Raw genomic sequence first — 57,671 nt, forward strand, 5'->3', positions numbered from 1 at the left:
CTCCTTCTGGCTCACGGCGCTCTCCGTTCGGGTCGTGTCATACATGGTTATGTCTCCTGGCGGCCGGGTTACCAGCGGCGCTCGAACCTGTTTCGCAAAAAGATGGCGATGGCATTCATCAGCACCAGAAAGCCCAGCAGCACCAGGATAGCCGCCGATGTCCGCGCCACAAAGCCCCGTTCGGGGCTGTCGGCCCAGATGAAGATCTGCGTCGGCAGAGCCGTCGCCGCATCAAAAGGCGTCGAAGGCGCCGCGGTGACAAAGGCGTTCATCCCGATCAGCAGCAGCGGTGCAGTCTCGCCCAGGGCCTGAGCCAGGCCGATGATCGTCCCGGTCAGGATGCCGGGCATCGCCAGCGGCAGAACATGGCCGAAGACCACCTGCTGCTTGGACGCGCCGATCCCCAACGCCGCCTCGCGGATCGAGGGCGGCACCGCCTTCAGCGCGGCCCGCGTGGCGATGATGATCGTTGGCAGCGTCATCAGCGCCAGTACCAGCCCGCCCACGAAGGGCGCCGAGCGCTGCATTCCGAACCAGTTCAGGAACACCGCCAGGCCCAGCAGGCCGAAGACGACCGAAGGCACCGCCGCCAGATTGTTGATGTTGACCTCGATGATGTCGCTGATCCGGTTCCGGGGCGCGAATTCCTCAAGGTAGATCGCCGCCCCGATGCCAAGCGGGAACGAGATCAGGAAGCAGACCAGCAGCGCATAGAAGGACCCGATGATCGCACCCTTCAGCCCCGCCAGTTCCGGAAAGCGGCTGTCGGCATTGGTGAACAGCGCCCAGTTGAACGGCAGGCTGATCCGGCCATCGGCCTCCAACTGTCGAAAGGCACGGATGTCCTCATCGTTCAGACGACGGGTCGATTCGTCGCTGGCCTCGTCGACATTGCCCTTGTTCAGCTGGTCATAGGTGTCCGATGCCGGCACCCGGATTTGGACGGTCTGGCCGATCAGCTCGGGGTCGGCGACGACGCGGTCGCGTAGAACGAACTGCGCCGCATTCGACACGATCCCAGAAAGCGCGCGCATGCGATCCTCGGGGGCGTCAGGGAAGGTCGCCTGCATGGCCTCGGCGATCACCCGACGGTAATTGCCCGCGGACGGATCGGCGGTATCGACCAGCTCGGTGGAAATCGGCACGTCCAGGGTCACATGCGTCTGCCGAAAGGCCTGGGCGCCACCCGAAATCAGGGTCCACAGCAAGATGCCCAGCATCAGGAACGCCAGCAACAAGGCGCCAAGGCCCAGGGCTTTCAACCCCGCTTCCTTGCGGTGCCGCCGTGCAAGACGGCTCTTGAACGCGTCCGAAGTCCATTGCGAACCGCCTTCATTCGGAAAATCGGTCATCTGGCGCCTCAATCGTATTGTTCGCGATACTTGCGCACGATGCGCAGCGCGAGGATGTTGATGAACAGGGTGACGATGAACAGCAGCAGACCCAGGGCAAAGGCCGCCAGCGTCTTGGGGCTGTCGAAGGCCGTGTCGCCGATCAGCAGCGTCACGATCTGGACGGTGATGGTCGTCACGCTGTCCAGGGGGTTGATGTTCATGGAGGCGATCAGGCCCGCCGCCATCACCACGATCATCGTTTCGCCAATGGCGCGGCTGACGGCCAGCAGCACGCCCCCCATGATGCCGGGTATGGCGGCGGGAAACAGCACGTTCAGCACCGTTTCCGACCGCGTCGCACCCAGGGCGATGGCTCCGTCGCGCAGGCTGCGCGGCACCGCCGACAGCGCGTCATCGGCAAAGGACGAGATGAACGGGATCAGCATGATGGCCATCACGCCCCCCGCGGCAAGCGCCGTGTTGGGCGCGACCGGAATGCCAAGCGCGGCTCCCCAGGACCGCAGCGCCGGGGCCACGGTCAGGATCGCAAAGAAGCCATAGACGACGGTCGGGATGCCCGCCAGCAGTTCCAGCACGGGCTTGGCCACGGCGCGGAAACTGCGGCTGGCGAATTCGTTCAGATAGATGGCCGACAAAAGCCCCACCGGAACCGAGATAGAAATGGCGACGACCGTGATGACCAGCGTGCCCAGGAAGACTGGCAGGACGCCGAAGGCCCCCTCGGCCGCGATCTGGTCGGCGCGGATCGGGATCTGCGGTTCCCACCGAGTACCGAACAGGAAATCGGTGATCGGGACCATCTGGAAGAAGCGGATCGATTCAAAAACCAGCGACAGCACGATCCCGATCGTGACGAAGATCGCGATCAGCGAACAGGTGATCATCAGGCCCATCACGATGCGCTCGGCCACCTGGCGGGCACGGAAATCGGCAGAGACCTGGCGCCGCGACATAAACAGCAGTCCCGCCGACAGCAGCGCGACCGTCGCAACCAGCAGCCAGCCGGACAGGGTGCGCAGCCCGTTCATGCGGTCGGCAGCATCAAGCATATAGGGTTCGGGGGTGCCGAAGACGCGGCCGCCCGAAATCGACTGGATCTCGGTCAGGACCAGCTGGGGATTGGCGGCATCGGCCAGCACGCCGTCCGGCAGACCCGACAGGGTCAGCGCGTTGATGACGCTGCCTTCCAGCATGATCCAAAGGATGGTCACGACGAAGGCCGGAACCAGCACCACCAGCAGGGCATAGAGGCCATGGAACATGCCAAGCGAATGCAGGCGCGCCCCACCCTCGCGCAGCGCAAGGGCCGCCCTGCGGTTCATCATGTATCCCGCCAGCGATGCGGTCAGCAACAATGCAAAGGCCAAGCCTGTCATGGCATCCTCTTGATCGGAAAAGGCCCGCCCCGGACGAACCGGGGCGGGTTGATCGGGGTCAGATCACTCGGTGACAGCAAAATCGCCTTCGCCGGACGTCACGCGCTCGACCAGCTCGGCACGCTCGTCCTCGGGCAGCGACACCAGGCCACGCTCGCCCAGATAGCCATTGTCGCCCAAGGCGTTCTCAGACATGTATTCGGCCACGAATTCCTGCAGATTCGGGATCACGCCGCGATGCGCGTCCTTGACGTAGAAAAACAGCGGACGCGACAGCGGGTATTCGCCCGATGCGATGGTTTCGATCTCGGCCTTGACGCCGTCCAGCGGAACGTCAACCAGCGTGTCGGCATTCTCGTACAGGAAGGAATAGCCGAAGATGCCCAGGGCGTTCGGATCGGTGTTCAGGCGCTGAACGATCAGGTTGTCGTTTTCACCGGCTTCGATGAAGGGGCCGTCGGTGCGCATGCGCGAGCAGTTTTCTTCGACCCAGTCCTCGTTGCCTGAAGCTTCGGACAGTTCCATCGCGGGGGCATGCTCCTCGCAACCGGCATGCATGGCCAGTTCGACAAAGGCGTCGCGCGTGCCCGAGGTCGGGGGCGGGCCCATCACGGTGATGGCGACGTCGGGCAGCGATTCGTCGATCTGCGACCAGTTGGTATAGGGGTTGGCGACCAGCGCGCCGTCCTGCGGGATCTCGGCTGCCAGGCCCAGGTAAACCTGCTCCAGCGTCAGACCCCAATCGGCTTCGCTGCTGCGCGACACGGCCATGACCAGGCCATCGTAGCCGATCATCGCTTCGGTGATGTCGGTGACACCGTTCTCGACGCAGAGGTCGTATTCGGATTTCGTCATGGCGCGCGATGCGCCGGTCAAGTCGGGGGTACCTTCACCCACACCCGAACAGAAGATCTGCATGCCGCCGCCGGTACCGGTTGATTCGACGATGGGGGCCGGCGCGCCTGTCTGGTTCGCGAACTCCTCGGCCACGGCCTGGGTATAGGGGAACACGGTCGAGGATCCGACGATGCGGATTTGATCGCGCGACTGAGCGAACGCACCGCCGGCCGAGAGGGCAATCACGGACAGGGCGGTGGCGGAAAAGCCGAGGGTCTTCATGGGTCGTCTCCTGTGGAGTTGATCTATGCAGGGACCGGATACAAACAATTTGTAACGGCCATACCCCTTTTTTATGTAATCTTTGTGACGATCGCCTCGGGATGCCGGAAGATCGCCCGAATGCCCCGTTATTCCAGCTTTCTGCAACCCGAAGGATGGCCGCGGCCCATCCATGCAAACAGGAACGCTCCGATCATCAGGATGCTGCGTGCTGACAAAAACCTGGCGATGTATGACAGGGCGCGGAACGAAAAAAGCGCGGATCCGCCAAGGAACCGTGCGCATCGCCGGCAAAGCGATGCCCGGCGATCCCAAGGGATGCCGGGCCAGATCTTTCATCACGGTTTCGGGCTTCGTGACCCTCGGACAAGGGGGCTGCCCATCACCGTGCCTTCCGGTCCACCCCCATCATGACCAGTCTTGCAGAACGTCCGGACCGATCAGCCGTCAAGTTCCAGCAATTCGCGCCCCTTGCCGATATGTCTCTGCACCAGCCTGCGCCCTTCACGGCCCGACAGCAGGCGTTTGGCGCCGATGGGACGCATGCCGGGATCGCGGTCCCGAAGATCGGGGAAAAGCGCAAAGATCTCGCGCCGGGCCGCCGAATTCAGCGATTTGAGCGCCTCGTCCCCGGTATAGAAACTCTCGGTTTCCGCTCCGTTCGACATGATCACCTCATGGGCGTCGAACATGATGTGGAAATAATCCACCTCTTGCACGTCCCGCGCATAATCGACCCCGTCGAGCTGCAACAGCTGCTTGGCCGCCACCAGGACTTCGGCGGCTCCGAACATGTTGATCGCGATCTTGGACCGAACCAGGATGCGATGCTGCGGCGAAACCAGCAGATCGCGTTCCGGCCTGCCCTGCCCCAAGGCGCCGGCGGCAATGCGGATGGGGCGCAGGTTAGGGAGAATGTCCAAACCACGCGCCGACAAGTGGCGCGATCCCAACCAGCGGACCGGGCGCGGGCCGTGATCAATTGTCAGCACCAGATCGCCGATCTTCAGATCTTCGACACGCACCGCACCCCTAGTGGTTTCGATGACGGTCCCTTTGGTAAAGCAAGGCAGAAAATCGTCGACGACGATGGACCCGGTCCCGTCCGCGTCAACGCCCACGACCACCGTGTCCAGCGTGGTCTGCACGGTCGCTGCAACGGCAGCGGTAAGGGGATTGCCGCTCAGAGCCCCCAGTTCAATGTTCAGAACCGTGTCGGGCAGCGGAAAGACACCCGGGATCGTCACTGTCAGGCCCAAGCGCGGCGATGCTGCGCCATCTTCCCGGATCGGGTCATCGGTGACGATGTAAAACGTTCCATCATCGGCCTGAAACAGCGATCCGTTGATCGGGTTCAGCTGGACGTTGATGCCACCCGCAACGGTGAACCCGGCAGTGGTGAACTGGGCGTCACCCAGATAGGTCCCGTCCAACGAATTCTGGGTAGGATCATCAGCGGCATCCGTAGAGTCCGTATCCAGCAGGCTGATCGGCTCGCCAGTATTGACGGTGACCGTACCCTGGTCGCCGGGGACGTCGTACTCGTCGAATGCATCACTGTTGCTGAACTGGTTCAGCGCATAAGTGTTGCCGGCGTCAATGACGACATCGCCATTGAGATCAAGGGTGACAAATCCGTCGGGAAGGGCGGTATAAAATGGCATGTCTGTGACCTTTACATCTGTACTTGTGACATCGTGATGCAAAGCGTCCCGGCATGCTGGCTCGCGTCGTGGACTTCCCATGGTGAATGGGCACGATTTCAGACGTTAAACATCGACGAATCTGGCGTGTGATTGGATTATGAAGGGAGCTCATCTTAAGACAAGTTAATTTATTAATTTTTCGTAAGTACAAATTTGTAAATGTTTGTTTTTCATAGATATTTATTATTTTAATACTCCAAATATCATCAGGCAAAACTATTCAATCTACTTAATGTGCAGTGCAAATATTCATGGAACTGGTCAAGGAAACCACACCCGCGCACCAATATTTTATATATGTAAATTCAATATCAACCGCCAATTGATTCGATATTCTATCGGGGTGGAACATGATATCGAGGCGGGCCTGATGACTGCCGCGAACCTTTTCAAAACGGCAGGCGTCAAATCCTAAGCTCCCGGCGAAAACACAACCGATTTATTCGTTGGTGATATCCCTATTGTCCTTGGGCAAACGGGCGGTCCGCAAACGAGCGGCTGGGCCTGCATTTGACGGCGGCCTTCGTCTGTATGATCGTCGCCAGCGACACCACGGCGCAGATTGCGGCGGGACAACCGGACTCATCCCGAAAGGAACAGACATGATGCGACATGGCGGACAGATCCTGATCGACCAGCTGACATTGCAGGGCGTCCAGCGCGTCTTTTCCGTCCCCGGCGAAAGCTTCCTGGCGGCGTTGGACGCCATGCACGGCGCCGCGATCGACAATATCGTCTGTCGCCACGAGGGCGGGGCCGCCATGATGGCCGAAGCCCATGGCAAGCTGACGGGACGTCCCGGCATCTGTTTCGTGACCCGGGGACCGGGTGCGACGAATGCCTCGGCGGGCGTGCATGTGGCGCGACAGGATTCGACGCCCATGATCCTGTTCGTAGGCCAGATCGACCGGGGCCATCGTGACCGCGAGGCGTTCCAAGAGGTCGATTACCGCGCCATGTTCGGCCCTCTTGCCAAATGGGTGGCCGAAATCGACCGGATCGAACGCCTGCCGGAATATGTCTCGCGCGCGTTTCATGTCGCCATGTCGGGCAGGCCCGGCCCGGTGGTTCTTGCCCTGCCCGAAGACATGCTGTCCGCCCGCGCCGAGGTGCCCGACATCCCCGCGATGTCCACGCCCGCCGCATCCGTAAGCCCGGCGCAGGTCGCTGCGGTAACCGATGCCTTGTCGGGCGTGAAACGGCCGCTGCTGATGGTGGGGGGCACCCTGTGGGACCGGCAGGCCAGCGACGACCTGGCACGCTTTGCCGAAAACTGGAACCTGCCGGTGGCCGTGCCCTTCCGGCGGCAATGCCATCTGGACAATCGCCATCCCCATTATGTCGGCGATCTGGGGATCGGTATGAACCCCAAGCTGGGCGAGCGTCTTGGTCAGACGGATTGCCTCGTGATGATCGGCGGCAGGCTGGGCGACAGTATGACCCGCGGGTACGAGCTGCTGGACCCCGCCGCCCCCGCCCCCCGCATCGTCCATGTCTATCCCGACGCGTCCGAGCTGGGCCGCGTCTATCGTCCCGACATCGGCATCGTCGCCCCTGCGGGCCAGATGCTGGCGGCGTTGGCCGAAACCGCCCCTGGCGCCGCGCCGTGGGGTGACTGGACCGCGGCGGCCCGCGCGGATTACGAAGCCTGGATCGCACCACGCGACACCCCCGGCCGCGTGCGGATGGAACAGGTGGTCCGGTGGCTGTCCGACACCCTGCCCGACGACGCCATCGTGACAAACGGAGCCGGCAATTATGCGGCCTTCCTGCACCGGTATTTCGTCTACAAGGGGCCTTTCACGCAGCTGGCGCCCACTTCGGGCAGCATGGGATACGGCTTTCCGGCCGCAGTTTCGGCGGCCATCGCGCATCCAGATCGCACGGTCGTCTGCCTTGCGGGTGACGGCTGTTTCCAGATGACCCTGAACGAGATGTCGACGGCCCTGCAGCATGGCGCCGCCCCCATCGTGATCGTCGCCAATAACGGCCAGTACGGCACGATCCGCATGCATCAGGAACGCCGCTATCCGGGGCGGGTGTCGGGCACGGCGCTGGCCAATCCCGACTTTGCCGCGTTGGCGCGCGCCTATGGTGGATGGGGCGAGACGGTGGAATACACCGCCGACTTTCCGGCCGCCTTCGACCGGGCCCGCGCCTCGGGCAGGTTGGCGGTCATCGAACTGCGCCTCGACCCCGAGGCCCTGTCGGCCGGCGCCACCCTGTCCCAGATCCGGGCCGAAAACAAAGCGGTGCAGGATCGCCCCTGAGTGGTGCCCTGCCGTTACGCTGATCCCCGTTCAGGTCGAACGGGGATCAGGCAAGTTCGGCGCCCGAACAAGAGACGGCATCGGCCCCGAACCGGTTGCCAAGTAAAAATGTCAAGATTATACGGCTTCACAAGGCCAAGAGAGATTGACTAACCTGACAGAACTAGTCAGTTATGCGGCAATCCGATAATGCGCAGGTTGCCATGACCCATTCCTTCCGCCCGCTTCGTCTTGCCGGTGCCAGCCTTCTGGCGCTCTCCAACGCCCCTGCCCTGGCCCAGAACGCCCAGGATCCCGTCCTTCTGGAACCGATCGTGCTGACCGCGACCTCGGATGCCAGCGTTCAGGCCGACGGCTATGTGGGCGGCTTTGCGCAGGTGGCGACCAAGTCGAACACCCCCGTGGCCGAAACCCAACAGTCGATCTCGGTCGTGACCAGCCAGCAGATCGAGGATCAGGGTGCCGAGACACTGGGCCAGGCGCTGAACTATACCGCCGGTGTGATGGGTCAGCCCTTCGGCAGCGATCCGCGGTTCGACAGCCCCACGGTGCGCGGCTTCGAGGCGCGCGGATCGCAATACGTGAACGGCCTTCGCCAACTGCGCGATTTCGGCGCCCCCGCCTTCGAGGTCTATGGCCTGCAGCAGGTCGAGGTGCTGAAAGGCCCCAACTCGTCGCTTTATGGGGCGGGATCGCCGGCCGGCATCATCAACCAGGTGCAAAAACGCGCCCAAAACAGCGAATTCTCGGAAATCGGCCTTGGCTATGACAGCAATGACAGCGCCCAGACCTTCGTCGACGTGAACCGCGTGGCCAGTCCCAACCTGTCCTGGCGCCTGACCGGCATCCTGCGCGACAGCCAGACCCAGATCAGCGAATTGACCAACCAACGTGGTTATCTGGGTGCGGCGCTGCGCTATACGCCCGACGACGCGACGACGGTGGACGTGATCGCGTCCTATACCAAGGACGCGCCCGTCTCGCCCCCCGGCGTGCCCTTCGCGCTGACGCAGACGGGCGATGGCAAGACCCTGCGCGACGCCTATTTCGGAGAGCCCGGCTTTGACGACAGCGACCGTGACATGGCCAATCTGGGCGTCGAGATCAGCCACCAGCTGGACAATGGCTGGACCCTGTCCCAAGGCTTCCGGGTCGAGCGGTTCGACTGGACCTATACCGGCCATTATGTCAGCGGCTTGTCCGATGACAGCCTGTCAATCACGCGCGGTGCGAATTTCCAGAACGAATCCACCACCGGCCTGAACCTGGACACCCGCCTGTCGAACAGTATCACGACAGGGGCTGTGACGCACGACCTGCTGCTGGGCTTGGACATCCGCCAATACGATGCCGACACGACGACAGAGTTCTTCTTTGGCCAGCCCATCGACGCTTCCGACCCGGTCTATGGCGGGCTGCCCACGACAACGGCCTAGTATACCAGCGTGTCCGACATGAGCCAGAAGCAGGTCGGCCTTTATGCCCAGAACGAGATCGCGATCGGCAACTGGCGCGGCAGCTTGGCACTGCGCCACGATTGGTCCGAACAGACCGGAACAAAATTCACAAACTTTGCCGGCGAAAGCACCATCGACCAGTCCGACAGCGCCACGACCGGACGTGCGGGCTTGGGCTATCTGATGGCCAATGGTGCGATGCCCTATGTCAGCTATTCGACATCGTTCGATCCCAGCATCGGCATCGACGACACCACAGGCCAGACGCTCAAGCCCACCGAGGGCAAGCAATGGGAAGTCGGGGTCAAGTATCAGCCCACCAGCTTCGACGGGCTGTTCAGCGCCGCCGTCTATGACCTGACGCAGGAAAATCTGGTGCGCAACCTGGGTCAGGGCCAGCGGCGCCAGATCGGCGAAGTGCGCTCCAAGGGGCTGGAGCTGGAGGCAACGGCGGCGATCGGCCTGAACTGGGACCTGCGCGCCAGCTATGCCTTCAACGAAACCGAACAGAAGGGTGGCACTGATGACGGGCTGGAAATGCCCAACGCTCCGCGCCATCTGGCCAGCATCTGGCTGGACCGGGAATTCGGCAACGGCCTGCGCGCCGGCGGCGGCATCCGCCATATCGGCGAACGCAAGGGCGATGCCGACAACCTGTTCGATCTGGACAGCGTGACGCTGGTCGATCTGGCCGCGACCTATACCCGCGGCAATGTCGAGGCCAGCGTCAACCTGAACAACCTGACCGACGAGGTCTATCTGGCCAATTGCGGTGCCTTTGGCTGCTACTACGGCGAGGGGCGCAGCGTCAGCGCCAAGGTCGCCTACACGTGGTAGGGTCCGGGGCCATATCGCCCCGGCCCGACCGCCGCGCCTTCCTGACCGCCGCCGGCGTCCTGCTGGCGGCGGGTTTGCCCCTGCGTGCCCACGCCGCCCAGCCCCGCCTGGCGGCCATTGACTGGGCCATGATGGAAACCGCCATTGCCCTGGGTCGCATGCCCGTCGCCGCGACCGAACTGATCCGATATCGCGCCGATATCGGCCAGCCCGTGATCCCCGACGCGGTTACCGATCTGGGCCTGCGCGGGGCCCCGAATTTCGAACTGCTGCAGCTGGTGCGGCCTTCGCTGATCCTCAGCTCTCCCTATTACACCCGGTTCGAACCACGCTTGGCCGAAGTCGCGCCGGTCCTGTCGCTGCCCTTCTTCCTGCCGAACGAGGCGCCCTTTGCCAAGGCCGCCGCTGCGCTGCACGCCTTGGCCGCGGCGTTGCAGGATCCTGCCGCAGGTGACCGCGCCGCTGCCCGTGCCGACGCGGCGCTGGACCGCGCCCGGGACCGCCTGGCCTTCCATGCGGACCGTCCCGTGGCCCTGGTCGAGATCGGCGACGCCCGCCATCTGCGTGCCTTCGGCTTCGACAGCCTCTTTGGCAGCACGCTGGCGCGGATCGGGCTGACGAATGCCTGGACCTCGGCCACGGCCTTCAGCTTTCTGGCCCCGGTCCCGCTTGAGCGGTTGGCCGACATGCCACAGGCGACATTGGTCATCATCGGCCCCGTCCCACCCGAAGCCCGACGCGGGCTGGCGCGCAGCGTCCTGTGGCGCGCGCTTCCCCAAGTCGCGGCGGGCCGCGTCCACCGCCTGCCCCGCATCAATGCTTTCGGTGGCATGCCCTCGGCGCTGCGGTTGGCGGATGCCCTGGCCAAAACCCTGGCGGAGGCGGCATGACCTTGGGCCTGCGCATGATGCTGAGCCTGTGGGGTCTGGCCGCGGCGGCGCTGTGGCTTTGGGCCGCGCGCGACCTGCCCTGGCCCACCTGGCCCTTCGTCCCGCAGGGTCAAAGCCTTGATCAGATCCGCATGGGCTGGGGCCTGATGCCACGGGGCGTCGTGGCCCTGCTGGCAGGTGCGGCCCTGGGCCTGTCAGGGGCGATCCTGCAGGTGGTGCTGCGCAATCCGGTGGCCGATCCGACGACGCTTGGCATCAGCGCAGGTGCCCAGCTGGCGCTGGTTCTGGCGACGGTCTTTGCCCCCGGCCTTCTGGTCAAAGGTCAGTGGCCCGTCGCGATGGCGGGGGGCCTGGCGGCGGCGGCGCTGGTGCTGGGCATCGGGGCGCGGCGCGGCTTTGCCCCCGTGGCGATGGTGATCGCGGGGATGCTGGTCGGGCTGACGGCATCGGCCATCGCGACGGCGGTGACCTTGGCGCAGGGGCAATACCTGCTGTCGCTGGTCATCTGGAACGGCGGTGCGCTGGTCCAGCAGGACTGGACCGGCGTTCGCCATCTTGCCCTGCTGTTGGGCCTTGGCGCGATGGGGGCGGCCCTGCTGGCGCGGCCCCTGCGGGTCTTGTCCATCGGGGCCGACGGCGCGGCGGGGCTGGGGCTGAATGTCACGTTGGTCCGGCTGACCGCGGTCGGACTGGCGGTGGTGATCGCGGCAGGCGTCTCGGCGGAACTGGGGCTGATCGCCTTTGTGGGCCTGGCGGCCCCTGCCCTGGCGCGGGCCATGGGCGCACGCGGGATCGGGCCGCTTCTGGCCCTGTCGCCGGTTCTGGGCGCGCTGATCCTGTCGCTTTCTGACGGGCTGGTTCTGGCCTGGGCCGGCACAGGGGGCCAGACCTTCCTGACCGGGGCGCTGACCGGGCTGGTGGGCGGCCCGCTGTTGATCTGGCTGCTGCCGCGCCTGCGTGGATCGACGCCACCCGGAACCGAGGCAGGCGACGGGCCCGCGCCCCGCCTGGCGCGTCCCGGTCCCTGGCTGGCCGGATTGGCGGTGGCGCTGGTCGTCGCGGCGGGACTGCTGCTGTGGATCGGCCGGGTGCCCGGGGGATGGGCGATCCTGGATCGCGAAAGCCTGGCGGCCTTTCTGCCTCTGCGCCTGCCGCGGCTGGTGGCGGCGGCCGGCGCCGGGGCGGCGCTGGCGCTGGCGGGCACGATGCTGCAGCGCCTGACGGCCAACCCGCTGGCCTCCCCCGAGGTGCTGGGCGTCTCGGGAGGCGCGGCGCTTGGCTATGCGGGGACGGTCTTTGCACTGGCCGCACCGGGGGCGCTGATCCTAGGCGCGGGAACCGCCGCCGGGGGTGCGCTGGCGCTGGCGGTGGTCATGGCCTTTACCGCCCGCCGCGACATGCCGCCCGAACGAGTTCTGCTGGTGGGGATCGCCGTTTCAGCGCTGGCGTCGGCAGTGCTGTCGGCGATGATAGCGGTCGGCGATGCGCGGGCCTGGGCGATCCTGGCCTGGCTCAGCGGGTCGACCGGCGCGGTCACCCTGCCCGTCGCGCTGATCCTGGCGGGCCTGGCGCTGGTGGTCTGGATGGCGGGACTGGCGCTGTCGCGCTGGCTGGCCCTGCTGCCTTTGGGACCCGCCATTGCGGGCGGGCTGGGGTTGGACCCGCGCCGCGCGCGCGTGGTGCTGATCTTGCTTGCGGGTCTGGCCACGGGGGCCGCGACGCTGGTCACGGGGCCGCTGTCCTTTGTCGGGCTGATGGCGCCGCATCTTGCCCGCCGCATGGGCCTGGCACGCCCCGCGGACCAGTTGACCGGCGCGGCGCTGATCGGCGCAGGGCTGATGCTGGCCGCCGATTTCGGCGCACGCATGGCGGGGTTTCCCTATGAATTGCCACTTGGCCTTTTCGCCTCTCTGATCGGTGCGCCTTGGCTGATCTGGCTGATGACCCGGAGATCCCCATGACCCTGTTCCAGATCCACGACCTGACCGTCCGCGTGCCGGGGCGGACCCTGCTGGACAATCTGACGCTGGACCTGCCGGCGGGTCGCGTGATCGGTCTGATCGGGCATAACGGTTCGGGCAAATCCACCCTTCTGAAGGTGCTGGCACGCCAGATGCCTGCGCGGATCGAGGGGACCGTCCTCTTCGACGGGCGTCCGCTGTCGGATCTGCGCGGTCGCGATCTGGCGCGCCGCCTGGCGGTCCTGCCCCAGACCACCCCGCCGGCCGAGGGCATGACCCTGGCCGAGCTGGTGGCATTGGGGCGCTATCCCTGGCATGGCGCGCTTGGCCGTCCGGGTCCGGCCGATCACGATGCCATCGCTGCAGCGCTGCGTGAATGCGGGGTTGCCGCGCTGGCCGACCGGCTGGTCGACACGCTGTCGGGCGGCGAACGTCAGCGCGGCTGGCTGGCCATGCTGGTCGCGCAGGCGGCGGGGACGCTGCTGCTGGACGAACCGATCAGCGCGCTGGACATCGCCCACCAGGTCGAGGTCCTGTCGCTGGTCCGCCGCATGTGCCACGACCAAGGCCGCAGCGCCGTGATCGTCCTGCACGAGGTGAACATGGCCGCCCGGTTCTGCGACCATGTCGTCGCGCTCAGGGGCGGGCGGCTGGCCCTTCAGGGCAGCCCCGCCGACCTGATGCGCGCGCCTGCGCTGACGCAGATCTATGGCCTGCCGATGCAGGTCCTGACCCGCGACGACGGCCTGCCCGTCGCGATACCAGCTTGAAGGACAGCCCCCCATGCGCAGCTTCTTTTCCTATTACCGCCCCTTCATGGGCCTGTTCTGGCTGGATTTCGGCTGTGCGGTGCTGACAGGCCTGCTGGAACTGGCCTTTCCGCTGGCCATCACCTATTTCATCGACACGCTGCTGCCGCAGGGCGACTGGACGCTGACCGTCGCGGCGGCGGCCGGCCTTCTGGCGCTTTATGCCGTGAATGCGGGCTTGCTGACGGTGGTGATCTATTGGGGTCACAAGCTGGGCATCAACATCGAGACCGCGATGCGCGCCCAGGCCTTCGACCACCTGACGCGGCTGTCATGGCGCTGGTACGACCGTGCGCGCACCGGCAAGCTGGTCGCCCGCGTCACCCGCGACCTGGAGGAGATCGGAGAGGTCGCCCATCACGGCCCCGAGGATGCCTTCATCGCACTGATGACCTTCGTGGGGGCCTTCCTGCTGATGTTCTGGATCCACCCGCAGATGGCCCTGATCGTGGCGACGATCGTGCCCGCGATGCTGGGGCTGGTCGTGGTCTATGGCGGACGCATGACGCGGACCTGGCGGGCCATCTATGCGCGCGTGGGCGATTTCAACGTCCGGCTGGAGGAAGCCCTGGGCGGCGTCCGCGTGGTCCAGGCCTTTGGCAACGAGGCCCATGAAAGCCATCTTTTCGCCGCCGACAACGCCCGGTATCGTCAGGCCAAGCTGGATGCCTATCGCGTGATGGCCGCGTCTTCTGCCCTGCAATACATGGGCCTGCGGCTGGTACAGGTCATCGTGATGGTCGTCGGCGCCAGCTATGTGCTGGCGGGGTCGCTGACGACGGGCGCCTTCGTCGGCTTCCTGCTGCTGGTCGGCGTCTTCTATCGCCCGCTGGAAAAGATTGCCGCCGTGATCGAGACCTATCCGCGCGGCATCGCGGGCTATCGCCGTTTCCAGGAACTGCTGGCGACCGACCCCGAGATCGCGGATGCCCCCGATGCGACCGATGCCCCACCCCTGAAGGGCGAGATCCGCTTCGAGGGCGTCGGTTTTGCCTATGAGAAGGGCCGCGCGATCCTGAACGGCATCGACCTGACGGTGCGGGCAGGCGAAACGGTGGCTTTTGTCGGCCCGTCCGGGGCGGGCAAGACGACTTTGCTGGCGCTGTTGCCTCGGTTCTACGAGGCGACCGAGGGGCGCATCACCGTCGACGGCCTGCCGCTTTGCGAAATGCGCCTGAACAGTTTGCGCCGTCAGATCGGGCTGGTCAGCCAGGATGTGTTCCTGTTCGGCGGCACCCTGCGCGAAAACATCGCCTATGGTCGCCTTGACGCCACCGAAGCCGAAATCACCGAAGCCGCCGCCCGCGCCCAGCTGAACGACCTGATCGCGGGCCTGCCCCAAGGGTTGGACACGGTCGTCGGCGAACGCGGCGTGATGCTGTCGGGTGGCCAGAAACAGCGCGTGGCCATTGCGCGGGCCTTCCTGAAGAACCCGCCGATCCTGATCCTGGACGAGGCGACAAGCGCCCTGGACAGTCAGACCGAGCGGGAAATCCAGTCGGCGCTGGACGCGCTGTCGGTGGGGCGCACGACCTTGGTCATCGCCCACCGGATGGGCACCATCCGCAATGCCGATCGCATCGTGGTCATGGATCGCGGCCAGATCGCGGAAACCGGCAGTCACACCGAGCTGATGGAAAGGCGCGGCCTCTACAGCCAACTGGCCGCCTGACCGTTGTGCCGCGCGCGGGCTTCTGCGTGATGTCGCAGGGGTGGCGGTTCTGGGATTGTGACGCACCTGACGGCGTGGCAGGCGAGGTCGGGCGATCGTCAGTCCAAGATGGCCTGCTTTATCGTGGCGACCTCATCGGGCGGCATGGTGCCGGTCGTTTCCAGCTACCCCCATGTGATGTTCCAAAGACGGAATGCTCCGGTGATGTCGCCGTTTTGATCGAAGACCACCGGCGCAACCACCCCTTCGCAGCAGATTTTCTGATGAGCACCGATCAGCGCCAGCACCTTCTTGAACACCTTGGCACCGGCATGGATCGGTTCAGCTTCGGTCCCTGTGACCTGCGGGATGATATCGCGGTTCGCCGGGGACGAAGCCTTGCATGCCTGGGCGATGACCAGCGCGACGATGGCACCCGCATCATAAGACTGATCGGCCGCCGGGCATCGCGGGCGATCTTGTCCAAGAATTCGGCGCAATTGCCATGGAAATATGTCGTCGACGCGGTCCCGGCCGTCCCCAAAAATGTGCGATAGCCACACTCAAGATACTGCGCGCCGACGGCCGTGATGAAATCGGTCGTATTCATCCCATCGTTTCTCAGAAAGCTCTGCGGCCCACCGGACGAGATCCTGGCCCTCGCAATGGTCGCGCCCTCTACCGGATAGTAATCCAGGTGTAGGCTTTTGTGATCGCCGTGCAGGGAGGTCGTCGCTTCGATTGCGTGGTTCGCCTGTCTTTCCACTATATGGGGGTGACCGTGGTGATCTCTCCACCCACAGCATGACAAGCCTTGGTGAATTCGCGGATCATGTTGACGCCGAAATCATTGTTCACATGCATGATGGCCGGTTTATTCATTCCCTGATCGACCAGATATTGCGCCACCGCCCGCCCCTGCAGCGCATCCGAGGTGATGGCGCGGAATGCCATGCCCAGGGCCTTGGTCCTGGCATGGCCATAGACGCCTCCCGGGCTCGTCAGTTCCATGAGCATGCCGACCTGACCGTGCAGTCCTGGGGCGCGGCGCTGGCCGCAAAAGCGGAAAGGGCTGCGGCAGCAAAAAAACTTTTCCCTTCCAAAATGCTCTTGTTGGGAAAAGCCGCGGATCGCGGGCAGGATCAGAAGCTCAGGCCTCATCTTTGTTGAAGATATCTTTCGTGATTGAACTGTGCCGCCCGTGGCGGTCGCGCTCCAGTTCATAGGCATCGCCATCCAGCTGCCCGGCGCGGCCCAGAACGGCGGCAATCCCCGCCATGTCACCGGTATCCAGACCCACCTGACCGATGCGCGAGTTGGCATCCACGTGATGGCGGGTGCCTGCGCAGACGATGACGCCCGCGACCTGCGGGCGGGCCAGAACAGCGGCGAAAGCGATGGAGGCGATGTCGCAATCCTGCCGTCGGCGATATTGCGCAGGGTCCGCAGCAGCCGCTGGAACAGGTCCCGGGCTCCGAAATCCTGGATGATCAGCAGGTGTTTGGCCAGCAAGCGGTTTTTCATCTGGCCTTGCGGGCTTGGCTGATCCAGCCATCGGTCCGACAGGAAACCGCCGGCGACGGTGCCATAGCACAGAAAATGCATTCCCCGATCCCTTACCAACGCCGCCACCCTTTTCTCCGGCCGGTGGTCCAGCGGGGAATATTGGGTCTGAAGTGCGGCATGCCCGATGCCCGCGTCGAACATGGGCACCACGTGGTCGTTGTCGAAATTGGTGGACGACAGAAGGTTGATCAGTTCTTCGTCCTGAAACGCGCGCAACCAATGCGCAACCTGCAGCCAGTCGCCGCTCGCGCGATCCCACCAATGGCACTGCACCAGGTCCAGCCGTTCGACCCCAAGGCGGGCAGCCGAATGCGTGATCGTTTCACGCAGCATGGGGCGGGTCAGGCGGTCCAGCTTGTCCAAGTCGGGGACGCATTTCGTATGGACGCGAATCTGCGCCAAGGCCTTGGCGCCGCGCCGATTGCCATATTCAGCGCGGAAGCAGACGATGATCTCCTCGACGCCGGTATAGATGTCAGCGCAGTCAAAACTGGTGATCGCCGCCTTCCTTGCTCCAGTTGCCCTGCCTGATCGGCCCCTACAGGATCGAGGCCGTTCTGCCGGGGTGATCCTGGTGATGCCCCCGGTGACCGATCACCGGACGGTCCCCGGGACACGCAACCGCGTCGTGGTCAGTACCGTCCCGTCCAGCCTGCAGGTCAGCCTGACGCGCCAGTCCGGCGACTGGAAGGTCAGGCGCAGCTTGCCCGCGTCTGCGCCGCTGCCCCGCTCGACCCCGGTGGCGATCCTGCCTGACTGCATCAGGACCTGAAAACCGACCACATCCAGGTCAAGCAAGGGCGCGATCTGCGCGGCATCGACAATGGGCTGGTCGCCGTCGAATTCAATCTTCATGATCTGCTCATGTCATCGGGGCCTGCATTCGGCATTGGATGGGCAGTCATTCCTATACCCATCGTTTCATGGTCGGGTACATTGCCGGCAGACTGCCGGGACCGGGCATTGCGGCGCCCCCAAAAACCGGACTTAACGAGGCAGCCGTTCCGAACACCCCGCCAGCGGGCGGGGTCTGTCGCAAGGGATCGTTCCGGCCATCACCTGTCATCGTTCCGGGCGTCCGGGGCCGCCGCTTTCGGCAGGATGACGGGGACCGCCGCCAGGATGATCAGCACGACAAAGGCCGACAGGACGGCAGTAGCCTCCAGTCCAAGGCCGGCCATGACGCCGATGCCCGCGGTCGCCCAGATATTCGCGGCCGTTGTCAGGCCTTCGATCTGATGCTGGGCCGATCGAACCATGATCGCGCCGGCACCCAGAAAGCCAACGCCCTGGACGATCCCCTGCAGAACCCGCGACAGGTCGCCGATCTCCATGCCGCTTTGCAGCGGTCCCAGGACGAACAGGGCCGCCCCCACCGCCACCAGCATATGGGTGCGCACCCCTGCGCTTCGGCCCTTCTTTTCGCGATCCAGCCCCAGGATGCCGCCCAGCACAGCCGCCAGCACGACGCGCACCGTGATGCGGGTCAAGGTCGACAGATCCGGAACGTCCGAAAATTCGCTGATGATCGTCAGCCAGATGTCTTCTGCCACAAGGCGCCCTTTCCTGGACCGATGGGTCGCGACGCAACCCTATCCATCCCCGCAATTCTTGCCAAGACGACGCGGCCCAAGGCGAAGGCCGGGCACCGCGCCTCGGCTGCGTCCCGCCCGTTCATGTCCATCGAGAGGATGCCCGCCGTGATGACAACAGCAGGTTCGTCTCGGATGTGGTGACCCCGTCGAGGTTCCTGATGCGGCGCAGAACCTCGTCCAGCTCGGCCAGGGATTGGGCCGAAATTTCAACCACAAGATCCCATTTGCCGTTCGTGGAATGGACGGCGGTCACCTGTGCCATGCCCGACAGGCGCGCCATGATGCGGTCGCCGCCGCGCCCTTCGATCCCGATCAGCACCAGCCCCCGGACGGTCGCATCCGACACGTCTCCGCGGGTGATGGCGGTATAGCCCAGGATCTCGCCCTGCTGCTGCAGCCGGGCCATGCGTGCGCGCACCGTGGCCCGGCTGATGCCCAGCCTGTCGGACAGATGCTGTACCGAGGCGCGCCCGTCGCGCCGCAGTTCCGCGATCAGCCGTTGATCCAGATCGTCCATTTCGGAAACCCGAGATTGCCAATCTGGTCAGATTGCCCGCCAAAATTCCTGAATGTCCAGTTGAAACCTTCCCGATCCGCACAGCACCTTGTTTCAAACAGGAGAAGCATGATGACCCGACCCGACCCGACTTGACCGGCGCTCCCTTGGACAGCGGCCAGCGCCAGCCCGGCTGCCTGATGGGGCCTGCCCCCTATCGCGTGGCGGGGATCGGCAGGCTGCTGCAATCCCTGGGGCTGAGCGTCACCGACCTTGGCGATCTGTCGTTGCCCGCCATGCTGCCGGGAACGGAATGCGCCAACCCGGCAGTCGATCAGCTGGCCTGGACTGCGCCGATCCGCGACGCCGTCGGCCACGCGTTGGACCAAGGTGGGATGCCCGTCGTGCTTGGGGGTGATCATGCGTTGGCGCTTGGCTCGGTGGCCGGGGCGGCGGACCATGCGGCCCGCGCGGGGCTGCCGCTGTTCATGCTGTGGCTGGATGCACCTAGCGATTTCCACACGCCCCTTTCCATGACCTCGGGGAACCTGCGCCGGGTGCGCGACGCAGACGGCATGCTGCATGTCAGCCTGGACGTCGATTTCCTGGACCCCGCCCTCGCGCCAGCCGTCGGCACCACGCTCCCCGGCGGCGCGACCTTCCGAGAGACGCATCTGGTCTGCGAGCTGATACAAGATACCGGGCTGATGACCTCGCTGAACCTGGTCGAGCTGAACCCGTTTCTGGACGATCGCGGCCGTACCGCGAAACTGATGGTCGACCTGACCGGCAGCCTGATGGGCAGCAAGGTCTTCGATCGCCCTACCCGATCATTCACCTGAAGGAGATTTCCATGACCCCGCCCTCGCGCCAGGCCCTCGTGCCCTTTGTCAGCGTCGATCACATGATGCGGCTGGTTCACCATGTCGGCATCGAAAGGATGATGGTCGAACTGGTCGACCAGATTGAGGCCGATTTCCGCCGTTGGCCCGACTTCGACAAGACGCCCCGGGTCGCCAGCCATTCCGACATCGGCGTGATCGAACTGATGCCGACATCCGACGGCCAGCAATACGGCTTCAAATATGTAAACGGCCACCCGTCGAACACGCGGCGGGGCCTGCAGACGGTAACGGCCTTCGGCGTGCTGGCCGACGTCGCGACCGGCTATCCGGTGATGATTTCCGAAATGACGATTTTGACGGCGCTGCGCACGGCGGCGACCAGCGCGATGGCCGCCAAGTGGCTGGCGCCCCGGGATGCCCGCGTCATGGCGATGATCGGGAACGGCGCGCAGGCCGAGTTTCAGGCATTGGCCATGAAGGCCGTCTGCGGGATCGAGGAGGTCCGTCTGTTCGACATCGACCCGGCCGCGACCCGCAAATGCGCGGCGAACCTGGCCGGGCGCGGCTTGACCGTCTTGTCCTGCACCACCGCCGAGGAGGCGATCCTGGGTGCGCAGATTGTCACGACCTGCACCGCGGACAAGCAATATGCCACGATCCTGACCGACAACATGGTCGGCGGCGGCGTGCATATCAACGCGGTGGGGGGCGATTGCCCCGGCAAGACCGAACTGGCCCCCGCGATCCTGCACCGCGCCGGGATCTTTGTCGAATACCCGCCCCAGACCCGCATCGAAGGCGAAATCCAGCAATTGGACCCCGACCATCCTGTGACCGAGCTGTGGCAGGTCATCGCAGGTCAGGTGGCGGGCCGGACGGATGCCGCGCAGGTCACCCTGTTCGACAGCGTCGGTTTCGCCATCGAGGATTTCAGCGCCCTGCGCCACATACATCAGCGTCTGCAGGGCACGCCCTTCTTCCGGGATCTGGACATGATCGCCGATCCCGACGATCCGCGCGACCTGTTCGGCATGCTGTGCCGGTCCCAGACTGCCGACGTGGCATAATCCCCTGGCCGCCCCACGCCGGCGGCCCTTCGTATCAGGCAGCCTGCGCGGCCCTGGGGTTGTGCAGGACTTGGGCGGGGTCGCCCTCCACAGCAATGACGCCCCAATCCGGAAGGAACACTCGATCGGCCACATCGCGGGCAAAGTTCATCTGGTGCGCGAAGACGACCGTGGTGCGGTTTTCCTCGGCCAGCTACGCTTGACGTGCGGCATCGCGGGCTCGCCAAAAATTCTGCGGATATCGATGGCACACCATCGTCGCGACCTGCTCAGGGGCTCAGCAGCGGACCATCGCGGAAGGGCCGATCGCCGGCGATCTTGCCGATGCGCTTACCGACCTCGGCAATGCGAGTGTCGGAACGGGCATAGAGGACGCCCGCCGTCGTGGCCCGGATTAACGACACGTCGCCGCTTTCCAGATCGGTGATTCCGCGACGACATCGCCCACAGCGACTGTTGCCCCAAGGGCGCGACATAAGACAGCAAGCCAGCGGACGGTGTCTCCAGCGCTTCGGACCCGGACAAGGGCGTTGGCAGGCAGGCGGTGGCGGGCAGTTCGACCCGTCCGTCCAGCACGCCTAGATGGATCAGGTACTCCATGATCGCCTACGCATCCCTTCCCCCAGATCGCGGCACACATCGGATCGACCGCGCAATTCCACCAGGGTGCTGGCGCTGGTCATCGGAACGGGACGGTCCGGGAAACGCGCGGCCAAGGCGGTCCAGGGACCGGACAACGCCTCGTCAAAGGGGTTGCCGCCGGAAACCTCGGCCAGCAGCACGGCCTGACAGGCGGTCAGCGCGGCCAAGGGTGCCAGACGGTCCCATGCCGCGGGCTGGGTATAAGGATGCATCTCGGCCTCGCCGTCGCAATGCAGGTCCAGGACGACATCGGCACCAAGCGCCTGTTCCATAAGTTAATGGCACAGGACTCTGGCCGGGCTAACGGGGACGCTGTCGGCCAGTGCGGCATGCAAGGCATCGCGGATCAGCGCGGTGTTGCGGGTCGGGTCGTCGGTCAGCGTCTATGTCAGCCGCGCGGCGGCGGCGTCGGTCAGGTCGGGGTAATCGCGGTTGAAGTTCTGCCCGTCATAAAGGTCGAACCGCCCCGTGTGATCGGCGTGCAGCAGGTGCATTCGGAATCGGCCGAACATTTGCCTCTGTCCTCCTCCGCTCGCCTGTCCTTGTCCTGATAGGGGTGATCCTGTCCAAATTTCTGTTCTCGGACCCGGCCCATGTCGATCGGGCCAGCCGGTTGGCGCGTTCAGCGCAATCGGCACCCATGTCGCTAAGCCGTACCGAGCCAAAGTATGAAGGCTTTAACCAGACAAACGCGTCTCTGGCGGATCAGGTCGCGCGGAACGCAACATGCGCGCGATCGGCCGTGCGGAACCCTCCTGACCTGCGCCCCGTTGGTCCCTCAAGCATCAAGGAGATTGCAAAGATGGATGACGACCGGGTCTGGAGTTTCGAGGAAAGCCTTTGGCAGGCATCGCAGGGCCGCTATCATGAACGCGTCGATGCCGAATGCATCATGGCGCTGAGCCACGCCCCCTATTTGTTCCAAGGCGATGCTGCGGTCGAGGCCGTTGCAGGGACGCCGGAATGGGACGAAGTCACCTTTTCGAACCGCCAGATATCACGCCCCGAGGAGGGTCTGATCGTGGTGGGATATGAGGTGAAGGCCGAAAAGGACGATCTGTGCTTTACCGCCGCCTGCACCTCGGTCTATCGCCGAAAGGCACATGAGGATTGGACAGTGGTCCAGCACGCGCAGGTTGCCCAGCCCAAGGGCGACGGGTCAGACTGAGGCGGCTTCAGCAACCATATGACTTCATGCTTAAGGATTGATCCCGGCCGCAAGGCTGGGATTTTCCATGGAAAACCAATCTGAGACCGCTTGCAATCCTATGATCTCATAGCTTTCGCCAGGAAATTTTTACGTGGTTTTATAGCATTTCGGGGTCATTCGGTATAGGAGGCATGCCGGAAACAACGGGATCCCTTATCGCCGATGATCAATCCGACACCCCCGCCGAGCAGGGCAGGCCGCCCGGCAAGTTGCCTTGATTAAGGCAATGGATCTGCTGTGGGATCGCGGTTTCGAGGTGACGCCGATCGGCGATTTTATCGACCACATGGGCCTCAGCCGATCCAGTTTCTGTCCTGCCTTCGGTTCAAAACGCGCGGTTCTGCTGGAGTTGTTGGAGATCTACTCGCGGCAATGTACCGCGTTGATGGAGGACGTCGCCAGATCGCCCAGCACCCCGGGCCAGAACCTGCGCACCATGGCCCACCAGATTTCCCAGTTGGATTATGGTCGTGGTTGCTTCGTGCTGAAGGCGATCACCGAACGCGGGTGTCACGACCCCGATCTGTGCAGTATCGCGGCGCACCATCAGCAGATGCTGATGGATCACGTCACAAGGGAACTACGACAGCTGGGGGCAGCGGACACAATCGGTCGGGCAGGCGTGCTGATTGCAGCTGCTCATGGGGCATCGCTGCTGACGTCCATTGGCTTGGGAAAACAGAGGCCAGCGCGCCTTTGAACAGTCTGGTCGAGGACGACACGATCCGGTGTTGCAATCGCCTCGCGCAGTAACGCGGTCAGCCGCGCAGCGGTGCCAGCAGATGGTATTCCACGCCACTCGGCTTGAAACTGAGATTGGCCGTCCCGCCCAGATCCGCCGAGGTGATGTCCTCGATGATTGACGACCCGAAGCCGCGGCGTTCAGGCGCGGTGACCGGCGGCCCGAATTGTTCGCTCCAGCGGAATTCGAAATGATCCGGACGGTTCGACAGCACTTTCCAATCGATCACGACGGCGCCCCCGTCGACGCTGAGGGCGCCGTATTTCAGCGAATTCGTCGCCAGTTCGTAAAGCGCCAGGGTAAAGGCCGAAACGCCCTTTTCGTCCAAGGCGATGCCGGGCCCGGTGATGCGGATGTCGAAGCTGTCGAAGGGCTTCAACGCCTCTTCGACGACTTCGCGCAGATTGGCGGTGGTCGTCTGATCGCGCGTCAGCAGGTCCTGGGCGGCCGACATCGCCTGGATGCGACCCAAGGCCTTGGATCGCGCATCCTCCATGTCGCTGGCGCCGCGCAGCGAGTGGCTGAAGACAGCCTGCGCTGTGGCCAGCGAATTCTTGACCCGGTGGGCCAGTTCGCGGGCCAGCAGGCGGCGGTGTTCCTCGGCCTTCTTGCGTTCGGTGATGTTCTGGGTGACGCCGACCATCGTGATCTGAGGGTCGTCGGGATCGGTGATGATGTTGCCCCGGATCTCAATCCAACGGATGTCATCGTCGGGGGTGCGGACGCGGTATTCCTCATTCAGTTCAGACCGGTCGCGAATGGCGATCTCCAGCGCCTCCTGCCAGCCGGGTCGATCCTCGGGCAGGATGATCCCTAGCATTTGCGGCATGCCAAAGCTTTCATGTTCCTGCCGACCATGGTTCAGCAGACATTGCTTGGAAAAGAGCAGCCGCCGGTTGGTCACGTCCAGCGTCCAGGTGCCCATTTCGGCCGCGCCCAGAACGAAGCGCAACCGCGTCTCGGTCATCGCGATATCCTGCATGCGCCGGGCAATCTCGGCCTCCAGTTCGGTCTGGGTCATGGCCAGTTCCGTCAAACGGTTGCGCTCGGGCGAGACGTCGAATTGCGAGGCGAAGAAATGCGTCAGCTCGCCCGCCTTGCTGAAGACCGGCGATACCAGCAGCCTGTTCCAGAAGGTCGAACCGTCCTTACGATAGTTCAGAAGATCGATCTCGATGCTTTCCAGCCGTTCGATCGCCTGACGGACCTTGGCTACGTCATCCGCATTGGTTCCGGGTCCCTGCAGGAAACGACAGTTGCTGCCCAAAATCTCATGGCGGTCATATCCGGTCAGCTGCAGAAAGGCTGCGTTGACGAAGATGATCGGGTTGTCGGGTTGGTGGGGGTCGGTGATCAGCATGGGCATGCGCGTCGCCGCAAAGGCGGCCACGAAGGGATTGTCGGTCTGCGGCAGGGGGAAATGCGCCGCCGGTTCCTGTTGTGACATCTGCGCCAAGAAGGTCAGCCTCCGCCATGGGGCGCTTGGTGCCGCCCGTCTTTCACCGTAATTTCGTTCGTGAACAAATGTTCCACCAAGGCCGATTTTACAACGCCTATCACGGGATCGCGATCAGGGTGGCGGAAACCCAGGGCGGAAAAGCACCGCAACGGCGGCGTGGAACCATATCCCGCCGGGGCGGTTTTGCGCGAACGGGACCTTGGGCTTGATCCCTGTTCCTGCACGCCGTCATGACGGCTTTCGTGGCACCGCCCCCCCAAGGAGGAACAGATGAAGACCCCCATCCCCTATTCAGACGATCTGGAAACGATTTCGGCCGACGAAGGCGACACCATCAGGGAATTGAACGCTACCTTCGACACGATCTTGGAACGGGTGGCCGAGGACGAGGGTCACGCCTATCGATCGGTTCATGCCAAAAGCCATGCGCTGCTGGCCGCGACTTTGACCATCCCCGACGATCTGCCACCCGAATACGCACAGGGCATCTTTGCCTCGCCTGGCGATCACGATGCGATCATGCGGGTTTCGACCAATCCGGGCGACCTGCTGGATGACGCGGTGTCGGTGCCGCGCGGGATGGCGATCAAGGTGCTGAACGTTCAGGGACCGCGCCTGCCAGGATCCGAAGACGCGCGGTCGCAGGATTTCGTCATGGCCAACGGGCCGGCCTTTTCGGCACCCGATGCCCAAGCCTTCCTTTCGACGCTGAAGCTGTTGGCGCGGACGACCGACCGGGCGGAATGGGCCAAGAAGCTGCTCTCGAAGACGCTGCGCGGGGTGCAGAGCGTGTTGAGGGCGACGACCGGACCCAGCTCGACCCTGACGGCCCTGGGTGGTGCCCCGAACACCCATCCCTTGGGCGAAACCTACTATACCCAGACACCCTATCGCTTCGGCGCCCATGTGGCCAAGCTGCAGCTGGTCCCGGTTTCCGAAACGCTGACGGCGCTGGCGGGGCGGACGATCGACGCGTCGGGGCGGCCCGACGCGCTGCGCGAGGAGATCGACATCGTGACCAGCAACACCCCCTGCTTATGGGAACTGCGCGCCCAGCTGTACCGTGATCCGGAACGTCAGCCGCTGGAGAACGCGACAAAACCGTGGGACGAGGCCATTTCGCCCTTCCGCACAGTCGCCATCCTTCAGACAGCCGCGCAGCCCGGCTGGACCGAGACGCGTGCCCGCAATGTCGATGACGGCATGCGCTTCTCGCCTTGGAACGGGATCGCCGCGCATCGTCCGATGGGGTCGATCAACCGCGCCCGCAATGCGACCTATCTGCATTCGGCCCGCTTCCGCGAAAGGGTCAATGGCTGCCCCATCCACGATCCCCGCGCCGCGCGGCTGGACTGACCGCGCCGCCCTGTCGCGAAGGATCTGTCGTCAAGACGCGGCCACCACGGCGGCCGCGTCCAGGGTTTTGGTCAACGACGCTTTGCCTCAGCTTCTCGGTTTGGTGTTCTGGGGATCATAGAGTGGGGCATAGCCGATGCCTGCGACTTCCACGGGATAGCTCTCGTCGAAATAGCTGACGGTAAGCTTGCGCCCCATCTGGCAGTATTCATGCGGCAGATAGGCCAGCGCGATATTCTTGCCGATCGTCGGGCCATAGGCGATCGAGGTCGTATAGGACCGCCGCCCCAGTTCGTCGACCAGCACCGCGCCGGTGTCGGGGTCCATCACCGGCAGCGTGCCCACCGGATAGCGGGCGACGCCCGCGGCATCCACGTTGTCGGTCATCACCAGCGTGCACAGCATCGCGGGCTGATGGTCGCGTTCGCGGTATTCGATATGCTTGGCCTTGCCGACGAAATCGGCCTCCTTGACCTTGGGTCGGGCCAGATCGGCCTCCAGCAGGTTGTACTGGGTCAGCAGGTCCGAGTTCTGCAGGCGCAGAGACTTTTCCAGACGGCGAGAGTTCGCATAGGTTTCGACCCCCACAGCCATCACGCCGGCGGCGCGCAGCGCGTCCCAGACCGCCAATCCGTCGGCATAAGGCATGTGCAGTTCCCACCCCTGTTCACCCACATAGGAGATGCGGAAGGCCATGACCTTGCAGCCCGCGATCTGGATTTCGCGGATGGCGGCAAAGGGGAAGGCCGCGTCGTCCAGCGCGTCCGGATCGGCCACGACCTTCTTGAGGTTATCCCGCGCATTCGGACCCCAGATGCCGATGGTGGTGAAATCCTCGGTCACGTCGGTGATGGTGACATCAAAGCCTTTGTCCTGCGCCACGCGGCGCATGTACATCAGGTCGCGCGGCCCCGCATCGGCACCGTTCACCAGGCGGCAGCGGTCGGCCATGCGGAAGACCGTGAAGTCGGCGCGGACCATGCCTTCCTCGTCCAGCATATGGGTATAGATGCCCTTGCCGATATTGCCGTCGCCGCCGATTTTCGCGGCGCACAGCCATTCCATCAGCGCGACATGGTCGGGACCGCTGATATCGGTCATGTGAAAATGCGACAGGTTGATGATGCCGCAATCGGCACTCATCTCCAACTGCTCGGCGTTCGACACGCGCCAGAAATGGCGGCTGTCCCATTCGTTTTCGCGCTCGGGTACCTGACCCGCATATTTCTTCAGCAGGTGTTCATTGGCGGCATAGCCGTGGGCGCGTTCCCAGCCCCCCAACTCCATGAAATATCCGCCCAGTTCCTTTTCCCGTTCGTGGAAGGGCGACCGGCGGATGCCGCGGCCATTGCCGAAAGGTTCGCGCGGATGGACCGGCGGGTTATAGATCTTGGCAGCGGTTTCCTCGCAGCGGCCGGCGATGAAATCCTCGGTCAGCTGGAAATCGTTGAAACGGGCATAGTCGATGCCGTGGTGGTCGATCTCGGTCCGGCCCTTGGTCATCCAGTCGGCGATCAGCTTGCCCATGCCGGGGCCGTCCTTGACCCAGATGGCCACGGCATACCACAGGCCCCGAAGCTTGCGGCTTTCGCCCATGGAGGGGCCGCCATCGGTCGTGGTTTGCAGCAGGCCATTGAAGGAATGGCTTTCGTTGAAGCCCAGCTCTCCCAGGATCGGCGTCAGCTCCATCGCGCGTTCCAGGGGTTCGATCACGTCATCCAGCACCAGGTCGCGCTGCGAGGGTGACAGCCGCGCCTGGTGCTTTTCCAGCAGGTCGCGCGGGTGAACCATCCGCACGTCCCTTTCATAGTAATAGCCCCATTCGATCTGGCCGCCCTCGGTCGTGGCCGGGTCGCCCGTGTCGCGCAAATAGGCCGAGTTGCCCTGGTCGCGCAGCAGCGGACGGCCGATTTCCAGTCCGGTGCCTTCGAATTCATTGTAGGGACCGAAGAACGTCAGCGGATGGTCGACCGGCATGACCGGCAGGTCCTCTCCGGCCATCTCGGCGATCAGGCGACCCCAGAGGCCCGCACAGACCACGACGTGATCGGCCATGATCGTGCCGCGCGTGGTGCGCACGCCGGTGATCCGGCCATTTTCATGCAGCAGCTCCAGCGCGGGGGTGTTGGCGAAGGCCTTCAGCTTGCCTGCCGCTTCGGCCATGTCGACCAGCTTGCCTGCGACGGTCTGCGACCGCGGCACCACCAGGCCCGCATCGGGGTCCCACAGCGCGCCCTGGATCTGATCCTCCTCCAGCAGGAGGAATTTCTTCTTGGCCTCGGCGGCCGAAATGATGCTGACATTGGTGCCGAAGGCCTTGCCGCTGTCGACGCGGCGACGCAGTTCCGCCATGCGGGCATCATCACCCACGCGTGCCACCTCAAGCCCGCCGATGCGTTTGTAATTGCCCAGCTTTTCATAGAAATCCATGGAATACATGGTCGTCCAGCAGGACAGCAGGTCATGGCTGGTCGCATAGCAGAAATCGGACGCATGCGCCGTGGACCCGACATCCGTCGGAATGCCCGACTTGTCGATCCCCACAATGTCGTCCCAACCATTCTCGATCAGGTGGTGGGCGACCGAGGCCCCGACGATACCGCCAAGGCCGACGATGACGACGCGGGCGTGCTGCGGAAATGAGGACATCTTCTTGATCCTTGCGGCTGTGATGGCGCGGCGTCTGTGCCGGTCCCTTGGTTTGGTGGCCCGCCACCGGGGCGGCGGGGTCGAAGGCGCGTGGGGCGCCAGATCACGTTATCGCCACGATCGGGGGGCGGCAATTCAGTCCAGCGTCGGTTCGGGCAATCCGGCGCGTCGGAATGCCGCAAGCATGGTGTTGTGCATCAGCGTCATGATGGTCATCGGCCCGACGCCGCCCGGCACCGGCGTGATGGCCCGCGCCCGTGCCCGCGCGCCGGCGAAATCGACATCGCCGACCAGGCGCTTTTGCCCGTCGCGGATGACGCGGCTGGTGCCGACATCGATGACCGTCGCGCCGGGCTTGATCCAGTCGCCCGCGATCATCTCGGCCGAACCGACGGCGGCGACGACGATATCGGCCCGACCCACCTTGGCGGCCAGGTCGCGGGTGCGCGAATGGGCCATGGTGACGGTGCAGTTCTCCGCCAGCAGCAGCTGCGCCATCGGCTTGCCGACCAGGATTGACCGGCCCACGACGATGGCGTCCAGCCCCGACAGATCGCCAAGGCTGGCCTTCAGCAGCATCAGGCATCCAAGCGGCGTGCAGGACACCAATCCCGGCAGCCCCGATGCCAGATAGCCCGCGTTTTCCGGGTGCAATCCGTCGACATCCTTGGCCGGGTCGATGGCCTTGATGACGGCCAAGCTGTCCAACCCCCTGGGCAGCGGCAGCTGCACCAGAATGCCGTCCACCGCCCTGTCGGCGTTCAGCCGCGCGACCAGCGCCATCAGATCTGTCTGGGACACGGTCTGGGGCAGAACATGTTCAAAGCTTTTCATGCCCAGCTTGCGGGCCATGCGGCCCTTGCTGCGGACATAGACCTCGCTGGCGGGATCGGAGCCGACCAGAACCACGGCCAGACCAGGCGACCGGCCCGCATGGGCGGCAAAGTCCTGAACATGGCGGGCGATCCGGTCGCCCAAGGCCGCGGCATGCGCCTTGCCGTCGATGATCGCGCCCACCCCCGGACGCGGCTGCGTGGCGGCGCCCAGGGTCACAGCGCGCGTTCCATCTGGGGGACGATGTCGAAGATATCGCCGACGATGCCGTAATCGGCGACCTGAAAGATGGGTGCCTCGCCGTCGCTGTTGATGGCGACGATGATCCGGCTGTCCTTCATTCCCGCCAGATGCTGGATCGCCCCCGAGATGCCGCAGGCGATATAAAGATCGGGCGCCACCACCTTGCCGGTCTGGCCGACCTGATGGTCATTCGCCGCATAACCCGCATCGACGGCGGCGCGGCTGGCACCGACGGCGGCGCCGAGCTTGTCGGCCAGGGGGTTGATCACCGCCTCGAAGCGCTGTTTAGACCCAAGCGCCCGGCCGCCCGACACGACGATCCGCGCCGAGGACAGGTCGGGGCGGTCGCTGACCGACAACAGGTTCTGGCCAAAGCTGGACAGTGCCGGGGCTGCGGCAGGATCGACCGCGACGACGGGTGCCGCGCCGTCGCCGGTGGCGGCGGGGGCAAAGCTGGCGCTGCGGATCGTCAGGACGCGCAGCGCGTCGGTCGATTGCACGACCTCGATTGCGTTTCCGGCATAGATCGGGCGCTTGAAGGTGTCGGGCGCGACAATTTGTGTCACCTCGGATATCTGCATCACGTCCAGAAGCGCGGCGACACGGGGCAGCACATTCTTGCCGCTGCTGGTCGCGGGGGCCAGGATCGTGTCGTAATCGACCGCCAGCTGCACGATCAGCGCGGCCGTCGGTTCGGCCATGCGTTCGGCCAGCGGGTCGGCTTCGGCCAGCAGGACGCGTCGCACGCCGGCAAGCGCGGCTGCGGCATCGGCGGCGGCGCAGGCGCCCTGCCCGGCGATCAGAATGTCGACCTCGGGGCCGATCTGCAGGGCGGCACCAAGGGCGCGGGCGCTGTGTTCCGAAAGGGAGGCATTGTCGTGATCGGCGAAAAGAAGGATGGCCATGGCGGTCTCTCCCAGGTTCAGATGACGGCGGCTTCGGTCTTCAGCTTGTCCAGCAGTTCGGCGACGCTGCCGACCTTGATGCCGCTGGCGCGGGCGACAGGCTCCTCGACACGCAGGACGGTCAGGCGGGGGGCGATGGGCAGGCCCAGATCTTCGGGGGTCTGCTGGACCAGCGGCTTTTTCTTGGCCTTCATGATGTTGGGCAACGAGGCATAGCGCGGTTCGTTCAACCGCAGATCGGCGGTCACCACGGCGGGCAGCGTGACGCGGATCTGCTGAAGACCGCCGTCGATCTCACGCGTGACCAAGGCATGCGCGCCCTCCATCTCGATCTTCGAGGCAAAGGTCGCCTGGCTCCAACCCAGCAGCGCGGCCAGCATCTGGCCGGTCTGGTTGCAGTCGTCGTCGATGGCCTGCTTGCCCAGAATGACCATCCCGGCCCCTTCGGCCTGCGCCACCCGCTGCAAGATCTTTGCGACAGAGAGCGGCTCGACCCGACCATCGGCCAGGATCAGGATGGCCCGGTCGGCACCCATCGCCAGCGCGGTGCGCAGCACCTCCTGCGCTTGGGCGGGACCGACCGAAACGACCACCACTTCGGTGGCCTCGCCGGCTTCCTTCATGCGCACCGCCTGTTCGACCGCGATCTCGTCAAAGGGGTTCATTGACATCTTGGCATTGGCCAGATCCACGCCGCTTCCATCGGTTTTCACGCGGATCTTGACGTTGTGATCGACCACCCGCTTGACCGGGACCAGGATCTTCATGGCGTTTCCTTTCTGTCGGGCACCCTGGTGACAGGGCGGGTTCGGGGCGGCGCATCGATCCGGTCCGGCGACCTGCATTCGGGGCCATCCGATCAGGCTGATGACAGCACCGTCTGGCCGTCACATTGCCTTTCGACCGACAGTTGCGACAGGACATTTGCGTCATCGCGGGATTAGGGCTACGACATGGAACCGACACATTCAGCCGAAGGCCCCGCCATGAGCCTTGCCCCCACCCTTCCTCGCCACACGGTGCTGCGACCGATCCGCAGGCAACAAGGACAGCCGCGCCTGTCTGTCGGCTTCATTCTGGCCCGGCGCTTCACGCTCTGCGCCTTCGCGAATTTCGTCGATGTCCTCCGGCTGGCGGCCGATGAGGGCGATCGCAGCCGACCCATCCTGTGCAACTGGACGGTATTGTCGGACACGATGGAGGCCGTCACCTCCAGCTGCGGGATCGGCGTCCAGCCCAAGGAGCGCTTGGGCGATCCGGCGCGATTCGATTACGTCGTGGTGATCGGCGGATTGATGGAGGACGAGGCGGTCCTGCCCCCTGTCTATCACCGTTTTCTGCATGATGCTGCGGCGGCGGGGGTGCCGCTGGTGGGCGTCTGCACAGGCGCGTTCCTGCTGCATCAGGCGGGGCTTCTGCACGGCTATCGCTGTTGCGTCAGCTGGTTTCACCACGCCGATTTTCTGGAACAGTTCGAAGGGCTGAACCCCGTCACCGACCAGATCTTCGTGGTGGACCGCGACCGGCTGACCTGTTCGGGGGGCGCCAGTTCGGCCCATCTGGCGGCCTATCTGGTCGACAAGCATGTCGGCCGCGCCCAGGCCAGCAAGAGCCTGCACATCATGATCATCGACGAGGCCCTGCAGGCCGAAAAGCCGCAACCCGGCATCACCATGGATTTCAAGACCCGCGACCCGATGGTCCTGCGCGCGCTGCTGCTGATGCAGCAGAACATCGAACAGCCCTTCACCGTGGCCGAGATCGCGCGCCGCATCGGTCACAGCAAGCGTCAGCTGGAGCGCCATTTCCAGGCGGCGCTTGGCACATCGCCCCAGGCCGCCTTCCTGGACATGCGCCTGTCACTGGCGCATCACCTGATCGTCTCGGGCGACCGGGCCATTTCGCAGATCGCGCTGGAATGCGGGTTCTGCGATTCATCGCATCTGAGCCGGATGTTCCGCCGCCGCTATGGCCAGACCCCGCAGGCGCTGCGGCTGGTGCATGCCTGAACGCAAAGGGCCCCCGCAGCGGATGCGGGGGCCAGATTGCCGTCCGGTGCGGGTTCAGCGCGGTTCGCTGGCCAGCCCTTTCCAGGTCGCCACGCACATCAGCAGCAGCAGTACCGTGAAGGGCAACCCGGTCGAGATCACCATCGATTGCAGCGATGCCAGCCCACCCGCCGACATCAGCAGGACGATCGCGATGATCGCCTCGAAGACGCACCAGAAGACGCGCTGCGGGATCGGCGCATCGACCTTGCCCCCCGAAGTGATCGTGTCGATCACAAGCGACCCCGAATCCGACGAGGTGACGAAGAACACGATCACCAGCACGATGCCCACGAAGGAGGTGACCTGCGCCAGCGGCAGAGCGTCCAGCATCGCGAACAGCTGCAGCGGCAGGTCGGCGTCGCGCACCGCGCCATAGCTTTCGCGCACCAGCTGGCTGATCGCCTCGCCGCCAAAGATCGACATCCACACCACGCAGACCAACGACGGGATCAGCAGCACGCTGATCAGGAATTCCCGCACCGTCCGGCCGCGCGACACGCGCGCGATGAACATGCCGACGAAGGGCGACCAGCTGATCCACCAGGCCCAGTAGAAGGCCGTCCAGCCCTGCATGAAGTTCACGTCGTCGCGCCCCACCGGATTCGACAGCGCCGGCAGATACTGGACATAGGCCAGCAGAAAATCGCCCATATCGGTCAGAAGCAGCAGGGTCGGGCCCGCAAACAGGACGAACATCAGCAGCGCAAAGGCCAGCACCATGTTGATCTCGGACATGCGCTTGACGCCGGCCTCAAGGCCGCGAACCACCGAATAGAGCGCAATGGCCGTGATGCCGATGATCAGGATGATCTGCGAGGTTTCGTTGATGGGCATGCCGAACAGCTTGTTGAAGCCGGCATTGGCCTGCACCGCACCTAGTCCAAGCGACGTCGCCAGGCCGAACAGCGTGGCAAAGACCGCCAGGATGTCGATCAGGTGTCCCGGCCAGCCCCAGACCCTTTCCCCAAAGATCGGGTAGAAGGCCGAACGGATCGTCAGTGGCAGCCCCTTGTTATAGCTGAACAGCGCCAGGCTGAGCCCCACCACCGCATAGATCGCCCAAGGATGCAGCGCCCAGTGGAAGATCGTGGCGGCCATGCCAAGGCGGATGGCCTCCTCTTGCGTGGCGGCGGCGCCAAGTGGGGCCCAATCGGTGCGGATGCCGTCCGCCCCCGCCGCGATCCCGCCCGAGGACGATCCGAAATGGCTGAGTGGTTCGCTGACGCCATAGAACATCAGCCCGATGCCCATCCCCGCCGCGAACAGCATCGAGAACCAGCTGACATAGCCGAAATCGGGGACCGCGTTTGCGCCTCCAAGGCGGATCTTGCCATAGGGGCTGACGACCAGCACCAGGCACATGATGACGAAGATGTCGGCGGCGGCGATGAAGAACCAGTCGAAGCCCTTGGTCACGCCGGAAAAGAGACCGCTGAACAGGTCGCCTGCCAATGTCGGGAGGGTCAGGGTGAATATCACAAAGGCGATGATGCAGATCGCCGAGATCCCGAAGACCGGATTGTGGACGCTGAAGCCCCAGGGCCCCAGATGTCCTTCGATATTGTCCTGGCCGACCTGATAGTCGGTCTGGATCACGCTTTCGGGCGGGGGGGTATCCGCCTGCGGCCCGGCTTCCTCGCCGTACTTTGTGATAAAGGTCAAGCTTTCGTCCTCCTGAGTTGGCTTTGTGCCTGCCTGAAGGGGCCTCTTCGATGATCACCGTCTTGGTCGTGGCGCATGGCATGTCGGCATCGGACGGCCAGGGCGCGTGGTGCCCCGGCCGGACAGAGAGACGGGCTCTCCGGCGTTCTTTCCCTGCAATCTGCGGCTTACCCGGCGAAGGGACGTGACAAGCAAGATGAAGTTTGACGTTTATGTGGCGAAGTGACGCAAGGTCGCAGAATGCATGCGACATTCCCGCGGTAGCATCGCGTCGCACCTTTGTCGGAGGCCGCAGCCCGCCTCTGCGTCAGCCCCACCGACTGGCGCAAAGCTGCTGGCACGGCGTCGCAAATCTTCACGCCCGCACCGGCCACAGCCGCTAGGCCTTGGAGTATCGGCCGATCACGCGATCGGCCCCCGCGGCCGGTCTGGCCAAGGCGGGCTGCAACATTCACGACAGTTCGCAATTCACCGATCTGCAGAACGACCGCTTCTTCATGCGGCTCAGCCTCATGTCCGAACAGGGCAAGTCCCGCGACGATCTGGACCGGGACCTGCGGGAAGCGACCGAAGGCACCGATATCGTCCATGCCTTCCATGATCCCTGCCAGAAGATGAAGGTCGTCATCATGGTCAGCCGCTTCGGCCATTGCCTGAACGACCTGCTGTACCGCTGGCGGATCGGGGCGCTGCCGATCGACATCGTGGCCGTGATCTCGAACCACATGGATTACCAGAAGGTCGTCGTGAACCACGACCTGCCCTTCCACTGCATCAAGGTCACCAAGGACAACAAGGCCCGCGCCGAGGCCGAACAGATGCGTATCGTGCAGGAGGCCGGCGCCGAGCTGATCGTGCTGGCACGCTACATGCAGGTCCTGTCGGACGAGATGTGCCGCAAGATGTCGGGGCGCATCATCAACATCCACCATTCGTTCCTGCCCAGCTTCAAGGGCGCGAACCCCTATCGCCAGGCCTTCGACCGGGGCGTCAAGCTGATCGGCGCGACCAGCCATTACGTCACCGCCGATCTGGACGAAGGCCCGATCATCGAACAGGACACCGTCCGCGTCACCCACGCCCAAAGCGCCGGCGATTACGTCAGCCTGGGTCGCGACGTCGAAAGCCAGGTTCTGGCGCGGGCGATCCACGCTCATATCCATCGGCGCGTCTTCATCAGCGGCGACAAGACCGTCGTCTTCCCCGCCAGCCCGAACGAATACGCGTCCGAACGCATGGGATGACCCCGGCGGGCTTGCCGCCGGGGCCTTGCGGCGGCATCACCCTGCCGCCGCGGTGACCGGAATGCCCATGGGGCATCAGTGATAGATGGGGAAACGATCGCAGATCGCCTTGACCTGGGTGCGGACGCTGGTTTCGGTGTCGACGCAGCCATCGGGATTGGTGGCCAGCGCCTTCAGGACGCGCAGGATCATCTCTCCGATCTGGCGGAATTCGGCCTCGCGGAACCCACGGGTGGTGCCGGCGGAACTGCCAAGGCGGATGCCGCTGGTGACGAAGGGCTTTTCGGGGTCGAAGGGGATGGCGTTCTTGTTGCAGGTCAGGCCCGCGCGCTCCAACGCGATCTCGGCGGCCTTGCCGGTCACACCCAAGGGGCGCAGGTCGCACAGCACCATGTGGCAATCGGTGCCGCCCGACACGATGCCCATGCCCCCCGCCGTCAGCGTGTCGGCCAGCGCGCGGGCATTGGCGATGACATCGCGGGCGTAATCCTTGAACGACGGTTGCAGCGCCTCGCCGAAAGCCACGGCCTTGGCGGCGATCACATGCATCAGCGGGCCGCCCTGATTGCCTGGGAAGACGGCCGAGTTGAACTTCTTGGCCAGATCGTCGTCATTGGTCAGGATGACGCCACCGCGCGGGCCGCGCAGGGTCTTGTGCGTGGTCGAGGTGACGACATGGGCATGGGGCACCGGGTTGGGGTATTCACCCGCCGCGATCAGGCCCGCGTAATGCGCCATGTCCACCATTAGCCAGGCGCCCACCTCGTCCGCGATGGCGCGGAAGGCGGCGAAATCCATGTGGCGCGGATAGGCAGATGCGCCGGCCACGATCAGCTTAGGCCGTTCGGCCAGCGCCAGCTCGCGCACCTTGGCCATGTCGATCAGGTGGGTGTCGGGCTCGACCTCATAGCTGACGACCTGGAACCATTTTCCGGACATGGTGACGGGCGAACCGTGGGTCAGGTGACCACCATGCGCCAGCGACAGGCCCATGATCTTGTCGCCAGGCTGCAGCAGCGCCAGAAAGACCGCCTGGTTGGCCTGGGCGCCGGAATGCGGCTGGACGTTCACATGGCCCGCCCCGAACAGCTGCTTCAGGCGGTCGCGGGCGATATCCTCGACCGCGTCCACGAATTCGCAGCCACCGTAATAGCGTTTGCCGGGATAGCCTTCGGCGTATTTGTTGGTCAGGACCGACCCCTGAGCCGCCAGCACGTCGGCCGAGACGATGTTCTCCGAGGCGATCAGCTCGATCTGATCCTGCTGGCGTAGCAGCTCGTGGCCGATGGCATCGGCGATGGCGCTGTCCGAGATGGCAGGGGTCTTGAAGTCCAGCATGGAGGTTCCTTTCGGCATGACGGGGCCGCCCGCGACCATCAGTGTCGCGGCGGGACGGGGACAAGGGGGTGGCGGGGCCTAGAGGCCCGATCGCAGCTCGACCATCACCTGGTCAAGAATGGCGCGCACATGGGGCAGAAAGCTGCGCCAGACATCCATGCGGAAATCCTGACGGTCGTCGCGCCACAGGGTGACGGTGGCGCTGTCGTAAAGCGTCCGCGCCCCCTGCCCCACAGGCATCGCCTCGATGTCGCGGGGGCAGCCGGTGGTCAGTGCGGTCAAAGCCTGCGCGCCCGATATGCGCAGCGTGATCTCTCGGTCGCTGATCTCGACCAGGCTGTGCGGGATCTGGCCATAGGCATTGCGGGACGCCGCGACCAGCGGTGCGGCATTATCGACAAGGATGGTCCATTCGTCGGGGCCAAGGCAAAAGACCTCGGCCCCCGCAGCCGTGGCGCGCTGGCCGATGGCGGTCGGCAGGTCCAGCGACAGCGCGGCGGCCAAGGCTGCGCGGTTGCCGGGACGCACGCGCAGGGAAAATCGCGGGTGCCAGGGAAGTTCCTCGATCAGGAAGGGTGCGCTGTCGAAATCGTGGCGTTGCGTGGTCATTTTCCGCTCCTCAGGCCTTCAGCCGTTCGCCGTCAGGGTCATAGAAGTTGGTCGAGGTGATCGTGGCCTGCACCGTCCCTTCCGGCATGGGGATATGCACCGTCCTGCCCATCATCGCATGGCCGCCGGTGATGACCGCCATCGCGATGGGCCTGCCAAGGGCCACCGAGTCATAGGACGAGGTGACGTGACCGGCCATGGTCATCGGCAGGCTCTGGTTCGGGTCCAGCACGATCTGCGCACCCTCCTCCAGCCGGGTGCCGTTTTCGGTCAGCAGGCCGACCAGTTGCTTGCGGTTCGGCGCCACGATGTCGGGACGCTGCAGCGACCGCTTGCCGACGAAGTCCTTCTTGGCCTTGCCGATGGCCCAGTCCAGACCGGCATCCTGCGGGGTGACGGTGCCGTCGGTGTCCTGGCCCACGATGATATAGCCCTTTTCGGCGCGCAGGACGTGCATCGTCTCGGTGCCATAGGGGCAGATGTCGTATTGCTGCCCGGCCTCGTGGATGGCTTGCCACAGCTGCATTCCATGGCGGGCGGGGACGTTCACCTCGAAGCCCAGTTCACCGGTGAAGCTGATGCGGAAAAGGCGCGCGGGCAGACCCGCCACGGTGCATTCCGCAACCGACATATGCGGGAAGTTCACGTCCGACAGGTCCAGCCCTTCGACCAGCTTTTCCAGCACCTTGCGCGCGTTCGGGCCGTTCAGCGCGACCGTGGCCCATTGTTCGGTGGTCGAGGTCAGCCAGACGTCCAGGTCCGGCCATTCAGTCTGAAGATAATCCTCCATCATATTCATGACGCGCGCGGCACCGCCGGTGGTGGTGGTGACATGGAACAGGTCGGGCGACAGGCGGCCGATGACGCCGTCATCGCGGATGAAGCCATCCTCGCCCAACAGCAAGCCGTAACGGCAGCGGCCCGGCTGCAGCTTGGTCCAAGGGTTGGTATACATGCGGTTCATGAATTCGACCGCATCCGGTCCCGTGACCTCGATCTTGCCCAAGGTGGACGCGTCGAACATGCCGACCGAGGCGCGCGTCGCACGGCATTCGCGCGCGACAGCTTGGTGCATGTCCTCGGCCCCTTGCGGGAAATACCAGGCGCGGCGCCACAGCGACACGGGTTCGAACACCGCGCCCTGAGCCTCGGCCCAAGGGTCGATCGGCGTCTTGCGGGTGATCTCGAACGTCGCGCCCTTGTGGTAACCTGCGAAGGCCCCGAAACTGGTCGGCGTATAGGGCGGGCGGAAGGTCGTCAGCCCCACCTGCGGGGGCTCCTTGCCCAAGGCGTCTGCGGCGATCATCAGCCCGTTGATGTTCGACATCTTGCCCTGGTCGGTGGCCATGCCGTTGGTGGTATAGCGCTTGACATGCTCGATGGACCGCATGCCTTCGCGGACGGCCAGGCGGATGTCCTTGGCAGTCACGTCATTCTGGTAATCGACAAAGGCCTTGGCTTTGCTGGGGCTGCGGTCGGTCGGCAGTTCCGTCTGGCTTGTGCCGGTGCCGGGGCGGTCGCCCTCGACCCGCGCATCGGACCCGGCGGCATCGCGGCCAAGGGCCTTGGCGGCGGCGATGCCGGCCTTCACGCCGTCCGCCAGCACCGGACCGTAGCCCCACAGCCCGCGACCGGCCCCGGCGATCTGGCAGGCCTCGGTCTTGTGGTTCGGCAGGAAGGTACGGCTGTCGGCATCCCAGGCCAGCGACCCCTTGGTGTGGGAAAACAGGTGCAGCGACGGCGTCCATCCGCCGCAGATCAGCAGCGCGTCGCAGGCGATCTTGCGGCCCGCGCCGACCTGCCCATGACGAACCGGATTTACGCGCACGGACTTGACCCGCAGGCGACCCTCGGTGCCGGTGGCGGTGTGGCCGGTCAGGACCTGAATGCCCCGCTTGCGGGCGGCGTCCAGCAGATCGCTGCGCACGCTGGTGCGAGTGTCGGCGATGACCGCCACCCGCGCGCCCGCATCGACCAGATCAAAGGCGGCGTAATAGGCGCTGTCATGGCTGGTCACCACGGCGGCATTATCGCCCACCTTGACGCCATAGCGGTTCAGATAGGTCTGCGCGGCCCCGGCCAGCATGACGCCCGGTCGGTCATTGCCGTCAAAGACCAGCGGCTTTTCCAAGGCACCCTGCGCAAGGATCACCTGCCCGGCGCGGACATGCCACATGCGTTCGCGCGGCGCGCCATGGGGCGGCTGGTCCAGGTGGTCGGTGACGCGCTCGACCAGACCGACGAAGTTCTGGTGGTAATATCCGATGGCCGTGGTGCGGGTCATCAGGCGGACGCCGGCGGCGCGCAGCTGCGACAGCTGTTCTGCCAACCAGGCCCAAGACCCGCGCCCTTCGATGCGGACCGATGGATCGGACAGCAGCGATCCGCCCAATTCGGGGTTTTCATCCACCAGCATGACGCGGGCCCCCGATTTGGCCGCCGTCAGCGCCGCCGCGATCCCCGCCGCGCCGCCGCCCACGACCAGCACGTCGGTGTGCAGGTTGCGGTGCGCATAGTTGTCGGGGTCGGTTTCGGTCGGCGACTTGCCCAGGCCTGCGGCGGCGCGGATGAAGGGCTCGTAGACCTTGTCCCAGAAGCTGCGCGGCCACATGAAGGTCTTGTAGTAGAAGCCGGCCGAAAACAGCATGTAGGCGCGGTCGTTCAACGCCCCGATGTCGAAGGACAGGCGGGGCCATTTGTTCTGGCTTTCGGTGGTCAGGTTCGCGCGCAGCTCCTGCACGGTGGCGCGGGTGTTGGGCTCGAACCGTCCCGGCCCGCGGGACGTGCCGATCAGGGCGTTCGGTTCCTCGGACCCGGCGGTGACGGCGCCGCGCGGGCGGTGATACTTGAACGACCGCCCCATCAGGTGCACGCCGTTGGCCAACAGCGCGGAAGCGACCGTGTCGCCGCGCAGGCCCTGATAGGTGCGCCCGTCGAAGGTGAAGTTGACCGGCGCGGCAGGATCGACGCGCCCCATGCCGGGGATGCGGTGACGGCTCATTCGGCAGCCTCCTTCACGGCGGTCAGGTCGGGGCGGGCTTCACCGGCCTTGTAGGTCATCAGGAAACGGTCGCTGACAGTGTCGCGCACCGCGTTGAAGAAGCGGGCGCAGCCGTGGACGTGCCGCCAGCGTTCGAAATGGGGTCCACGCGCGTTGGTGCGGATGAACAGATAATCGCGCCATTCCTCATCCGTCAGCGTGGACGGATCGGCGGGGCGGTTGATATGCGCCTCTCCGGCATAGGCGAATTCGGATTCGGGCAGGGTGGCGTCGCAATAGGGGCAATGGATCAGCAGCATCGTAAACCTCTCAGTGTGCGACGGCGGCGGCGGCGGCTTCGTCGATCAGCCGGCCGGTGGTGAAGCGTTCAAGCGTGAAGGGCGCATTGATCGGGTGCGGTTCGTCCTTGGCCACGGTCCAGGCCAGCGTATGCGCGGCCCCCGGCGTCGCCTTGAAGCCGCCCGTGCCCCATCCGCAATTGACGTAGAGACCCTTGACCGGGGTCTTGCCGATGATGGCGCTGCGGTCGGGGGTGACGTCCACGATGCCGCCCCATTTGCGCAGCATCCGCATGCGGTTGAAGATGGGAAAGACCTCGCAGATGGCGGCGACGGTGTGTTCGATCAGCGGCAGGCCGCCGCGCTGGCTATAGCTGGTATACTGGTCGGTCCCCGACCCGATGACCAGTTCGCCCTTGTCGGATTGGCTGATATAGGCGTGGACCGTGTTCGACATGACGACGCAGGGAAAGATCGGTTTGACCGGTTCGCTGACCAGCGCCTGCAGCGGATAGCTTTCCAGCGGCATCCTGACGCCTGCGCTGTCCATCACGACGCTGGTGTGGCCGGCGGCCGACACGGCGACCTTTTTGGCCTTGATGAAGCCCTTGGCGGTATCGACACCCTGTACCGACCCGTCCGGCCCGCGCCGGATCGCGATGACCGGGCAGTTCTGGATGATGTCGACGCCGCGCGCCGCCGCCGCCCGGGCATAGCCCCAGGCCACCGCATCGTGCCGCGCCGTGCCCGCCCGCATCTGCAACGCTGCGCCCATCACCGGGTAGCGCGCGTCGGGGCTGATATTCAGCGGCGGGCAGAAGGCCTTGGCCTCTTCCTTGGACAGCCAGCGGTTGTCGACGCCGTTCAGGCGGTTGGCATGGATGTGGCGCTGGAAGGATTGAACGTCATGGACGTTATGCGCCAGCATCATCACGCCGCGCTTGGAATACATGACGTTGTAGTTCAGCTCTTGACTCAGGTTTTCCCACAGGTCCAGCGCGTGATCATAGAGCTTTGCGCTTTCGTCATAGAGATAGTTCGACCGGATGATGGTGGTGTTGCGGCCCGTGTTGCCGCCACCCAGCCAGCCCTTGTCGATCACCGCGACATTGGTGATGCCGTGTTCCTTGGCCAAGTAATAGGCCGCGCCCAGCCCATGCCCGCCCGCGCCGACGATGATGACGTCGTATTCTGCCTTGGGCTGGCTGTCGGGCCATTGCTCGCGCCAGTTTTTATGCCCGGTCAGCGCATTCCTGAGCAGGGACATCGCAGAGAAACGTTGCATGGCGGGTGCCCTTTCGTCGAAGCTGGCTGTCACGTTACCGTCGGGTCCGACGTCAAAATTGTAGATTTGCGTCAGCAATCCTGTAGCTTTGCGCCATGACACCGCCACCGCCCCCGTCCCGCAACCGCCTGCGCGTCGCCTTTCTTCTGGCCGACCAGTTCACGCTGTCGGCCTTTGCCAATTTCGTGGACGTTCTGCGGCTGGCGGCGGACGACGCCGACAAGTCGCGGCGCATCCTGTGCGACTGGTCGGTGCTGGCCGAACGGATGGACCCGGTCGCCTCCAGCTGCGGGGTGCGGGTCCAGCCGGACACGCCGTTGCGCCGGGCGGGGGCGTTCGACTATCTGGTGGTCGTCGGCGGGCTGATCAGCGACCGCGCGGCCTTCGGGGCCGGGGCCTTGGACTTCATGCGTCAGGCGGCCGCGCGGGGCGTGCCGCTGGTGGGGCTGTGCACGGGGGTCTTCACCCTGCAGGCGGCGGGGCTGCTGCAGGGGTATCGCTGCTGCGTCAGCTGGTTTCACCATCAGGACTTCCTGGACCGGTTCGACAGCGAAACGCCGGTCTCGGACCAGATCTTCGTCGTCGATCGCGACCGCCTGACCTGTTCGGGCGGGCACGGCACGTCGCATCTGGCAGCCTTTCTGGTTCAACGCCATGTCGGCCAATCCGCCGCCACGAAAAGCCTCAACATCATGATGATCGAAGACGCGCTTGGCGGTCAGCGCGCCCAACCGGGCCAGATGCTGGCCCGGCAGGCGCGGGACGATCTGGTCAAGCGCGCGGTCTTGAAGATGCAGCAGAACATCGAAGCGCCGCTTGGCATCGAACAGATCGCCGCCGCCCTGAACACCGCGCGTCGCACGCTGGAACGGCGCTTTCAGGCCGATCTGGGGCAATCGCCGCGCCGCATCTATCTGGAGATCAGGCTGGACCGCGCCACGGCCCGATTGCGGCGCAGCAACCAGTCGGTGACGGATGTCGCGCTGTCCTGCGGTTTCTGCGACGCGCCGCACCTGACGCGGGCCCTGAAATCCGAACGCGGAATGACGCCGGGCGACATCCGCAGCGGCATGTCCGAAACCCGCCAGCCCTTGGCGCCAGGCGATCAGATATCCTTGACCAATCGCAGCGCATCATAGATCGCCGCATGGGTGTTTCGCGCGGCGACCGCGTCACCGATGCGGAACAGTTGGAAGCGGCCTTCGGGATTGTCGTCGACCCATTGGGGCAGGCCCGCCAGCAGGGCGTCGTGATCCAGCCGTCCCAGGTTGCGCGACAGGGGCTTCAGGTCAAAATACAGGTCGTCCAACGGGCGTGTGCCGTGGTTCACCACCACCTGATCGACCAGCCTGTCGCGCGTCATGCCACCGTAATCGCTGCCAAGCGTGGCGCGCAGGCGGTTGCCCTCGCGGGCCACCGACAACAGCCGCCAAGTGACCGTGAAGGTCACGTCGCGGGCCTGAAGGCTGCGCATGTAGGGGACCAGGTTCATGGCCATCACCTCGGGGGCGAAACTGCGGTCTGGGGTCACGATCTCGACCCGTGCGCCGGTGGCTGCGATGATGTCGGCGGCCTGAAGGCCCGCATGATCGCCCGCATCGTCAAAGATCAGGACGTCTTGGCCCGGCTTGACGTCCCCCGACAGGATGTCCCAGGCCGAACAGACCAAGTCATTGCCCGCGCCCAGCACCTCGGTATGGGGCAGGCCGCCGGTGGCGATGATCACCGCGTCGGGCCGCGTGGCCAGCACGTCATCGACTTCGGCGAAGGCGTTGAAACGGAAGGTCACCCCCCGCTTCTGGCACATTGCCATCCGCCACGCGACGATCGAGATCATCTCGCGCCGCCGTTCCTGCCGGGCGGTCAGGCGGATCTGGCCGCCGGACTGGTCGGCGGCCTCGAAGACGGTGACGGCATGGCCGCGTTCGGCGGCGATGCGGGCAGCTTCAAGGCCCCCCGGACCGGCACCCACGACCGTCACGCGGCGCGGTTCAGATGCCGCCGGAATGTCGTGGGGCATCGTCTCCTCGCGCCCGGTGGCGGCGTTGTGCAGGCAGAAGGCCAGCCCGCCCTGATAGATGCGATCCAGGCAGTAATTCGCGCCGACGCAGGGACGGATGTCATCCTCGCGCCCTTCCACGATCTTGCGCACCAGATGCGGGTCGGCCATATGCGCCCGCGTCATGCCCACCATGTCGACCAACCCCGCCGCGATGGCATGACGCGCCGTCGCCACGTCGGGGATCTTGGCGGCATGGAAGGTCGGAAATTCGGTGGCCTTCCGGATCCGTCCCGCAAATTCCAGATGCGGCGCGTTGCGCATGCCCTGCACCGGGATCACGTCAGTCAGGCCGGCATCGGTGTCGATATGGCCGCGCACCACGTTCAGGAAATCGACCAACCCGCTGTCCTTCAACTTCTGCGAGATGGTGATGCCATCATCGGCCCCAAACCCGCCCGGCAGGCATTCGTCGCCGGTATAGCGCAGGCCCACCAGAAAATCCGGGCCACAACGTTCGCGGATGCCGCGCAGGATGTCGAAGGTAAAGCGCAGGCGGTTGTCCAGGCTGCCGCCGTATTCATCCTCCAGGTCATTGGTCAGGGGGGACCAGAACTGGTCCATCAGATGGCCATAGGCCTGCAGTTCCAGCCCGTCCAGCCCGGCGGCCTTCATCCGTTCGGCCGCATCCACATAATCGGTGATGATGCGCTGGATGTCCCAATCCTCCATCTTCTTGGGGAAGGAACGATGCGCGGCCTCGCGTTCGTGGCTGGGCGACACGACGGGCAGCCAGTCGGCCTTGTCCCACCGCGTGCGGCGGCCCAGATGGGTCAGCTGGATCATCACGGCCGTGCCGTGGTCATGGCATTCGTCGGTCAATCGCTTCATCCAGCCGACGACCTCGTCCTTCCAGGCCAGGATGTTGTTGAAGACCGGCGGACTGTCGCGCGACACCGCCGCAGACCCCGCCGTCATGGTCAGCGCCACCCCCGCGCGGGCCCGTTCGACGTGATAGGCCCGATAGCGGTCCTTGGGCATTCCGTCTTCGGGATAGGCCGGTTCATGGCTGGTGATCATGATCCGGTTGCGAAGTGTCAGATGTTTCAGTCGATAGGGCTGCAAAAGCGGATCGTCGGACATAGTGTTGCCTTCCTGCTGCCGGGGGGGGGGGTCGAAAGACGGAAACCCAGAATGTTCATATGTGTCAAGATAATTTACGCCACTGTCTGGCCAAAGTTCTTTGGTGAACAATCCGCTTGTTGCCTCGGGCACTTTCCCACTAGGGTTCGGGGATGGATGAACAGGATGTCACAGCCGCCGGATGGCGGGGATCTCGGGATGGCTGGCTCGAGGCGGGGTACCAGGCGCTGATCGAAGGTGGTGTCGACGCCGTCAGGATCATGCCTTTGGCCAAGCGGCTTGGGCTGTCGCGCACCAGTTTCTATTGGTTTTTCAAGGACCGCGAGGCGTTGCTGGCGGCACTTCTGGACGGATGGGCCGCGCGAACCACCACCCCCCTGGTCGCGGCGACGACCCATTATGCCGAAACCCAGGCCGAGGCGATGCTGAACGTCATCGGCTGCTTCCTGTTGCCGGAAACCTTCGACGCGCGGCTGGAATTCGCGATCCGCAGCTGGGCCTTGCAGGATCAGGCTGTGGCGGACCGGGTCGCGGCCGCGGACGACACCCGCCTGTCGGCCCTGTCGAAGATGCTGCAGGGCTGGGGACATGATGCGGCATCCGCGGATGTTCGCGCGCGCACCGTCTATCTGGTCCAGATCGGCTATATCTCGATGCGGGCCGTCGAGGATCTGCAGACGCGCCTGGACCGCATCCCCACCTATGTCGAGATCTATACGGGCACCCGCCCCGCCCCCCGCGAGATCGCCCGCTTCAATGCGCGCTTTCAGGACCGTGGGGCTGCCTGACATGCTCGCGTCCTGTTTGGCCAAGGGGCAAGCCGGCCCTTGAGCAAAGCTGAAATGATCCACGCCGATCTGGGAACCGTTGGTCCGCCATGCCCTGATCGAGAATTTGGGCGGCCAAGGCAGTATTATCACAGGCATGGTGATGACCACCGACAGCGTGCCCGAAACTCGGGCCTGGCGATGGCGGGACGGGCGCCACTGATGGGGCCACGAACGCGACCCGCGGCAGTTATCCCCAATTTTCGGGGATGGTTCTGGGGACAAGCGGAATTTCGAGCGGATCATCAGGCCCTTGGGCGGGCCTTCTCGAATGCACGTCGTGCAATCAGGGGCCGCCACTGCGGCCCCCGACATTGTGCGATCAGCCAAAGAGCGCGTTGCAGATCAGCAGCATGACCAGCGACGATGCCCAGGCCAGCGTTGTCGGCACCGACCACAGCAGCATCTGGTGCTTGGCCTGCTTGACGCCCAGCATCCGGTTGATGACCCAGAAATAGCTGTCGTTGAAATAGCCGAAGACCATCGACCCGATGGCCGCCGCCTGTGCGTCAAAGACCATGTTCACCTCCGGCATGTTCATCAGAATCGGCGCCGAGATCGACGCGCCCGTGATCATCGCGACCGTGCCCGAGCCTTGGATCAGGCGCACCAGCGAGCTGATGACGAAGGGGATCAGCACTGCCGGAATGGCCAGACCCGCGACCGCCTGGCCGATGACATCACCCGCACCGCTGTCGCGCAGGACCGAACCCAAGGCGCCCCCCGCACCGGTCACCAGCAGGATGATGCCCGCGCTTTCGACGCCCTGCTCCATGTATCCCAGAACCTCGTCACGCGGACGGCCTGGCAGCAGGGTATAGATCGACACCAGAAGACCGATGGCCACAGCGATCACCGGGTTGCCGAAGAAGGACATCGCCTGCACCAGCAGGTTCGTCTCCAGCGCCGGGTCGCCCGAGGTGCGCACGACCGCCGTGGCGATAGTATTCAGGAAGATCAGCACGATCGGCAGCAGCAGCGGCAGGACCGCCAGCGCAAGCGAGGGCAGGTCCTTCTGGCGGGCCTCCGCGGCGCTGTCGAACTGGCGATAGGCGGCGGCGATATCCTCGCCCGTGTCGGCTTCGATCATCCGCTCCAACCGGGGGCCCATGGCGCGGGCATAAAAGACGATGACCGCCATGCCGGGGATCGTGAAGACGATGCCCCACAGGATCATCAGCCCCAGATCGACGCCATAGATGCCCGCGACGCCCAGGGGGCCGGGGGTCGGCGGCACGGCATGGTGGGTCAGCATCAGACCGCCCGCCAGCGCGATGCCAAGCGTCAGCACCGACTTGCCAGAGGACCGCGCCAGCGCCTTGACCAGCGGCGACAGGATCACGAAGGCGCTGTCGCAGAAGATCGGGATCGACACGATATAGCCCGTCAGGACCATCGCCCAATCCTCGCGCTTTTTCCCGACCCACCGGATCAGCGAATAGGCCATCTGCTCGGCGGCGCCCGATACTTCCAGGATGCGTCCCATCATCACGCCGAAGCCGATGACCAGACCGATGGTGGACAGCGTCTTTCCGAAGCCCGTGGTGATCGAGGTGATGACCTCGGCGGGCATCATGCCGCCGATCAGGCCCGACACGGATGCGGCGATGATCAGCGCCACGATGGCGTGGACCTTGGTCTTTACGACCAAGAAGATCAGCAGGAAGATGGCAAGGCCAAGTCCTGCGATCAGCTGGAACTCCATTCCGGGTTCAGCCATGAGTTACTCCTCCTCTGCGCCGCGACGGGGCGGCGCCTCCTTTTTGAAAAAGCTCAGCGATCGGCCAGGAACTGGCGCAGGATCGCGTCGAAATCGGTGTCCGCGCCGAAGCCCAAGGCATGTGCGCGGGTCACGTCGAAGGCGCCGGGCCAGCTGCAGACGATGTCGATGATGCGCTGGTCGCGGGTCAGGGCCACGCGGGCGCGGGCGTCCTGACCCACCAGCCGCTCCAGGCTGTCCAGCATCTCGGCGGGCGTCGCGGTGATGCCGGGCATGTCCATGACACGGTTCAGGCCCAGATCGGCGGCCGGAATGTGGCCTGCGCGGACCAGATTCTGCACCGCCACGCCAGGAGAACTGATCCACAACCGCGTGTCCAGCGGCACCGGGCATTCGGATGCGACGCCCGCAACCGGTTCGCGGATGATCCCCGACACAAAGCTGGAGGCCGCGGAATTGGGCGCGCCGGGGCGCACGCAGATCGTGGGCAGGCGCACGGTCAGCCCGTCGACGAACCCCTTGCGGCTGTATTCGCTGACCAGCAGTTCCCCAATGGCCTTGCCGCAGCCATAGGAGGACTGCGGCATCAGCGCCATGGTCGGCGGCACGATCTGCGGCATCTCTCCGCCGAAGACGGCCAACGAGCTGGTGAAGACGAAGCGCGGCGCGCGGTCCAGACTGCGGCAGGCCTCCAGCAGCAGGCGGGTGGCGTCCACGTTGATGTGCAGCCCGGTGTCGAAGTCCTGTTCCGACTGGCCCGACAGCACCGCGGCCAGGTGATAGACCGTCTCCGCGCCCCCTGACAGCGCGCGGGCCACGGCATCCGCGTCGTCGATGGAGCCGACCAGGCTTTCCACCCGCGCGTCATCCACCGGGCAGGGCACCCGGTCCAGCGACACGATGCGCTGTGCGCCTTCCTTCAGCAGCGCCGCAATCAGGCGCGCGCCCAGAAATCCGGCGCCGCCGGTCACGATGATGGTCATGTGCTCTCTCCCTCCAGGTCGTGGGCCAGGATCACCTGCACCCCCATCTCGCGCAGGGCGTCCGCCGCACCTGCGTCGATGCCCGCATCGGTCACGACCGTGTCGAAGACCGAGACGGGCAGGATGTTCATCGCCGCCACCGCGCCGTATTTCGTCGAATCCGACACCAGCACGGCGCGGCGCGCGCGATCGACCGCGACGCGCTTGACCGGGCCCTTGGCCTCGGAGGGCGAACTCAGCCCCGCCACCGTCCAGGACGAGGTCGAGATGAAGGCGATGTCATAGTTGAACCGCGCCAGCGCCTCGGACGCGGCACCGCCCACGCAGGACTGGTTCGCGCGTTCGACCAGCCCGCCGCTGTGATAAAGGGTGCAATCCGAATGCGTGGACAGCCAGGCGCAGATGACGAAGTCGTTCGTGACCACCGTCAACCCCCGCCGCCCGGCGATCTGGCGCGCCAGCTCCAACAGCGTCGTGCCCGCGTCCAGATAGATCACCATGCCGTCGCGGACCAGATCGGCCGCCGCCTGACCCACCGCGCGCTTGGCCCCGGTGTTGATCGCGGCCTTCTGCAGATGCGGCAGTTCTTGCGCCAACCTGCGCGACAGGCGCACGCCCCCGGTGACAGAGGACACGCGGCCCGCCTCCTCCAGCGCCTGGATGTCGCGGCGCACGGTCATGTGCGACACGCCGAGGCGCTCCACCAGATCGGCGATGCTGACGATGTCGCGTTCGGCCAGACAGGACAGGATGAACTGCTGGCGTTCGGCCGGGATCATGACCCCGCGCGCAGATAGGGCGCGGCCCAGCCCAGACCGTCCTCGGTCCGGCCGCGCGGGTTGTATTCGCAGCCCATCGGCCCGTCGAACCCGGTCCGGTCGAAGGCCGCGAAGATCTCGGCGTAATTCAATTCGCCCGTGTCGGGTTCGTGGCGGTCGGGGACTCCCGCGATCTGGACATGACCATAGGCGCCCTTCAACCGCTCGATCCGGCGGATGATGTCGCCGTCCATGATCTGGGTGTGATAGACGTCGAATTGCAGCAGCACGTTGCGGCGGTCCAGCCCTTGGATCAGAGCCAGCGTCGGGTCCTGATGGGCGATGAAATAGCCCGGCACGTCACGGCTGTTCAGCGGCTCGATGCTGATGAAAAGGCCTGCCGCCGCGGCCATGTCGGCGGCCTCGCGCAGGTTCTGGGTCCAGACCGCCTCGCAGGCGGCGCGGTCCGGCTCATCCGCGGTGATGCCCGACATGACATGGATGCGCGGGCAGCCAAGGCCCTTGGCATAGGTGATCGCCTGCTCCACGCTGGCGCGGAATTCGGCGCGCTTGGACGGAAGCGCGGCAAAGCCCCGCTCTCCCCCCGCCCAATCGCCCGCGTGGGCGTTGATCAGCGACAGGCTCAGACCGTTGCGGTCCAGCCGGTCCTTTACCGTTTCGATGGGGTGGTCATAGGGGAACAGGAACTCGACCGTGTCGAAGCCCGCAGCCCCCGCCCGGTCGAACCGGTCCAGAAAGGGCGCGTCGGTGAACAGCATCGAAAGGTTCGCGGCAATGCGTGTCATGTCAGTATCCTCCGCCCAGTTCGGCGATCTCAGCCTCGGTCAGATAGTGCAGCTTCTCGCCGCGCAGGATGAACTGCAGCTTGGCGGTCTCCTCCAGCTCCTCGGCGTTGTTGACGGCATCGTCGATGTCGCGGCCCAAGACCACGACCCCGTGGGACGCCAGCAGAAAGGCCTGCGCGCTGCTGTTCTTGGCTGCGGCGGCCAGGTCCAGCCCGATCTGCGGCGATCCGGGGCGGGAATAGGGGATGACCGGCATGTGGCCGATGCGCATGACGTAATAGGGGGTGAAGGGCCGGATCGCATTGTCGCGCGGCAGGCCTTCCAGGCATGACAGCGCCGTCAGATAGGTCGAATGCAGATGCACGATCGCCCCCACCTGCGGCCGCACGTCGTACAGCGCACGGTGGAAGGCGAATTCCTTGGACGGCTTCGGCCCCGGCAGCGGCTCGCCGTCCGCGCCGATGACCGAGAGCGCATCTGCCGACAGGCGGCCAAGGCTGCTGCCCGTGGGGGTCACGGTGAAGCCGCCATCGGGGTTGCGGACCGAGACATTGCCCGCGCCCCCCACGGAATAGCCGCGTTCAAACAGGCTGCGGCACAGCATCACCATGCGGTCGGCGGCATTCATGCGGCAGCCTCCTGCGCGTCGGTGAAGAAGGTCTCGGTCCCGAAATTGCCGGATTTCAGCGCCAGCGACAAAGGCTTGTCCAGCGCGCGAACCCACGGCACGCCGGGCGCGATCTGCGGGCCGATGGCGAAGCCCGTGACCTTAAGCGCCTGCGTGACAGAGCCCGAGGTCTCTCCCCCCGCGACGATGAAGCGGGTGATGCCGCCTTCGGCCAGACGCCCGGCGGCGGCGGCGAAGGTGCGTTCGACCGCCTCGGAGGCGGCGGCGCCGTGCTCTCCCTGGATCGCGCGCAGGCGGGCCGGATCGGCGGTCGCGGTGATCATCGGCGCGCGGCCCTGCGGCTGTGCCAGCACCCATTCGGCCAGTTCGGCGCCATAGGCATCGGCGTCCGACAGGCAGCGCGCCACTTCCACCTCCAGCGTCGGCGCAAGCGCGCGATAGGCCGCGACCTGCCGGTTGGTCGTCACGGAACACGACCCCGAGATCACCACCGCAGGCCCCGCCAACGGCGCGCCCGCATCCTGCGCCTGCGCGCAGGCCCCGTCTGATACCGCCCGCGCGATGCCGTAACCCAGCCCCGAGCCGCCGGTGACCAGCGCCATGTCCGCCACGGCCTGCCCCAGGGTCGCCAGATGCGCGTCGCTGATCGCGTCCAGCACCACGTAACGGACCCCGTCCGCCCGCAGCGCGGCGATGCGGTCGCGCAAGGCCTGCGGACCCTGATCGACGGTCGCCGCATCGACCAGCCCGCAGCGGCCCTGTGCCTGACCCTCCATCAGCCGGATCAGGCTGCTGTCGCGCATGGGCGTGATCGGGTGATCGCGCATCCCTGAATCCTGCAGCAGGTCCTGTCCCACGAACAGATGGCCCAGATAGACCGACCGACCGTTCACCGGCAGCGCCGGGCAGATCACCGTGATGTCGGTGCCCAAGGCCCCCATCAGCGCATCGGCCACCGGGCCAATATTGCCAGTGGGCGTCGAATCGAAGGTCGAGCAGTATTTCTGATAGATCTGCGCGCAGCCCCGCGCCCGCAGCCACTCCAGCGCGGCCAGGCTGTCGGCCACCGCTTGCGCCGCCGGGTTCGACCGGCTTTTGAGCGAGATCACCACCGCGTCGGCCTCGACCTGCGCATCCGCATCCGGCACGCCGATCATCTGCGTGGTGGTCAGCCCGCCCGCGACCAGAAAGCCCGCGATATCGGTTGCGCCGGTGAAATCATCCGCGATGACGCCGATCTTCATGCCTTGCCCTCCGGCAGGGTAATGCCCGAGAAGGTCTTGATCACCGCGCTGTCATCCTCGCGCCCGTGGCCCATGTTCGAGGCCTGCTGGAACATCGCGAAGGCGGTCGAGGCCAGCGGAAGAGGGAAGCCAAGCGCACGCCCGGTTTCCGTCACCAGGCCCAGATCCTTGACGAAGATGTCCACGGCCGAGGTGGGCGTATAGTCGCCATCGACCACATGCTTCATCCGGTTCTCGAACATCCAGGAATTGCCGGCGGCGTTGGTCACCACGTCATACATCGTATCCAGCGGGATGCCCGCACGGGCGGCCAGGGCCATCGCCTCGGCGCCGACGGCGATGTGCACGCCCGCCAGCAGCTGGTGGATGACCTTCACCGTCGCGCCCTGCCCGATGTCAGGCCCGATGCGATAGGTCTTGGCGGCGACCGCCTCCAGCACTGGGGCCAGCGCGTCAAAGGCCGCGTCGGGTCCCGAGGCCATCACCGTCATCGCCCCCTGCGCGGCCCTGGCCGCCCCACCCGAGACCGGCGCATCCAACATCAGCACGCCCCGCGCGTCCAAATCGGCACCGAGGGCGCGCGCGTCTTCCGCGGATTGCGTGCAGCTGACCATGATCGCGCCGCCGGGCGCGATACGGTCGGCCACGCCGCCCTGCCCCAGGATCACCTGTCGCGCCTGCGCACCATTCACGACCAGCACGATCACCGCATTGAAATCGCCGGTCAGCCCCGCGACTCCGTCAGCCACGCCCTCGGCCCCTTGGGCTGCAAACGCGTCGCGACGCCCTGCATCCAGGTCGATGCCACTGGTGGCCAGTCCGGCACGCAGGCAGGACTGTGCGGCCCCCATACCCATGGATCCAAGTCCCACGACACAGACGCGATAATCCGCTTGCAGATCCATGCAGCTTCTCCTTCCGCAACAGTTCTTGCCGAAATTTCACAAATTATCACAGCTTTCAACAATGGTTTTCAAGAAACTTGGGGTCCAACCTGATTGGGATGCCGCTGAGCACGGGCGCCAAGACAGCAGAGGACGGACAAAGCCGAGGCGCAAAATTGCGCGTGGCAACATCATTTCAGCAGTTATCCGCCGCCAGCATCACCAAACATGACCCAGGGTCAAGCAGCGCCTTTCAACCAAAAGTTGCAGACTCTATCTCTGCCCTGACACCCCAAGAAGAGGCATGGCAGCATGACCCCACACGAACGACACAATACCGGACATCTGCGGGGCGACCTGAAGACAAGGCGCCGCTTGCTGAACCCGTCCCGGTCGGCACGCGTGCTGGTCGCGTCGCGCCGCTCCGCGGGAAACGACTTGGTGCTGGGCACGATCCTTGCCGCCATCGCGGGGGCCGCGAATGTCGGCGGTTTTTTCGCCCTGGGCCAGTACACCTCGCACATGACCGGTTATCTGTCGGCCATCGCCGACCAGCTGACCGCGCTGAACCTGTGGATCGCCCTGCTGAGCGTTCTGGCTGTGGCGGCCTTCGTTTCCGGATCGGCGCTCAGCGCCTTTCTGATCAACTGGGGGCGCGACCATGTCTTCCGGCAGCAATATGCCTTGCCCCTGACGATCCAGGGCGGACTTTTGCTGGGATTCTCCCTTTGCGGAACGCTGCCGCCTGATATTGGCCGGGTGCTGGGGCTGGTGATCCTGTGCTTCATCATGGGCATGCAGAACGCGACCATCACCAATATCTCGGGGGCAAGGATACGCACGACCCATGCGACCGGAACGGTGACCGATATCGGGATAGAACTGGGACGCGTCGTCTATGATCGGGTATGGCCCGACCGCGGCGTTGCACCCGACCGGGTCAAGCTGGGCATCCTGCTGAAGATCATCGGCATGTTCGTGCTGGGGGGCATCTTCGGCGTCATCGGGTTTCAACTGGCGGGCTTCATGTTCGCGATCCCTCTGGCCGGAGTGCTGTTCATCCTTGGTCTGCCCGGGGTGGTACAAAGTCTGGCGCATTCATGAAAGATACGCGTGGTGATCGGTCTGCGGCGCGCCATCGCATAGTCATCCATCAGTCCCGGCACGCGCGACGCTGCGGGCAAGAGCCGAAATCAGGTCGGTGCGCGTCACGATGCCAGTGATCCGGTTGCCTTCGATGACGGTGACCGCATCGGTATCACCGTCCGCCAACAGGGGCAGCAGGGCACCGATGGGCGGCTTTGGTGCTGCGCCCGGACCGGTGACGCTCATGATGGTTTCGGCCGTTTCGGCTGTCTTACCGTCGCATTCCAGCATGCGCCGCAGGGCTGCTGAATAGCCCCAATTAAGCCGCAGGACATCTGTGCGGGCCCGAGCAATCAGGTGCATTTGGAAAACCACGCCCAGATAGGCACCGCCCTGCCCGACCACGGCAAAGATGTGAAGCGATGCTGCCGAAACAGTTCTGCCACCTGCCCCAGGTAGGTTGTCGGACCAACGGTGACAAGGTTGCGGGACATGATGTCCTGGGCCACCAAGGGATTCGGGGCCTGTGCCGGCGCCTGAAGTTCGGCAGCCCCGATCAGCCGGGCCAGTTCTTCGACACCAGGACTGAAGGACTGGCTGTAGCGTTCCAGGGTACCCGTCGAAGCTTTTTCAGACAGACCAAGCCGTCTGGACGGAATGCGATCCACCATATTGGCCCGTCCGGGATCGTTGAATTGCCGGAACGGATATCGCCGCCCCGTCAGCCGCGCGTAAAGCATCGCAATGATGACCATGCCAACCGCGATGGGGGCCAATGCGAACCAAAAGCCATGCTGCGCGACGACATCGGGGTTCATGGCAGCGGTCATGGCGACTGCGCCAGCCGGTGGATGCTCCGCACGACACAGAATCATCGCGACAATCGAGAGCCCAACAGCCAAAGCGATCCGCAGCGTAGGTTCCGGCACGGCAAGACAGACTGGCATGCCCACAAGGGCCGCGACAGTATTGCCGACGATGGCCGACCAGTGCCCCGATTCCGGCTCGCGGCGCCTCTTGGCCCGACACAGGGGCCACGGCCGGGCCGAGTGATTTGAGGATATTCAACACTGAGCCTCCACTTTGCCGCTTGCCCAAAATTTCAGCAGTGCCTGAAAAGTGCAAGTGTTGATCGATCACCAATTCGACTGAAGACAATGGCTCTGTATAGACGAAGCTAATCTTTTGTTATCATGTTTTTTCAGGGCCTGATGAAGTTCATAAGCGTCCCGTGCCTGTAGTGTGATCCCGCCAATTCTTCACTGCCCCTGTCTGGGGGCGCCCGCCCATTCCGAGATGACTGATCTGGCATCGCTTCGAACTGCCGATGGGAACACCGAAATGTCTTTCTGTCCATGTCCCAGTTCATGGTCCTCGTTGACCAAAAAGCGCGATATCGAAAGGCCTCGGCTGCAAACAATTCATCCGCTACGAAATGGGAAGCGTGTTCAGTCAATTCACCACCTAAGCTATTGGTAAAAGACCTATCTGTCTGCTTTGCGTGGGCCGGAAATTGGAAACATGTCCTCACCGTATCGATGCAGCTTGATGTGATGGCGCCGGCAGAGCCATCTGATGTTCAGCGGCTCGTCATATCGATCATGGTGTGCATCCACAGTTTCTGCGCCACAGACTTCGCAAGGTTCCTTCTGGATCTGCCCTGAAACCAGCGCTCTGTGCACCACAAGATGCGCTCGGTATTTGAGAGGATTAGCCCTGCGCCAATCGGCCTGCCTAGTGTTGCTTTTCAGCAGGACGGCGTCAACGTCATAGGTTGGATCATCAGATGGATCATGCATGGTCAAAATTCTCTTGTCGCCTGCGCAAGATGGGTCGTAGGAAACGCCTATCGACGCAGACCCAATTCCTGTTTCGGGCCCATTCCAACCTAATGACAAGCGGGACATTCCGAAAGCTTGTCCTGTGATGCAGACAGTTTCCAATCTGCGACTGAGCTACTTTGCGAACCTTGGGAAGATTTCCGGCTGGTTTGAGCGACTGCCGCGCTCCAGCGATCGGTTCCGGTGCTTTTGAAGTGGATAAAGGTGGGCGCTGTCCGCCATATCGGTGCGGGGCCACCGGTATCTACAGCCGGCAGTCCATAGCACAATGGCAACCATTATCTGCGATCCTGTGTCTCCAAGGTGTAGATGGACGCATTCATACCTCACTGACCCGCCAGAGGCGCCCGATGATTAAGTTCATGGCCGCAATGGACCGCGTGAACGTCCGGGAGTTACCAATGCCGTGACCTTTGCCGGCCGGGGAGATCCTGGGGCCATCGGGCTGACCTGCCCCCCGCGAAATCCCTCACCGTATTGTAGAGTCTTTGCCAACTTTGAAGGAGCAGACGAATGCGAAAGGGCCGCTTTACCGAGGCGCAGATTATCGGGATGCTCAAGGAGCAGGAGGCTGGCATGCCGACAGCGGAGTTGTGCCGCAGGCATTGCCTTGCACCGCCACCTTCGACAATCTGAAAGCCAAGTATGGCGGCATGGAAGTGTCGGATGCGAAGAGGCTGAAGGCGCTGGCGGCCGAGAATACCAAGCTTAAGAAGCTGCTGGCCGAGTAGATGATGGATGTCTCGGCGCTGAAGGAGATGCCGGGAAAAACTTCCAAGGCCCGGTGCGCGGCGTCGCGCCGTGGATTGGGCCATGACACGAGACAGGGATAACGACAGCGACGTACCAGCGCTTTGGTAGGAGTCGATCCGCGTGTGTATCGACGAGCGCCAGCGCGATCGGAGGACACTGACCTGCGGACCCAACTGAAAAATCTGTCGTCGGAACGACGGCGGTTCGGCTATCGGCGGCTGCATCTTCTGCTGCGGCGCGAGGGCTGGTCGGTGAACTGGAAGACGCTGTATCGCATCTACAAAGAGGAAGGCCTTATCATGCGCAAACGTGGTGGCCGAAAGCGCGCCTCGGGCACCAGAGCGCCGATGGCCATTCCGCAGGGGTCAAACCAGCGGTGGAGCCTGGACTTCGTGTCCGACAGCCTGTCCAGCGAACGTCGGTTCCAGATATTGAACGTGATCAATCATTTCAGCCGGGAGTGTCTGGCAGCCGTTGTCGACACGTCACTC

General features: G+C 64.6%; 50 protein-coding genes and 1 pseudogene (1 of these 51 running past the window's edge). 18 read left to right on the forward strand and 33 right to left on the reverse strand.

Annotated elements, in window-relative coordinates; translation table 11 throughout:
• Positions 1–68 precede the first annotated feature (68 nt).
• The 4 genes from pstA to DKT70_RS12965 all read right to left on the reverse strand — a co-directional run bounded on the left by pstA (position 69) and on the right by DKT70_RS12965 (position 5,514).
• Positions 69–1,352 carry a phosphate ABC transporter permease PstA gene (pstA, locus tag DKT70_RS12950; protein WP_111559541.1) on the reverse strand — a complete coding sequence of 428 codons (1,284 nt, stop codon included), beginning with the start codon at positions 1,350–1,352 and terminating at the stop codon, positions 69–71.
• Positions 1,353–1,360: 8 nt separating this feature from the next.
• Entirely contained in the window at positions 1,361–2,731 is a 1,371-nt protein-coding gene (gene pstC, locus DKT70_RS12955) for a phosphate ABC transporter permease subunit PstC (protein WP_111559542.1), read from the reverse strand.
• A 63-nt stretch (positions 2,732–2,794) separates the two neighbouring features.
• Positions 2,795–3,850: a substrate-binding domain-containing protein gene (locus DKT70_RS12960; RefSeq protein ID WP_111559543.1), complete on the reverse strand. Its 1,056-nt coding sequence runs from the start codon at positions 3,848–3,850 to the stop codon at positions 2,795–2,797.
• Between the two features lie 440 nt (positions 3,851–4,290).
• Positions 4,291–5,514, reverse strand: coding sequence for a Hint domain-containing protein (locus DKT70_RS12965; protein ID WP_111559544.1), 1,224 nt, complete (start codon positions 5,512–5,514; stop codon positions 4,291–4,293).
• Positions 5,515–6,161: 647 nt separating this feature from the next.
• Here DKT70_RS12965 and DKT70_RS12970 point away from each other — a divergent pair.
• From DKT70_RS12970 to DKT70_RS12995, 7 genes are all read left to right on the forward strand, one after another.
• Positions 6,162–7,826, forward strand: a complete 1,665-nt coding sequence (locus DKT70_RS12970; RefSeq protein WP_111559588.1) for a thiamine pyrophosphate-binding protein — start codon at positions 6,162–6,164, stop codon at positions 7,824–7,826.
• A 203-nt stretch (positions 7,827–8,029) separates the two neighbouring features.
• A complete protein-coding gene (locus DKT70_RS18420; protein ID WP_233490574.1) occupies positions 8,030–9,262 on the forward strand; it encodes a TonB-dependent receptor in 1,233 nt (410 codons plus the stop codon).
• An 18-nt stretch (positions 9,263–9,280) separates the two neighbouring features.
• On the forward strand, positions 9,281–10,120 hold the full coding sequence (locus tag DKT70_RS18425; protein ID WP_233490575.1) for a TonB-dependent siderophore receptor: 840 nt from the start codon (positions 9,281–9,283) through the stop codon (positions 10,118–10,120).
• Positions 10,114–11,010, forward strand: coding sequence for an ABC transporter substrate-binding protein (locus tag DKT70_RS12980; protein ID WP_111559545.1), 897 nt, complete (start codon positions 10,114–10,116; stop codon positions 11,008–11,010). Before DKT70_RS18425 ends, DKT70_RS12980 begins: the two co-directional genes overlap by 7 nt.
• On the forward strand, positions 11,007–12,971 hold the full coding sequence (gene fhuB / locus DKT70_RS12985; protein ID WP_111559546.1) for a Fe(3+)-hydroxamate ABC transporter permease FhuB: 1,965 nt from the start codon (positions 11,007–11,009) through the stop codon (positions 12,969–12,971). The genes DKT70_RS12980 and fhuB overlap by 4 nt, the downstream gene beginning before the upstream one ends.
• Complete coding sequence (locus DKT70_RS12990) at positions 12,968–13,741, forward strand: ABC transporter ATP-binding protein (RefSeq protein WP_111559547.1); 774 nt, start codon at positions 12,968–12,970, stop codon at positions 13,739–13,741. Before fhuB ends, DKT70_RS12990 begins: the two co-directional genes overlap by 4 nt.
• 13 nt (positions 13,742–13,754) lie before the next feature.
• Positions 13,755–15,452: an ABC transporter ATP-binding protein gene (locus tag DKT70_RS12995; protein WP_111559548.1), complete on the forward strand. Its 1,698-nt coding sequence runs from the start codon at positions 13,755–13,757 to the stop codon at positions 15,450–15,452.
• Between the two features lie 164 nt (positions 15,453–15,616).
• On the opposite strand, the gene DKT70_RS13000 is transcribed toward DKT70_RS12995, so the two are convergent.
• From DKT70_RS13000 to DKT70_RS13020, 5 genes are all read right to left on the reverse strand, one after another.
• Positions 15,617–15,994 carry a hypothetical protein gene (locus DKT70_RS13000; RefSeq protein WP_146612640.1) on the reverse strand — a complete coding sequence of 126 codons (378 nt, stop codon included), beginning with the start codon at positions 15,992–15,994 and terminating at the stop codon, positions 15,617–15,619.
• Between the two features lie 202 nt (positions 15,995–16,196).
• Positions 16,197–17,576 carry an aldo/keto reductase gene (locus DKT70_RS13005; RefSeq protein WP_111559550.1) on the reverse strand — a complete coding sequence of 460 codons (1,380 nt, stop codon included), beginning with the start codon at positions 17,574–17,576 and terminating at the stop codon, positions 16,197–16,199.
• A 15-nt stretch (positions 17,577–17,591) separates the two neighbouring features.
• Positions 17,592–17,852 (reverse strand): DUF6522 family protein, encoded by a 261-nt coding sequence (locus DKT70_RS13010; protein ID WP_111559551.1) that lies wholly within the window; start codon positions 17,850–17,852, stop codon positions 17,592–17,594.
• A 200-nt stretch (positions 17,853–18,052) separates the two neighbouring features.
• Entirely contained in the window at positions 18,053–18,550 is a 498-nt protein-coding gene (locus tag DKT70_RS13015) for an MgtC/SapB family protein (RefSeq protein WP_111559552.1), read from the reverse strand.
• Positions 18,551–18,671: 121 nt separating this feature from the next.
• Positions 18,672–19,109 carry an Lrp/AsnC family transcriptional regulator gene (locus DKT70_RS13020; RefSeq protein ID WP_111559553.1) on the reverse strand — a complete coding sequence of 146 codons (438 nt, stop codon included), beginning with the start codon at positions 19,107–19,109 and terminating at the stop codon, positions 18,672–18,674.
• Positions 19,110–19,240: 131 nt separating this feature from the next.
• On the opposite strand from DKT70_RS13020, the gene DKT70_RS13025 reads away from it, so the two are divergent.
• Entirely contained in the window at positions 19,241–19,930 is a 690-nt protein-coding gene (locus tag DKT70_RS13025; RefSeq protein ID WP_267895653.1) for an arginase family protein, read from the forward strand.
• 11 nt (positions 19,931–19,941) lie between these two features.
• Complete coding sequence (locus DKT70_RS13030) at positions 19,942–21,000, forward strand: ornithine cyclodeaminase (protein WP_111559554.1); 1,059 nt, start codon at positions 19,942–19,944, stop codon at positions 20,998–21,000.
• Between the two features lie 269 nt (positions 21,001–21,269).
• Here the strand turns inward: DKT70_RS13030 and DKT70_RS18665 are convergent, their stop codons facing one another.
• From DKT70_RS18665 to DKT70_RS18670, 3 genes are all read right to left on the reverse strand, one after another.
• Complete coding sequence (locus DKT70_RS18665; RefSeq protein ID WP_267895654.1) at positions 21,270–21,404, reverse strand: hypothetical protein; 135 nt, start codon at positions 21,402–21,404, stop codon at positions 21,270–21,272.
• A gap of 183 nt (positions 21,405–21,587) precedes the next feature.
• Positions 21,588–21,914 (reverse strand): M14 family metallopeptidase, encoded by a 327-nt coding sequence (locus DKT70_RS13035; RefSeq protein ID WP_111559555.1) that lies wholly within the window; start codon positions 21,912–21,914, stop codon positions 21,588–21,590.
• A gap of 111 nt (positions 21,915–22,025) precedes the next feature.
• Positions 22,026–22,154 (reverse strand): succinylglutamate desuccinylase/aspartoacylase family protein, encoded by a 129-nt coding sequence (locus DKT70_RS18670; protein WP_146612641.1) that lies wholly within the window; start codon positions 22,152–22,154, stop codon positions 22,026–22,028.
• 290 nt (positions 22,155–22,444) lie between these two features.
• On the opposite strand from DKT70_RS18670, the gene DKT70_RS13040 reads away from it, so the two are divergent.
• Both DKT70_RS13040 and DKT70_RS13045 read left to right on the forward strand, forming a co-directional pair.
• A complete protein-coding gene (locus tag DKT70_RS13040) occupies positions 22,445–22,810 on the forward strand; it encodes a DUF4440 domain-containing protein (protein ID WP_111559556.1) in 366 nt (121 codons plus the stop codon).
• Positions 22,811–23,078: 268 nt separating this feature from the next.
• Positions 23,079–23,552 (forward strand): TetR/AcrR family transcriptional regulator, encoded by a 474-nt coding sequence (locus tag DKT70_RS13045; RefSeq protein ID WP_111559557.1) that lies wholly within the window; start codon positions 23,079–23,081, stop codon positions 23,550–23,552.
• Positions 23,553–23,610: 58 nt separating this feature from the next.
• Here DKT70_RS13045 and DKT70_RS13050 read toward each other — a convergent pair whose 3' ends face one another.
• On the reverse strand, positions 23,611–25,041 hold the full coding sequence (locus DKT70_RS13050; RefSeq protein WP_111559590.1) for a PAS domain-containing protein: 1,431 nt from the start codon (positions 25,039–25,041) through the stop codon (positions 23,611–23,613).
• Positions 25,042–25,323: 282 nt separating this feature from the next.
• On the opposite strand from DKT70_RS13050, the gene DKT70_RS13055 reads away from it, so the two are divergent.
• Positions 25,324–26,409 (forward strand): catalase family protein, encoded by a 1,086-nt coding sequence (locus DKT70_RS13055; protein WP_111559558.1) that lies wholly within the window; start codon positions 25,324–25,326, stop codon positions 26,407–26,409.
• Between the two features lie 87 nt (positions 26,410–26,496).
• Here the strand turns inward: DKT70_RS13055 and DKT70_RS13060 are convergent, their stop codons facing one another.
• The 4 genes from DKT70_RS13060 to DKT70_RS13075 form a co-directional block, all read right to left on the reverse strand.
• Positions 26,497–29,058: a GcvT family protein gene (locus DKT70_RS13060; protein ID WP_111559559.1), complete on the reverse strand. Its 2,562-nt coding sequence runs from the start codon at positions 29,056–29,058 to the stop codon at positions 26,497–26,499.
• A 135-nt stretch (positions 29,059–29,193) separates the two neighbouring features.
• A complete protein-coding gene (gene folD, locus DKT70_RS13065; protein WP_199559596.1) occupies positions 29,194–30,111 on the reverse strand; it encodes a bifunctional methylenetetrahydrofolate dehydrogenase/methenyltetrahydrofolate cyclohydrolase FolD in 918 nt (305 codons plus the stop codon).
• On the reverse strand, positions 30,108–31,040 hold the full coding sequence (locus DKT70_RS13070; RefSeq protein WP_111559560.1) for an electron transfer flavoprotein subunit alpha/FixB family protein: 933 nt from the start codon (positions 31,038–31,040) through the stop codon (positions 30,108–30,110). Before DKT70_RS13070 ends, folD begins: the two co-directional genes overlap by 4 nt.
• Before the next feature lie 17 nt (positions 31,041–31,057).
• Positions 31,058–31,807, reverse strand: coding sequence for an electron transfer flavoprotein subunit beta/FixA family protein (locus DKT70_RS13075; protein WP_111559561.1), 750 nt, complete (start codon positions 31,805–31,807; stop codon positions 31,058–31,060).
• A gap of 219 nt (positions 31,808–32,026) precedes the next feature.
• Here DKT70_RS13075 and DKT70_RS13080 point away from each other — a divergent pair, with 219 nt between their 5' ends.
• Positions 32,027–33,049 (forward strand): GlxA family transcriptional regulator, encoded by a 1,023-nt coding sequence (locus DKT70_RS13080; RefSeq protein WP_111559592.1) that lies wholly within the window; start codon positions 32,027–32,029, stop codon positions 33,047–33,049.
• A 54-nt stretch (positions 33,050–33,103) separates the two neighbouring features.
• Here the strand turns inward: DKT70_RS13080 and DKT70_RS13085 are convergent, their stop codons facing one another.
• Positions 33,104–34,744 carry a BCCT family transporter gene (locus DKT70_RS13085; protein ID WP_111559593.1) on the reverse strand — a complete coding sequence of 547 codons (1,641 nt, stop codon included), beginning with the start codon at positions 34,742–34,744 and terminating at the stop codon, positions 33,104–33,106.
• A gap of 395 nt (positions 34,745–35,139) precedes the next feature.
• Between DKT70_RS13085 and purU the strand changes: the two genes are divergently transcribed.
• Entirely contained in the window at positions 35,140–35,997 is an 858-nt protein-coding gene (gene purU / locus DKT70_RS13090; protein WP_111559562.1) for a formyltetrahydrofolate deformylase, read from the forward strand.
• A gap of 75 nt (positions 35,998–36,072) precedes the next feature.
• Here the strand turns inward: purU and glyA are convergent, their stop codons facing one another.
• The 5 genes from glyA to DKT70_RS13115 all read right to left on the reverse strand — a co-directional run bounded on the left by glyA (position 36,073) and on the right by DKT70_RS13115 (position 42,508).
• Entirely contained in the window at positions 36,073–37,335 is a 1,263-nt protein-coding gene (glyA, locus tag DKT70_RS13095) for a serine hydroxymethyltransferase (protein WP_111559563.1), read from the reverse strand.
• A gap of 78 nt (positions 37,336–37,413) precedes the next feature.
• Positions 37,414–37,944: a sarcosine oxidase subunit gamma gene (locus DKT70_RS13100; RefSeq protein WP_111559564.1), complete on the reverse strand. Its 531-nt coding sequence runs from the start codon at positions 37,942–37,944 to the stop codon at positions 37,414–37,416.
• Positions 37,945–37,954: 10 nt separating this feature from the next.
• Positions 37,955–40,945: a sarcosine oxidase subunit alpha gene (locus DKT70_RS13105; RefSeq protein ID WP_111559565.1), complete on the reverse strand. Its 2,991-nt coding sequence runs from the start codon at positions 40,943–40,945 to the stop codon at positions 37,955–37,957.
• Entirely contained in the window at positions 40,942–41,244 is a 303-nt protein-coding gene (locus tag DKT70_RS13110) for a sarcosine oxidase subunit delta (RefSeq protein WP_111559566.1), read from the reverse strand. Before DKT70_RS13110 ends, DKT70_RS13105 begins: the two co-directional genes overlap by 4 nt.
• A 10-nt stretch (positions 41,245–41,254) precedes the next feature.
• Positions 41,255–42,508: a sarcosine oxidase subunit beta family protein gene (locus DKT70_RS13115; protein ID WP_111559594.1), complete on the reverse strand. Its 1,254-nt coding sequence runs from the start codon at positions 42,506–42,508 to the stop codon at positions 41,255–41,257.
• Between the two features lie 95 nt (positions 42,509–42,603).
• On the opposite strand from DKT70_RS13115, the gene DKT70_RS13120 reads away from it, so the two are divergent.
• Positions 42,604–43,647: a GlxA family transcriptional regulator gene (locus tag DKT70_RS13120; RefSeq protein WP_111559567.1), complete on the forward strand. Its 1,044-nt coding sequence runs from the start codon at positions 42,604–42,606 to the stop codon at positions 43,645–43,647.
• Here DKT70_RS13120 and hpbA read toward each other — a convergent pair.
• On the reverse strand, positions 43,614–45,650 hold the full coding sequence (gene hpbA, locus DKT70_RS13125; RefSeq protein ID WP_111559568.1) for an N-methyl-L-proline N-demethylase HpbA: 2,037 nt from the start codon (positions 45,648–45,650) through the stop codon (positions 43,614–43,616). The genes DKT70_RS13120 and hpbA overlap by 34 nt on opposite strands.
• A gap of 152 nt (positions 45,651–45,802) precedes the next feature.
• Between hpbA and DKT70_RS13130 the strand changes: the two genes are divergently transcribed.
• Positions 45,803–46,438 (forward strand): TetR/AcrR family transcriptional regulator, encoded by a 636-nt coding sequence (locus DKT70_RS13130; protein ID WP_111559569.1) that lies wholly within the window; start codon positions 45,803–45,805, stop codon positions 46,436–46,438.
• Positions 46,439–46,799: 361 nt separating this feature from the next.
• On the opposite strand, the gene DKT70_RS13135 is transcribed toward DKT70_RS13130, so the two are convergent.
• From DKT70_RS13135 to ltnD, 7 genes are read right to left on the reverse strand one after another with little or no spacing between them, the layout of a single operon-like run.
• Positions 46,800–48,197, reverse strand: coding sequence for a GntP family permease (locus DKT70_RS13135; RefSeq protein WP_199559597.1), 1,398 nt, complete (start codon positions 48,195–48,197; stop codon positions 46,800–46,802).
• Positions 48,198–48,250: 53 nt separating this feature from the next.
• Positions 48,251–49,180 carry a D-erythronate dehydrogenase gene (gene denD / locus DKT70_RS13140; protein WP_111559571.1) on the reverse strand — a complete coding sequence of 310 codons (930 nt, stop codon included), beginning with the start codon at positions 49,178–49,180 and terminating at the stop codon, positions 48,251–48,253.
• Positions 49,177–49,959 carry a DeoR/GlpR family DNA-binding transcription regulator gene (locus DKT70_RS13145; protein ID WP_111559572.1) on the reverse strand — a complete coding sequence of 261 codons (783 nt, stop codon included), beginning with the start codon at positions 49,957–49,959 and terminating at the stop codon, positions 49,177–49,179. Before DKT70_RS13145 ends, denD begins: the two co-directional genes overlap by 4 nt.
• A complete protein-coding gene (gene otnI, locus DKT70_RS13150; protein WP_111559573.1) occupies positions 49,956–50,744 on the reverse strand; it encodes a 2-oxo-tetronate isomerase in 789 nt (262 codons plus the stop codon). Before otnI ends, DKT70_RS13145 begins: the two co-directional genes overlap by 4 nt.
• A gap of 1 nt (position 50,745) precedes the next feature.
• Entirely contained in the window at positions 50,746–51,372 is a 627-nt protein-coding gene (otnC, locus tag DKT70_RS13155; RefSeq protein ID WP_111559574.1) for a 3-oxo-tetronate 4-phosphate decarboxylase, read from the reverse strand.
• The gene (gene otnK / locus DKT70_RS13160) at positions 51,369–52,616 is read right to left on the reverse strand and encodes a 3-oxo-tetronate kinase (RefSeq protein ID WP_111559575.1); all 1,248 of its coding nucleotides are present in this window, start codon (positions 52,614–52,616) and stop codon (positions 51,369–51,371) included. Before otnK ends, otnC begins: the two co-directional genes overlap by 4 nt.
• On the reverse strand, positions 52,613–53,521 hold the full coding sequence (ltnD, locus tag DKT70_RS13165) for an L-threonate dehydrogenase (RefSeq protein WP_111559576.1): 909 nt from the start codon (positions 53,519–53,521) through the stop codon (positions 52,613–52,615). Before ltnD ends, otnK begins: the two co-directional genes overlap by 4 nt.
• A 291-nt stretch (positions 53,522–53,812) precedes the next feature.
• Between ltnD and DKT70_RS13170 the strand changes: the two genes are divergently transcribed.
• Positions 53,813–54,604 (forward strand): YoaK family protein, encoded by a 792-nt coding sequence (locus DKT70_RS13170; protein ID WP_111559577.1) that lies wholly within the window; start codon positions 53,813–53,815, stop codon positions 54,602–54,604.
• Positions 54,605–54,646: 42 nt separating this feature from the next.
• Here DKT70_RS13170 and DKT70_RS18830 read toward each other — a convergent pair whose 3' ends face one another.
• Both DKT70_RS18830 and DKT70_RS18835 read right to left on the reverse strand, forming a co-directional pair.
• Entirely contained in the window at positions 54,647–54,832 is a 186-nt protein-coding gene (locus DKT70_RS18830) for a CBS domain-containing protein (protein ID WP_407672211.1), read from the reverse strand.
• 107 nt (positions 54,833–54,939) lie between these two features.
• Positions 54,940–55,533, reverse strand: coding sequence for an HPP family protein (locus tag DKT70_RS18835; RefSeq protein WP_407672213.1), 594 nt, complete (start codon positions 55,531–55,533; stop codon positions 54,940–54,942).
• Between the two features lie 1,407 nt (positions 55,534–56,940).
• Between DKT70_RS18835 and DKT70_RS13185 the strand changes: the two are divergent.
• Positions 56,941–57,671, forward strand: a pseudogene (locus tag DKT70_RS13185) (IS3 family transposase); it runs 383 nt beyond the window's last position.

Origin of the sequence: Paracoccus sediminilitoris (genome assembly GCF_003259195.1) — a bacterium.
Lineage (GTDB): Bacteria > Pseudomonadota > Alphaproteobacteria > Rhodobacterales > Rhodobacteraceae > Paracoccus > Paracoccus sediminilitoris.

What these genes read in the sequence shown, in the direction of transcription:
- pstA (WP_111559541.1), bottom strand. Translation starts at nt 1,352, where the DNA reads ATGACCGATTTTCCGAATGAAGGCGGTTCGCAATGGACTTCGGACGCG.
- pstC (WP_111559542.1), bottom strand. Translation starts at nt 2,731, where the DNA reads ATGACAGGCTTGGCCTTTGCATTGTTGCTGACCGCATCGCTGGCGGGA.
- DKT70_RS12960 (WP_111559543.1), bottom strand. Translation starts at nt 3,850, where the DNA reads ATGAAGACCCTCGGCTTTTCCGCCACCGCCCTGTCCGTGATTGCCCTC.
- DKT70_RS12965 (WP_111559544.1), bottom strand. Translation starts at nt 5,514, where the DNA reads ATGCCATTTTATACCGCCCTTCCCGACGGATTTGTCACCCTTGATCTC.
- DKT70_RS12970 (WP_111559588.1), top strand. Translation starts at nt 6,162, where the DNA reads ATGCGACATGGCGGACAGATCCTGATCGACCAGCTGACATTGCAGGGC.
- DKT70_RS18420 (WP_233490574.1), top strand. Translation starts at nt 8,030, where the DNA reads ATGACCCATTCCTTCCGCCCGCTTCGTCTTGCCGGTGCCAGCCTTCTG.
- DKT70_RS18425 (WP_233490575.1), top strand. Translation starts at nt 9,281, where the DNA reads ATGAGCCAGAAGCAGGTCGGCCTTTATGCCCAGAACGAGATCGCGATC.
- fhuB (WP_111559546.1), top strand. Translation starts at nt 11,007, where the DNA reads ATGACCTTGGGCCTGCGCATGATGCTGAGCCTGTGGGGTCTGGCCGCG.
- DKT70_RS12990 (WP_111559547.1), top strand. Translation starts at nt 12,968, where the DNA reads ATGACCCTGTTCCAGATCCACGACCTGACCGTCCGCGTGCCGGGGCGG.
- DKT70_RS12995 (WP_111559548.1), top strand. Translation starts at nt 13,755, where the DNA reads ATGCGCAGCTTCTTTTCCTATTACCGCCCCTTCATGGGCCTGTTCTGG.
- DKT70_RS13010 (WP_111559551.1), bottom strand. Translation starts at nt 17,852, where the DNA reads ATGAAGATTGAATTCGACGGCGACCAGCCCATTGTCGATGCCGCGCAG.
- DKT70_RS13020 (WP_111559553.1), bottom strand. Translation starts at nt 19,109, where the DNA reads ATGGACGATCTGGATCAACGGCTGATCGCGGAACTGCGGCGCGACGGG.
- DKT70_RS13030 (WP_111559554.1), top strand. Translation starts at nt 19,942, where the DNA reads ATGACCCCGCCCTCGCGCCAGGCCCTCGTGCCCTTTGTCAGCGTCGAT.
- DKT70_RS13035 (WP_111559555.1), bottom strand. Translation starts at nt 21,914, where the DNA reads ATGGAACAGGCGCTTGGTGCCGATGTCGTCCTGGACCTGCATTGCGAC.
- DKT70_RS18670 (WP_146612641.1), bottom strand. Translation starts at nt 22,154, where the DNA reads ATGTTCGGCCGATTCCGAATGCACCTGCTGCACGCCGATCACACGGGG.
- DKT70_RS13040 (WP_111559556.1), top strand. Translation starts at nt 22,445, where the DNA reads ATGGATGACGACCGGGTCTGGAGTTTCGAGGAAAGCCTTTGGCAGGCA.
- DKT70_RS13045 (WP_111559557.1), top strand. Translation starts at nt 23,079, where the DNA reads ATGGATCTGCTGTGGGATCGCGGTTTCGAGGTGACGCCGATCGGCGAT.
- DKT70_RS13050 (WP_111559590.1), bottom strand. Translation starts at nt 25,041, where the DNA reads ATGTCACAACAGGAACCGGCGGCGCATTTCCCCCTGCCGCAGACCGAC.
- DKT70_RS13055 (WP_111559558.1), top strand. Translation starts at nt 25,324, where the DNA reads ATGAAGACCCCCATCCCCTATTCAGACGATCTGGAAACGATTTCGGCC.
- DKT70_RS13060 (WP_111559559.1), bottom strand. Translation starts at nt 29,058, where the DNA reads ATGTCCTCATTTCCGCAGCACGCCCGCGTCGTCATCGTCGGCCTTGGC.
- DKT70_RS13070 (WP_111559560.1), bottom strand. Translation starts at nt 31,040, where the DNA reads ATGGCCATCCTTCTTTTCGCCGATCACGACAATGCCTCCCTTTCGGAA.
- DKT70_RS13075 (WP_111559561.1), bottom strand. Translation starts at nt 31,807, where the DNA reads ATGAAGATCCTGGTCCCGGTCAAGCGGGTGGTCGATCACAACGTCAAG.
- DKT70_RS13080 (WP_111559592.1), top strand. Translation starts at nt 32,027, where the DNA reads ATGAGCCTTGCCCCCACCCTTCCTCGCCACACGGTGCTGCGACCGATC.
- glyA (WP_111559563.1), bottom strand. Translation starts at nt 37,335, where the DNA reads ATGCTGGACTTCAAGACCCCTGCCATCTCGGACAGCGCCATCGCCGAT.
- DKT70_RS13100 (WP_111559564.1), bottom strand. Translation starts at nt 37,944, where the DNA reads ATGACCACGCAACGCCACGATTTCGACAGCGCACCCTTCCTGATCGAG.
- DKT70_RS13105 (WP_111559565.1), bottom strand. Translation starts at nt 40,945, where the DNA reads ATGAGCCGTCACCGCATCCCCGGCATGGGGCGCGTCGATCCTGCCGCG.
- DKT70_RS13110 (WP_111559566.1), bottom strand. Translation starts at nt 41,244, where the DNA reads ATGCTGCTGATCCATTGCCCCTATTGCGACGCCACCCTGCCCGAATCC.
- DKT70_RS13115 (WP_111559594.1), bottom strand. Translation starts at nt 42,508, where the DNA reads ATGCAACGTTTCTCTGCGATGTCCCTGCTCAGGAATGCGCTGACCGGG.
- DKT70_RS13120 (WP_111559567.1), top strand. Translation starts at nt 42,604, where the DNA reads ATGACACCGCCACCGCCCCCGTCCCGCAACCGCCTGCGCGTCGCCTTT.
- hpbA (WP_111559568.1), bottom strand. Translation starts at nt 45,650, where the DNA reads ATGTCCGACGATCCGCTTTTGCAGCCCTATCGACTGAAACATCTGACA.
- DKT70_RS13130 (WP_111559569.1), top strand. Translation starts at nt 45,803, where the DNA reads ATGGATGAACAGGATGTCACAGCCGCCGGATGGCGGGGATCTCGGGAT.
- DKT70_RS13135 (WP_199559597.1), bottom strand. Translation starts at nt 48,197, where the DNA reads ATGGCTGAACCCGGAATGGAGTTCCAGCTGATCGCAGGACTTGGCCTT.
- denD (WP_111559571.1), bottom strand. Translation starts at nt 49,180, where the DNA reads ATGACCATCATCGTGACCGGCGGCGCCGGATTTCTGGGCGCGCGCCTG.
- DKT70_RS13145 (WP_111559572.1), bottom strand. Translation starts at nt 49,959, where the DNA reads ATGATCCCGGCCGAACGCCAGCAGTTCATCCTGTCCTGTCTGGCCGAA.
- otnI (WP_111559573.1), bottom strand. Translation starts at nt 50,744, where the DNA reads ATGACACGCATTGCCGCGAACCTTTCGATGCTGTTCACCGACGCGCCC.
- otnC (WP_111559574.1), bottom strand. Translation starts at nt 51,372, where the DNA reads ATGAATGCCGCCGACCGCATGGTGATGCTGTGCCGCAGCCTGTTTGAA.
- otnK (WP_111559575.1), bottom strand. Translation starts at nt 52,616, where the DNA reads ATGAAGATCGGCGTCATCGCGGATGATTTCACCGGCGCAACCGATATC.
- ltnD (WP_111559576.1), bottom strand. Translation starts at nt 53,521, where the DNA reads ATGGATCTGCAAGCGGATTATCGCGTCTGTGTCGTGGGACTTGGATCC.
- DKT70_RS13170 (WP_111559577.1), top strand. Translation starts at nt 53,813, where the DNA reads ATGACCCCACACGAACGACACAATACCGGACATCTGCGGGGCGACCTG.
- DKT70_RS18830 (WP_407672211.1), bottom strand. Translation starts at nt 54,832, where the DNA reads ATGAGCGTCACCGGTCCGGGCGCAGCACCAAAGCCGCCCATCGGTGCC.
- DKT70_RS18835 (WP_407672213.1), bottom strand. Translation starts at nt 55,533, where the DNA reads ATGCCAGTCTGTCTTGCCGTGCCGGAACCTACGCTGCGGATCGCTTTG.